Source organism: Cupriavidus pauculus (assembly GCF_003854935.1).
GTDB lineage: Bacteria > Pseudomonadota > Gammaproteobacteria > Burkholderiales > Burkholderiaceae > Cupriavidus > Cupriavidus pauculus_C.
This window is the reverse complement of sequence record NZ_CP033970.1, coordinates 1251895-1308944: the sequence shown is the minus strand read 5'-3', so window position 1 is coordinate 1308944 and position 57050 is coordinate 1251895. Positions and strand designations below refer to the sequence as shown.

Annotated in this window: 51 protein-coding genes (2 of these 51 only partly in view); 23 read left to right on the top strand and 28 right to left on the bottom strand. The window is 67.2% G+C overall.

Translation table 11 applies throughout. The features are described from left to right. The 3 genes from EHF44_RS23970 to EHF44_RS23960 all read right to left on the bottom strand — a co-directional run. A protein-coding gene (locus EHF44_RS23970) for a hypothetical protein (protein WP_124686173.1) crosses the window boundary here: on the bottom strand, window positions 1–90 show its beginning. Its footprint begins 165 nt before the window's first position; only the first 90 of its 255 coding nucleotides appear in the window; it begins with the start codon at window positions 88–90; its stop codon lies off the left edge, out of view. A gap of 451 nt (window positions 91–541) precedes the next feature. After that, complete coding sequence (locus EHF44_RS23965) at window positions 542–1537, bottom strand: tripartite tricarboxylate transporter substrate binding protein (protein ID WP_124686172.1); 996 nt, start codon at window positions 1535–1537, stop codon at window positions 542–544. 45 nt (window positions 1538–1582) lie between these two features. Continuing rightward, the gene (locus EHF44_RS23960; RefSeq protein ID WP_124686171.1) at window positions 1583–2797 is read right to left on the bottom strand and encodes a CaiB/BaiF CoA transferase family protein; all 1215 of its coding nucleotides are present in this window, start codon (window positions 2795–2797) and stop codon (window positions 1583–1585) included. A 96-nt stretch (window positions 2798–2893) separates the two neighbouring features. On the opposite strand from EHF44_RS23960, the gene EHF44_RS23955 reads away from it, so the two are divergent. Both EHF44_RS23955 and EHF44_RS23950 read left to right on the top strand, forming a co-directional pair. Then, a complete protein-coding gene (locus EHF44_RS23955) occupies window positions 2894–3805 on the top strand; it encodes a LysR family transcriptional regulator (RefSeq protein WP_124686170.1) in 912 nt (303 codons plus the stop codon). Between the two features lie 96 nt (window positions 3806–3901). Continuing rightward, complete coding sequence (locus EHF44_RS23950; RefSeq protein WP_253700200.1) at window positions 3902–4534, top strand: MarR family winged helix-turn-helix transcriptional regulator; 633 nt, start codon at window positions 3902–3904, stop codon at window positions 4532–4534. Between the two features lie 17 nt (window positions 4535–4551). On the opposite strand, the gene EHF44_RS23945 is transcribed toward EHF44_RS23950, so the two are convergent. The 7 genes from EHF44_RS23945 to EHF44_RS23915 form a co-directional block, all read right to left on the bottom strand. Beyond that, window positions 4552–5640, bottom strand: coding sequence for a porin (locus EHF44_RS23945; protein ID WP_124686757.1), 1089 nt, complete (start codon window positions 5638–5640; stop codon window positions 4552–4554). Window positions 5641–5686: 46 nt separating this feature from the next. Next, on the bottom strand, window positions 5687–6838 hold the full coding sequence (locus EHF44_RS23940; protein ID WP_172966170.1) for an amidohydrolase family protein: 1152 nt from the start codon (window positions 6836–6838) through the stop codon (window positions 5687–5689). A gap of 151 nt (window positions 6839–6989) precedes the next feature. After that, window positions 6990–7853 carry a fumarylacetoacetate hydrolase family protein gene (locus EHF44_RS23935; protein ID WP_124686168.1) on the bottom strand — a complete coding sequence of 288 codons (864 nt, stop codon included), beginning with the start codon at window positions 7851–7853 and terminating at the stop codon, window positions 6990–6992. Between the two features lie 49 nt (window positions 7854–7902). After that, a complete protein-coding gene (locus tag EHF44_RS23930) occupies window positions 7903–9180 on the bottom strand; it encodes an MFS transporter (protein WP_253700198.1) in 1278 nt (425 codons plus the stop codon). 51 nt (window positions 9181–9231) lie between these two features. Beyond that, on the bottom strand, window positions 9232–9747 hold the full coding sequence (locus EHF44_RS23925; protein ID WP_253700196.1) for a flavin reductase family protein: 516 nt from the start codon (window positions 9745–9747) through the stop codon (window positions 9232–9234). Beyond that, a complete protein-coding gene (locus EHF44_RS23920; RefSeq protein WP_124686167.1) occupies window positions 9744–10658 on the bottom strand; it encodes a VOC family protein in 915 nt (304 codons plus the stop codon). The genes EHF44_RS23925 and EHF44_RS23920 overlap by 4 nt, the downstream gene beginning before the upstream one ends. 11 nt (window positions 10659–10669) lie before the next feature. After that, entirely contained in the window at window positions 10670–11920 is a 1251-nt protein-coding gene (locus tag EHF44_RS23915; protein ID WP_124686166.1) for an acyl-CoA dehydrogenase family protein, read from the bottom strand. Window positions 11921–12033: 113 nt separating this feature from the next. Here EHF44_RS23915 and EHF44_RS23910 point away from each other — a divergent pair, with 113 nt between their 5' ends. Continuing rightward, window positions 12034–13050 (top strand): amidohydrolase family protein, encoded by a 1017-nt coding sequence (locus EHF44_RS23910; RefSeq protein ID WP_124686165.1) that lies wholly within the window; start codon window positions 12034–12036, stop codon window positions 13048–13050. Between the two features lie 30 nt (window positions 13051–13080). Here the strand turns inward: EHF44_RS23910 and EHF44_RS23905 are convergent, their stop codons facing one another. Together EHF44_RS23905 and EHF44_RS23900 are read right to left on the bottom strand one after the other, a co-directional pair. Continuing rightward, the gene (locus EHF44_RS23905; RefSeq protein WP_124686164.1) at window positions 13081–14541 is read right to left on the bottom strand and encodes an aldehyde dehydrogenase family protein; all 1461 of its coding nucleotides are present in this window, start codon (window positions 14539–14541) and stop codon (window positions 13081–13083) included. A 128-nt stretch (window positions 14542–14669) separates the two neighbouring features. Further along, the gene (locus EHF44_RS23900) at window positions 14670–15650 is read right to left on the bottom strand and encodes a LysR family transcriptional regulator (protein ID WP_124686163.1); all 981 of its coding nucleotides are present in this window, start codon (window positions 15648–15650) and stop codon (window positions 14670–14672) included. Between the two features lie 157 nt (window positions 15651–15807). Between EHF44_RS23900 and EHF44_RS23895 the strand changes: the two genes are divergently transcribed. Then, window positions 15808–17133, top strand: a complete 1326-nt coding sequence (locus EHF44_RS23895) for an MFS transporter (RefSeq protein ID WP_124686162.1) — start codon at window positions 15808–15810, stop codon at window positions 17131–17133. 31 nt (window positions 17134–17164) lie between these two features. Further along, the gene (locus EHF44_RS23890) at window positions 17165–18670 is read left to right on the top strand and encodes a M81 family metallopeptidase (protein WP_124686161.1); all 1506 of its coding nucleotides are present in this window, start codon (window positions 17165–17167) and stop codon (window positions 18668–18670) included. Window positions 18671–18679: 9 nt separating this feature from the next. Here the strand turns inward: EHF44_RS23890 and EHF44_RS23885 are convergent, their stop codons facing one another. From EHF44_RS23885 to EHF44_RS23870, 4 genes are all read right to left on the bottom strand, one after another. Next, window positions 18680–18991 carry an oxidoreductase C-terminal domain-containing protein gene (locus EHF44_RS23885; protein WP_124686160.1) on the bottom strand — a complete coding sequence of 104 codons (312 nt, stop codon included), beginning with the start codon at window positions 18989–18991 and terminating at the stop codon, window positions 18680–18682. After that, window positions 18928–19914: an NAD(P)/FAD-dependent oxidoreductase gene (locus EHF44_RS23880; protein ID WP_124686159.1), complete on the bottom strand. Its 987-nt coding sequence runs from the start codon at window positions 19912–19914 to the stop codon at window positions 18928–18930. Before EHF44_RS23880 ends, EHF44_RS23885 begins: the two co-directional genes overlap by 64 nt. 49 nt (window positions 19915–19963) lie before the next feature. Next, window positions 19964–20602: an FMN-binding negative transcriptional regulator gene (locus EHF44_RS23875; protein WP_124686158.1), complete on the bottom strand. Its 639-nt coding sequence runs from the start codon at window positions 20600–20602 to the stop codon at window positions 19964–19966. A 104-nt stretch (window positions 20603–20706) separates the two neighbouring features. Then, window positions 20707–21669, bottom strand: a complete 963-nt coding sequence (locus EHF44_RS23870; RefSeq protein WP_124686157.1) for a LysR family transcriptional regulator — start codon at window positions 21667–21669, stop codon at window positions 20707–20709. A gap of 142 nt (window positions 21670–21811) precedes the next feature. Between EHF44_RS23870 and EHF44_RS23865 the strand changes: the two genes are divergently transcribed. Beyond that, window positions 21812–23326 carry a CoA-acylating methylmalonate-semialdehyde dehydrogenase gene (locus EHF44_RS23865; protein ID WP_301337485.1) on the top strand — a complete coding sequence of 505 codons (1515 nt, stop codon included), beginning with the start codon at window positions 21812–21814 and terminating at the stop codon, window positions 23324–23326. Window positions 23327–23341: 15 nt separating this feature from the next. On the opposite strand, the gene EHF44_RS23860 is transcribed toward EHF44_RS23865, so the two are convergent. Then, window positions 23342–24853: a PLP-dependent aminotransferase family protein gene (locus EHF44_RS23860; RefSeq protein ID WP_124686155.1), complete on the bottom strand. Its 1512-nt coding sequence runs from the start codon at window positions 24851–24853 to the stop codon at window positions 23342–23344. A gap of 63 nt (window positions 24854–24916) precedes the next feature. After that, window positions 24917–27562: a bifunctional diguanylate cyclase/phosphodiesterase gene (locus EHF44_RS23855; protein ID WP_124686154.1), complete on the bottom strand. Its 2646-nt coding sequence runs from the start codon at window positions 27560–27562 to the stop codon at window positions 24917–24919. Window positions 27563–27777: 215 nt separating this feature from the next. Between EHF44_RS23855 and EHF44_RS23850 the strand changes: the two genes are divergently transcribed. Then, a complete protein-coding gene (locus EHF44_RS23850; RefSeq protein ID WP_124686153.1) occupies window positions 27778–28299 on the top strand; it encodes an RrF2 family transcriptional regulator in 522 nt (173 codons plus the stop codon). Window positions 28300–28362: 63 nt separating this feature from the next. On the opposite strand, the gene EHF44_RS23845 is transcribed toward EHF44_RS23850, so the two are convergent. The 6 genes from EHF44_RS23845 to EHF44_RS23820 all read right to left on the bottom strand — a co-directional run bounded on the left by EHF44_RS23845 (window position 28363) and on the right by EHF44_RS23820 (window position 34546). Then, entirely contained in the window at window positions 28363–29574 is a 1212-nt protein-coding gene (locus tag EHF44_RS23845) for an NAD(P)/FAD-dependent oxidoreductase (protein WP_124686152.1), read from the bottom strand. Window positions 29575–29923: 349 nt separating this feature from the next. Continuing rightward, window positions 29924–30250, bottom strand: coding sequence for an alpha/beta hydrolase (locus EHF44_RS23840; protein WP_124686151.1), 327 nt, complete (start codon window positions 30248–30250; stop codon window positions 29924–29926). A gap of 52 nt (window positions 30251–30302) precedes the next feature. Then, the gene (locus EHF44_RS23835) at window positions 30303–31811 is read right to left on the bottom strand and encodes a GMC family oxidoreductase (protein ID WP_124686150.1); all 1509 of its coding nucleotides are present in this window, start codon (window positions 31809–31811) and stop codon (window positions 30303–30305) included. A 26-nt stretch (window positions 31812–31837) separates the two neighbouring features. Further along, the gene (locus EHF44_RS23830) at window positions 31838–32452 is read right to left on the bottom strand and encodes an isochorismatase family protein (protein WP_124686149.1); all 615 of its coding nucleotides are present in this window, start codon (window positions 32450–32452) and stop codon (window positions 31838–31840) included. A gap of 156 nt (window positions 32453–32608) precedes the next feature. Further along, window positions 32609–33517, bottom strand: coding sequence for a LysR substrate-binding domain-containing protein (locus EHF44_RS23825; protein WP_124686148.1), 909 nt, complete (start codon window positions 33515–33517; stop codon window positions 32609–32611). 96 nt (window positions 33518–33613) lie between these two features. Continuing rightward, the gene (locus EHF44_RS23820) at window positions 33614–34546 is read right to left on the bottom strand and encodes a LysR family transcriptional regulator (RefSeq protein WP_124686147.1); all 933 of its coding nucleotides are present in this window, start codon (window positions 34544–34546) and stop codon (window positions 33614–33616) included. A 207-nt stretch (window positions 34547–34753) separates the two neighbouring features. Here EHF44_RS23820 and EHF44_RS23815 point away from each other — a divergent pair, with 207 nt between their 5' ends. Beyond that, on the top strand, window positions 34754–35623 hold the full coding sequence (locus EHF44_RS23815) for an NmrA family NAD(P)-binding protein (protein WP_124686146.1): 870 nt from the start codon (window positions 34754–34756) through the stop codon (window positions 35621–35623). Between the two features lie 13 nt (window positions 35624–35636). Here the strand turns inward: EHF44_RS23815 and EHF44_RS23810 are convergent, their stop codons facing one another. After that, window positions 35637–36509, bottom strand: a complete 873-nt coding sequence (locus tag EHF44_RS23810) for a LysR family transcriptional regulator (protein ID WP_124686145.1) — start codon at window positions 36507–36509, stop codon at window positions 35637–35639. A 126-nt stretch (window positions 36510–36635) separates the two neighbouring features. Here EHF44_RS23810 and EHF44_RS23805 point away from each other — a divergent pair, with 126 nt between their 5' ends. The 7 genes from EHF44_RS23805 (at window position 36636) to EHF44_RS23775 (ending at window position 42997) form a co-directional block, all read left to right on the top strand. Then, window positions 36636–37658 (top strand): tripartite tricarboxylate transporter substrate binding protein, encoded by a 1023-nt coding sequence (locus EHF44_RS23805; protein WP_253700362.1) that lies wholly within the window; start codon window positions 36636–36638, stop codon window positions 37656–37658. A 17-nt stretch (window positions 37659–37675) separates the two neighbouring features. Continuing rightward, window positions 37676–38917: a CaiB/BaiF CoA transferase family protein gene (locus tag EHF44_RS23800; RefSeq protein ID WP_124686143.1), complete on the top strand. Its 1242-nt coding sequence runs from the start codon at window positions 37676–37678 to the stop codon at window positions 38915–38917. Further along, window positions 38917–39933 carry a cyclase family protein gene (locus tag EHF44_RS23795; protein WP_124686754.1) on the top strand — a complete coding sequence of 339 codons (1017 nt, stop codon included), beginning with the start codon at window positions 38917–38919 and terminating at the stop codon, window positions 39931–39933. The genes EHF44_RS23800 and EHF44_RS23795 overlap by 1 nt, the downstream gene beginning before the upstream one ends. Before the next feature lie 37 nt (window positions 39934–39970). Beyond that, complete coding sequence (locus tag EHF44_RS23790; RefSeq protein WP_124686142.1) at window positions 39971–40930, top strand: tripartite tricarboxylate transporter substrate binding protein; 960 nt, start codon at window positions 39971–39973, stop codon at window positions 40928–40930. Between the two features lie 14 nt (window positions 40931–40944). Beyond that, a complete protein-coding gene (locus tag EHF44_RS23785; protein WP_124686141.1) occupies window positions 40945–41805 on the top strand; it encodes an HpcH/HpaI aldolase/citrate lyase family protein in 861 nt (286 codons plus the stop codon). Window positions 41806–42155: 350 nt separating this feature from the next. Further along, complete coding sequence (locus EHF44_RS23780) at window positions 42156–42674, top strand: hypothetical protein (protein WP_124686140.1); 519 nt, start codon at window positions 42156–42158, stop codon at window positions 42672–42674. A 137-nt stretch (window positions 42675–42811) separates the two neighbouring features. After that, entirely contained in the window at window positions 42812–42997 is a 186-nt protein-coding gene (locus EHF44_RS23775) for a hypothetical protein (RefSeq protein ID WP_124686139.1), read from the top strand. Window positions 42998–43449: 452 nt separating this feature from the next. Here EHF44_RS23775 and EHF44_RS23770 read toward each other — a convergent pair whose 3' ends face one another. Then, window positions 43450–44490 (bottom strand): DUF4917 family protein, encoded by a 1041-nt coding sequence (locus EHF44_RS23770; RefSeq protein WP_124686138.1) that lies wholly within the window; start codon window positions 44488–44490, stop codon window positions 43450–43452. A gap of 626 nt (window positions 44491–45116) precedes the next feature. Between EHF44_RS23770 and EHF44_RS23765 the strand changes: the two genes are divergently transcribed. From EHF44_RS23765 to EHF44_RS23750, 4 genes are all read left to right on the top strand, one after another. Further along, window positions 45117–45779 (top strand): GbsR/MarR family transcriptional regulator, encoded by a 663-nt coding sequence (locus EHF44_RS23765; RefSeq protein ID WP_124686137.1) that lies wholly within the window; start codon window positions 45117–45119, stop codon window positions 45777–45779. Window positions 45780–45782: 3 nt separating this feature from the next. Next, a complete protein-coding gene (locus EHF44_RS23760) occupies window positions 45783–47153 on the top strand; it encodes a cytochrome ubiquinol oxidase subunit I (protein ID WP_124686136.1) in 1371 nt (456 codons plus the stop codon). Beyond that, a complete protein-coding gene (locus tag EHF44_RS23755; RefSeq protein WP_124686135.1) occupies window positions 47150–48187 on the top strand; it encodes a cytochrome d ubiquinol oxidase subunit II in 1038 nt (345 codons plus the stop codon). Before EHF44_RS23760 ends, EHF44_RS23755 begins: the two co-directional genes overlap by 4 nt. A 67-nt stretch (window positions 48188–48254) precedes the next feature. Further along, on the top strand, window positions 48255–49193 hold the full coding sequence (locus EHF44_RS23750) for an oxygenase MpaB family protein (protein ID WP_124686134.1): 939 nt from the start codon (window positions 48255–48257) through the stop codon (window positions 49191–49193). Window positions 49194–49197: 4 nt separating this feature from the next. On the opposite strand, the gene EHF44_RS23745 is transcribed toward EHF44_RS23750, so the two are convergent. Both EHF44_RS23745 and EHF44_RS23740 read right to left on the bottom strand, forming a co-directional pair. Next, window positions 49198–50751, bottom strand: coding sequence for an MDR family MFS transporter (locus EHF44_RS23745; RefSeq protein ID WP_124686133.1), 1554 nt, complete (start codon window positions 50749–50751; stop codon window positions 49198–49200). Window positions 50752–50946: 195 nt separating this feature from the next. After that, window positions 50947–52896, bottom strand: a complete 1950-nt coding sequence (locus EHF44_RS23740; RefSeq protein WP_124686132.1) for a methyl-accepting chemotaxis protein — start codon at window positions 52894–52896, stop codon at window positions 50947–50949. A gap of 930 nt (window positions 52897–53826) precedes the next feature. Between EHF44_RS23740 and EHF44_RS23735 the strand changes: the two genes are divergently transcribed. From EHF44_RS23735 to fliD, 4 genes are all read left to right on the top strand, one after another. Then, window positions 53827–54147 carry an RNA chaperone Hfq gene (locus EHF44_RS23735; protein WP_124686131.1) on the top strand — a complete coding sequence of 107 codons (321 nt, stop codon included), beginning with the start codon at window positions 53827–53829 and terminating at the stop codon, window positions 54145–54147. 255 nt (window positions 54148–54402) lie between these two features. Next, window positions 54403–55584: a FliC/FljB family flagellin gene (locus tag EHF44_RS23730; protein WP_124686130.1), complete on the top strand. Its 1182-nt coding sequence runs from the start codon at window positions 54403–54405 to the stop codon at window positions 55582–55584. Window positions 55585–55710: 126 nt separating this feature from the next. Then, a complete protein-coding gene (locus tag EHF44_RS23725; RefSeq protein ID WP_124686129.1) occupies window positions 55711–56082 on the top strand; it encodes a flagellar protein FlaG in 372 nt (123 codons plus the stop codon). Between the two features lie 48 nt (window positions 56083–56130). Next, on the top strand, window positions 56131–57050 hold the 5' portion of the coding sequence (gene fliD / locus EHF44_RS23720; RefSeq protein ID WP_124686128.1) for a flagellar filament capping protein FliD. 502 nt of this gene lie beyond the right edge of the window; the window shows 920 of its 1422 coding nt (coding positions 1–920); it begins with the start codon at window positions 56131–56133; its stop codon lies off the right edge, out of view.

Below are 57050 nucleotides of genomic sequence, written 5' to 3'. Positions count from 1 at the left end.
GATCTGGCGCCGGATCCGCGTGCGGGTCTCGGCGATCTGGATGGCCTGGGGATCGTCAGCCCAGGCCCGGGGTTCTGTGGGGATAGTCAAGTCCTCTCCTGCCGGGCGGACCGCATGACAGGGAGGGCACCAGATGCCTCACGTAGAGGCCATGGAAGAGCGTCTGCCGCAGCGCAATTTCTACCGCCCGAAGCTTCCGCAACGCGTCATGCGTGTCCACGAGGTACCGCAGTACCTCCATCGCCATTTCGGGGCGATGCGTATCGCTGCGCGCGGCTCTGATGAGGCGGATCTGCGCTCTGATCCGGCCCCGAGTCTGGTCAATCGCGCGGTCCAAAGCGGCGATCCGGTCGTCGATGCAGTCAATGACGTAGGAATACATGGCAGGCATCTTTATTCCGCCCCCCATGGACGCAAGCTTCGGGCCACCGGCGCGTGGCGGCGCCGGCGGTCTTGCCAGGGCGGTTGGCCCTGTTGTAGCGGACGCGGCCGGAGATGGCAGGGTGCGAAAGGCTGCCTTATCGGACAGGCACGCCAGCCATCAATTGGCGCTGATGTTCTTTTCCTTGACGATGGCGCTCCAGCGGTCGTAGTCCTTGTTCAGGCGCGCCTGCATCTGCTTGCCGTCCTGGAACGAGGCGATGGCGCCCGCCGTCACCAGCTTCTGCTGCAGCTCCTTGTCGCTGCCGATGATGCTGCGCGTCTCGCTGGCGATGCGGTCCACGATGGCCTGCGGCGTGTCCAGCGGCGCGATCAGGCCGCCCCACGAGTCGAAGTCGAAGCCCGGGAAGCCCTGCTCGGACACCGTCTTCACGTTCGGCAGCAGCACGCGCGCGTTGGGCGAGCTCAGCGCGATGGCCTTGAGCTTGCCGGCGCGGATGTGCGGCAGCGCGGCCACCACGTCGGCGAACATGATGCCCACCTGGCCGCCCAGCAGGTCGGCCACGGCCGGCGCGCTGCCCCGGTACGGCACGTGCAGCATGTCGAAGTGGCCCAGGTCCTTGAGCTGCTCCATCGCCAGGTGGCCAAAGCTGCCCGTGCCCGAGCTGGTGTAGCTCAGCGGCGTCTTGCTGGCCTTGGCAAAGCGGATCAGGTCGGGCAGTGTTTCCACGCCCGGCACCACCTGCGGGTTGATGACGATGGCCATCGGCAGCACGTAGACCGTGGCCACCGACAGGAAATCCTTCTTCACGTCGTAGGCGTTGGTCTTGTACATCAGCGGCGCCAGCAGCGCCGGCATGCCGAACATCGACAGGTTGTAGCCGTCGGGCGGGCTCTTGATGAAGCTGGCCGTGCCGATGGAACCCGACGCGCCCGGCTTGTTCTCGATGATCACCTGCTGGCCCAGGCGCTCGGACAGCTTCTGGGCCACGATGCGCGCGGCCGTATCGGTGGGGCCGCCGGCCGGAAAGGCCACCACCATCTTGATGAACTTGTCGGGCCAGCCAGTCTTGGCCATCGCGGCGGGCAGCAGGGCGGCCAGCGATGCGACGGCGCCCGCCTTGAGCACGCGGCGGCGGTTCAGCAGATGGGTCATGGTTTGTCTCCTCGGGAATGAAATGCAGGTCTTGTCTGGGTGTGGTCAGATCACGCCGCGCGCGCGCAGGCCCGCGATGGCGGCGTCGTCGAGCGCCAGCCGTTCGCGGAACACCTCGTGCGTGTGCTGGCCCATGTGCGGCGGCGGCAGGCGCACGGGCATGCGCTGGCCGTCCATCGCGTACGGCGGCGCCAGCACGGCCTGCGGGCCGGCCTCGCTGTCGTCGAAGCGATGGAGCAGGCCCGCCTGCGCGGTGCGTTCGGACTGCAGCGCGTCGAGCATGCCCAGCACCTCGCCGCACGGAATCTGCGCCGCGGTCAGCCGCTGCAGCAGATCGGCCCGGCTGAACGTGCGCAGCGCGGCGCGAATCTCGGCCAGCAGCGTGTCGCGATGCGCGGAGCGCGCCGTATTGGTGGCAAAGCGTTCGTCCTCGGCCCATTCGGGGCGGCCGATCACGTCGCGGCAGAAGCGCTGGAACTGGCCATTGTTGCCCACGGTGATGACCAGCGGGCCGTCGGCCGCCTCGAACACGCCGTAGGGCACGATCGACGGATGGGCGTTGCCGAACTTGGGCGGGTCGCCCTGCTTGAGCAGCGCTTCCATGCCGTAGTAGGACGTGATCATGAGCCCGCAGTCGTACAGGGCCATCTGCACGTGGCGGCCCCGGCCGGTGGACTGGCGCGCGTACAGCGCGGCCAGGATGGCCTGCGCCGCGTACATGCCCGTGAACATGTCGACGGCGGCCACGCCGAACTTGAGCGGCCCCTGGCCGGCCTCGCCGTTGGTCGCCATCACGCCGGCCTCGCCCTGCACCACGAGGTCGTAGCCGGGGCGCTCCGCCTCGGGCGTGAAGCGGGCGTAGCCGGAGATCGAGCAGTAGACCAGGCGGGGGTTCAGCGCGGCGAGCTGGTCGTAGCCCAGCCCGAGCTTTTCGGCGCCGCCAACCTTGAAGTTCTGGATCACCACGTCGCTCTGGGCCGCCAGTTGGCGGGCCAGCGCCGCGCCCTCCTCGCTTTGCAGGTCCAGCGTGACGGACCGCTTGTTGCGGTTGGCGCTGTTGAAATACGACGTATTGCGCGTGCCGATGCGCACGCCCCAGTCGCGGGTATCGTCGCCGCGCGACGGATGCTCCACCTTGACGACATCGGCGCCCAGGTCGGCCAGCGCCATCGCGCACATCGGGCCGGCCAGCACGCGCGAAAGGTCCAGCACGCGCAAGCCGGCCAGCGGCAGCGGCGCTGCTTTCTGTTCTTGTTGCATGGTTCAACGTCTCCTATGGACGCCGATTGTCCATATGTTCCATATGCTTGACAATTGCAACCGAAACTGACGACATATGAAAACCTGGAGTTGACAATGGACTTGGGCGCGCTGTCGCTGCTGGTGGACATCATCGACGCCGGCAACCTGAGCCGGGCGGCCGTGCAGCTGGGCATGAGCCGGGCCAACGTGAGCAAGCGGCTGAACCAGTTCGAGCGGCAACTGGGCGCCGAACTGCTGCGCCGCAGTACGCGGCAACTGGAGCCGACGGAGCTGGGCTGGCAGCTCTACGAGCATGGCCGGGCAATCCGGCACGAGCTGATGGCGGCCCAGGAATCGGTCCAGAGCCTGGGCAAGCGGCTCAGCGGCACGGTGCGGCTGAGCGTGCCGAGCGGGTTCGGCCAGCACACGATGTCGGCGTGGTTTGTCGAATTCATGCGGCTGTATCCGGCCATCACGCTGAACGTGATTTTCGACAACGACATCGACGACCTGGTCAAGGGTGCCGTCGACTTCGCCGTGCGCGTCATGGGCGAGGCGCCGTCCAACGCGGTCTCGCACAGCCTGGGCGACGTGGAGTACGTGGCCTGCGCCACGCCGCAACTGGTGCGCGAAACCGGCATGCCGCACACGCTCGACCAGTTCAAGGACCTGCCGCTCATCACGTCCGAACTGACCGGCCAGAAGCTGCTGGTGGCCGGGCGCGCCGGCACGGCGGGCGGCCAGGCCCAGATCCGGCCCCGGCTGATGTCGGCCAACTTCTTCTTCCTGCGCGACACAATCCTGCAAGGGCTGGGCGTGGGCCTGGTGCCCCGCTACATGGTCGACCGCGACCTCGCGGCCGGCACGCTGCTGCAACTGCCGCTGCCGCCCCAAGACCTGGCCTTCCTGCGCACGACGATGTACCTGCTCTACATGCCCGCGCGCTACCAGACCCGGGCGGTGACCACGCTGATTGCGTTCGTGCGGGCCTGCGCGGCCCGCTCGCCGAACCTGGGGGCGGGCTGAGGGACGGGCGCCCCGCAGCCTTTCCGCCTGCAAAGCGGTTGTTTAAGCTATCATCTGGCCCACGCGCCCCAAACCTTGCCTGAACCGTTCCCTTCCATGCCGAAGTCCACCTCCACGCCGCGCGCGAACGGGTCCGTCCCCGCCGCGGCGACCAAGTCACCGGTCCGGCCGGGCCGCGCCGGGATGCAGCCGCTGCCGGCCGAACGTCCCGACCACGACCTGGACCACTCCGTCGGCTACCTGCTCAATCGCGCCGCCAGCATCATCGCCGCGCGATTCAGCGACGACCTGAAGCCGCACAACATCAACCTTCAGGCGTGGCGGGTGCTGGCCGCGCTGCGCCACGAGGACCACCAGACGCTGTCCGACCTGGCCAGCCACACCGGCGCGGAAATCTCGTACCTGTCCCGCGCGGTGGCGGCGCTGGAGGAGCGCGGCTTCCTGCGGCGCGACGTGTCGGCGACGGACAAGCGCAACATCCACCTGTCCCTGACGCCCGCCGGCGGCGCCATCGTCGCCGAACTGGCGCCGCGCGCCTGGGACATCGAGCGCGCGTCGATGTCCGGCGTGTCGCCCGAGGAACTGGCCGCCACGCTCAAGACGCTGCGGGCCATCTTCACCAACCTCGTCGACGGCTGCCAGAGCGCCACGGGCGTCAACCGCAAGCTGACCGTGGCGCGCCGGGTGCGGCGCAAGGCGGCGCAGGACGATCCGGACCTGACCGCCTGACCGCCCACCGGCCGCGTTCAGAAGATGTGCTTGACGCCGAGCATCGCCCCGAGCTGCGTGCCGCCGGGCGACGCACTGGCGCCCGGATTGCTGCTCACGGACTGGGCCAGTTGCCCGCCGTTGTCGATGAACCCGGCCGTGGCGTAGATGGCCGTGCGCTTCGAGAAGTTGTACGTGCCGCGCACCGCGTAGAGCCATGCCTTGTTGGCGCTGTTGTGATAGCGCTGGTGATAGACCTGCCCGGCCACCGTGAACGCCGGCGTCAGGTCATACGAGCCCCCGAGCCAGAACAGGTCGCTGCGCGGCGCGGGATTACCATCGTTGTCATGCCGCAGCCAGCCCGCCCCGGCCTTCACGCGATCGAACAGCGTATAGGCGCTGAGCGACAGCCGGTCGTCCTTGCGGCCGCTGCTGGTAAGGCCGCCAAAGGCGCCCGGGCCGCCGCGCCACGAATCGTAGGCCGCCGCCACGCCGAAGTGCGGCGTCTCGTACATCAGCAGCGCCGACCACTCGCGGCAGGCCCGCTTGTCGGCGGGATTCTCGCCCGCGCAGTTGTTGCTCGACGGACTGGGCGCGGCCACCGCCGCGTCGCGGCCAAAGCTGTAGGTGGCGCCCACCGTCAGCCCGCCGAACTTGCCCTTGTACGAGATGGCGTTGTCCGCGCGCGAGTTCGGGATCGTCGGATCGAGCGCGCCGGACCCGAACGTGTTCGGCCCCAGGATGTCCGCGTCGAGCGTGGCCCAGAACATCATCGTGTACTGGCGCCCGAACGCGACCTGGCCCCAGTCTCCCGACAGCCCCACCCACGCTTGCCGGCCGAACAGGCGGTTGCCGAAATTGGCCGCGCCGGTATCAGGCGCGAAGCCCGATTCCAGCACGAACTGCGATTTCAGGCCGCCGCCCAGGTCTTCCACGCCGCGCAGCCCCCAGCGCGACGGCACCGAGGCGGACAGGTTAGGCATGCGCACCACGGTGCCCTGCGTCGGGCCGGCGTGGTTGACCATCTCCACGCCCGTATCGACCACGCCGTACAGCGTCACGGACTGCGCGCCCGCCAGCGCCGGCAGCGCCGCCGCGCAGCCCAGCGCCAGGTGTTTCAGTTTGATTGTCATGGGTCTCCTCCGTCTTTTTTATGAGAATTGGGTGGCCGGGCTAGCTCGCCTGCGCCGTCCCCAGCCGCGCACCCTGGCTGGCCACCCGCGCCAGCAGCCGCGCCGCGTTGCCGCCTTCCACCGCGCGCAGCTCCTCGGCGCTGAAGCCCACATCCCGCAGCCCGGCAAACGTGGCCTGCGTGCCGGTTTCCGGAACAAACGGAAAATCGGTACCCAGGACGATGTTGGCCGGCGTGACCAGCTTGCGCAGCGCCGCCATCGAGATCGGGTTCGCGGCAATCGCGGTGTCGTAGTACAGCCGCTTGAGCAACGGCATCACGCCCTCTGGCACCTGGCGGGCCAGCGTCTTGTCCAGCGAGCCGAGGATAGCCATGCGCGTGGCCAGGTAGGGCACCGTGCCGCCGGCGTGCGAGAAGATGAAGCGGATGTCCGGGCAGCGGCTGAACACGCCCGAGAACATCAGGCTGGACACGGCGCGCGTGGTGTCATGCGGGAACTCGATCAGCGAATCGGGCTGCTCCGGCAGCAGGCCGCGATGGCACTGGCACGACGTGGGATGCACGTAGACCACGGCCTTGCGGCGGTTCAGTTCCGCAAAGACCGGCGCGAAATCGGCGTGCCCCAGGTACTTGTCGCCATAGTTGGTCATCAGGCCGATGCCGTCGGCCTTCAGCACGTCGAACGCATGGGTGATCTCGGCCATGGCCGCGCGCACGTCGGGCAACGGCAGCGCGCTGAACGTGCCGAAGCGCGACGGGTGGTCGCTGACCATCTGCGCGGCGAACTCGTTGCAGGCGCGCGTGAGCTGGCGCGTCCTGGCCATGTCGGGCATCCACAGCGGCGGCGCCGAGACCACGGCGGTGGTGATGCCCTGCCGGTCCATCAGGCCCAGCGAATCGGCCACCTTCCACTGCGGCGCCACGCGGTTCGGCGCCGGCGCGCCGATGGCCTCCTCGCCCATGGCCTGGCGGAAGACCGGCGGCAGGATGTGATGGTGGACGTCGATGCGCTGCACGCCCGCCATGCCGTCCTGCGGCTGCGGCTGCGACTGTGGTTGCGGTTGCGACTGCGCACGCGCGGGTACGGCCTGGCTGGCCAGCAGGCCGCCCAGCATCGCGCCGATCCGGCGGCGCATCGGGCTGGCCGGACGGCCGGCCTGACAGGGGTCCACGACTTCGTTCTTGGTTTGCATAGGCGTCATCAAAGTGAGGTGGGACAGCCGGTGTGCCGTGGCGCCGGGCAACAGGCCGCCCTGCCCGCGCGGCGGCGGACATGGCGGGCCGGCCTGGTGGCGACGGCGCTGGGTACTGGGGTGCTGCGGGGCTACTCCCGCCGGGGGCGGGTCAGGCGGGTTCGGCCACCACGCGGTTCTCGATGTGGCCGATGCCGTCGATCTCGGCGCGCATGACGTCGCCCACCTTCAGGTAGGACGGCGGGTCCATCGCCACGCCCACGCCGGACGGCGTGCCGGTGGCCAGCAGGTCGCCTGGCTCCAGCGTGAATGCCTTCGACAGATGCACCACCTGGTCGTAGATGTCGTGGATCATCGCGCCGGTCACGTCGTCCTGGCGCAGTTCGCCGTTGACCCACATCCGCAGGCGCAGCGCGTGGGGGTCGCCCAGTTCGTCTGGGGTGACGATCCACGGGCCGATCGGGCCGCACGTGTCGAACGACTTGCCGATGGTCATCGTCTGCGACGCCAGCTGCCAGTCGCGCACGGACACGTCGTTGCAGACCATGTAGCCGGCGATGACCGACGGGGCGTCCTCGCGGCTCACATGCCGGCAGCGGGTGCCGATGACCGCGCACAGTTCCACCTCGTAGTCGAGCTGCGCCGAGACCACCGGCATGTGCACGTCGCCGAACGGGTCGTTGATGCACGACACCTGCTTGTTGAACCAGACCTGCACGGGCGGCGTATGGACGCCCACCTTGGCCGCCTCCGCCACGTGCTTGCGGTAGTTCATGCCGATGGCCAGGTATTTCGACGGCTTGGGCACCGGTGCCAGCAGCGTCACCGCCGACAGTGGCGCGGTAAAGCCGCCGCGCACGGCGCGGGCGCGGTCCAGCGCGGCCGGGCCGGCTTCGAGCAGTTCCTGCATGGTGTCGGGCAGGGCCGGATCGTTGCGCGGCAGATCGATCACGAGGTCGCCCTCGACCTTGCCGATGGACGTATTGCCGTTGTGGAGATAGGTAACGAGCTTCATGGTGTGGCGATGCGTTGAGTCAGGGATGGGAAAGCGTGGGAATCGGGCACTAGGCCACCGTCGCGCGCGAGGCGTCGTCCTGGCCGGCCGGGCGCGGCGCGCCCTGCACCGGGAACGGGTACTGGCGTGGCAGGCGCAGCAGCATCAGCGCCGCGCAGGCCAGCACCGCGACAAAGGCGAGCAGCGCCGGGCGGTAGGACCCGGCCAGGTCGTAGGTGGCCCCCATCACGAACGGCCCCAGGCCGGTGCCGACCGTGAAGGCCGCGAACAGGTAGCCGTAGATCTGGCCGAACGCGCGCAGGCCGAAGTAGCGGCTCTGCAGGTAGGCGATCAGGTCCACCTCGGCGCCCATGCCGATGCCCACCAGCACCGCGCCCACCGTGGTCAGCGCCACGTCGCTGCTGCCCAGCAGCGTCAGCACGCCCAGCGCCGGCAGCAGCACGAACGCGATGGCGACATGGGGGCCGAAGAAACGGTCCAGCAGATAGCCGCACAGCAGGCGCCCGACGATCAGCGACGCGCCAATGCCCGAGAACACCGTCACGGCCTGGCTGGACGGGATGCCCCGGTCGGTCAGCAGCGGCACCAGATGGACGATGGTGCCGTTGGCGACGATCGGGATGCACAGGAAGACCACCGCCATGACCCAGAAGTCCTTGTGGCGCAGCGCATCGCGCGCGGCCAGCCCCGGCAGTTGCCGCACCCGCGCCGCCACGTTGCCGGCGTCGACGGACACGTCGCGGACCAGCAGCGCCACGGCGGGAAACGCGATGCAGAACACCGTCACACCCACCGCGACAAAGGCCCCGCGCCAGCCGAAGTGGTCCAGGTAGGACTGCGTCAGGCGCGGCACCAGCGCCGCGCCCAGGCCCACGCCGGTCATGGCGATGCCCATGGCCAGCCCGCGCTGGCGGTCGAAGGCCGCCGCAATCGCCTTGGCGTACGGCAGCGGCGCCTGGCCGGCGCTGAACAAACCCATCAGCGCGAACATCGCCAGGAACGCGGCCGGCACCGGCGGCGCCAGCGACATGGCCGCGATGGCCAGCGAGAACAGCGTAATGGCCGCGAGCGTGACCGGCTTGATGCCGCGGGCGTCGATCAGCTTGCCGGCCACCGGCGTGGCGATGGCCGCGAAGATCGAGCCCAGCATCACGGCGGCGGACAGCACGCTGCGGTTCCAGCCGAACTCGGCCATGATCGGCTTCATCAGCACCGAGGCCGAGAACTGCAGCACGGTGACGTTGCCGACGATCAGCCCGAGGACCGAGCCGATGACGATCCACCAGTGGCCGCGAAACAGTTGCGTGGGACGGTTGGGGGCGTGCACGTTTGTCTCCAGATTGTCTTGTCTTATGGTGTATGGCGGCGCGCGGGGCCGCTAGGTCTGCAGCACGGGCTCGCGCGCCATGAACTTGCCGGCGTGGAACAGCAGCGGCGTCTGCGCGCCGTAGCCGAACCGTTCCACCTGTCCCAGCATCATCACGTGGTCGCCGAACGGCACCACCGTGGTGGTGCGGCATTCGAAGCACGCCAGCGCGCCGTCCAGCAGCGGCACGTCGCCCAGGCCGGGGCGCACCCCATCGCCCAGGATGGCGAACTTGTCAGGCGACGGCCGCGCGAAATGCGACGCCAGGTGCTGCTGCTCGGCCGTCAGCACGTGCACGGCGAAGTACTCGGACTCCGAGAACGCCTGCAGGCTCGGCGCGCGGTCGCTCAGGTACCACGCCACCAGCGGCGGGTCCAGCGACACGGAGCAGAACGAGTTGATCGTCAGCGCCGCGCGCTGGCCGTCGGCGGTACGGGTGGTCACGACGCAGACGCCGGTGGCGAATCGTCCCAGCGCGTTGCGCAGGTCCCGGCTGTCGATGGACGGGGTGATGATGTCGGCGCTCATGGGCGGGCCTCCTCGGTAGCGGGCACGGCATTGGCGCCGGCGCCGGTAAAGCAGCGCGGGTCGCGGGTCGAGCCCCAGTAATCCAGTGACAGCGGCGACGGCTCGATGCGGCGCGGCGCGCGCGGAAAGGTCTCCGGGAACGCTTCCATGCCGAAGCTGTATTCCATCGTCAGGCCGTCCGGGTCCAGGAAGTACAGGAAGACGCTGTCCGACGCCGGATGCCGGCCCGGCCCGAACACCACGTCGGAGCCGGCCGACTTCAGCCGCGTGAGCGCCCGGCCGATGTCGTCGATCTCGGTCACCATGTAGTTGACGTGGTGCAGGCAGCGCCGCTCGAAGCGGGCGATGCCGATGCCATGGTGATACGGGTTGGGCCAGCAGCGCATGAACGTGATGACATCGCCCACCGAATCCGATTCGCGGAAGTTCAGCACGTCGCGCCAGAACGCCACGGCGCGGGCCGCATCGGGCGTGTTGAAGACCACGTGGCCCAGGCGCTGGATGCGCGTCACCGTGGGCGCGAACGGCCGGGCCGAGTCCGGCGCCGGCACGTAGAACTCCAGCATGGCACCCACCAGCGGCTCGAACACGCGGATGGCGCGCGCCTGCGCCCGCGCGGCACAGGTGTCGGCCGGCACGTGCTCCACCGGCAGGCCGGCCGCGTCCAGGCGCTCCAGCAGCGGCGCGAACTGCGCGGCGTCCTGCAGCATGAAGCCCGCGCAGCGCAGCCCGGCCGCCTTGCCGGGATACAGCACGAGGCTGTGGTGATCGTGGTCGCAGCGCAGCCGGATCTCGCCTTCGCTGCCGGTATCCACGTACTGCAGGCCCACCACGTCCTCGTAGAAGCGGCGCGAGCGCTGCGGATCGGTCACGTTGAGCTCGATGCGGCCCAGTTTCTGGTGTCGGATCATGGCGCGCCCCTTCAGTACTGCCCGCGCGGCGGCAGGCCCATCCGCATCTGCCCGTACATGCTCGATACGGCATGCCAGTTGACGCTGATATGGTGCGCCACCGCGTTGATGTCGCGCCATGCGCGCTGCACGGCGTTGTCCAGCTGGATGCCGGTGCCGCCCACCACGTCGTACAGCTCGTTGATCGCTTCCACGCAGAGCTGCACGGCATAGGCGTGGCCGCGCCGCAGCGTGATGCGCTGGGCGGCACTGAGCTTGGTACCGGCGGCAACGAGGTCCGTGGCCAGTTGCAGGTCGCGTTGCAGGATCAGCTGCGCCGCGTCCACGGCCGCTTCGCCGCGCGCCACGGCGGCCTGCACGTGGCCGAACTGGGCGATCGACTGCCCGCCGCCCGCAAACGCCCCGCGCGTGGCCCGCGCGGCGACGCTGTCGACGAATGCATCGAGCGCCCCGCGCAGCGCCGCCACCGCCGGGTTGGCCAGCAGCGGCGGGAAGCCGCTCAGGAACGGCAGCCGGTAGATCGCCGACGCGTGCAGGGCGGCGCCGGGGCCCTCCTGCTCCAGCACGTCGGCAAAGGCCACGGTGCGGTGTTCCGGCACGAAGACCGGTTCTTCGATGGCGATGTCCTTGCTGCCCGTGCCGGCCAGCCCCACCGTATGCCACGTATCGACGATCTGGTACTGGCCCTTGGGCACCAGCAGGAACAGCGGCCGCGGCGGCTGGCCCTCGCCCTGCGCCACCATCGCGCCGAGCGACATCCACTGGGCGTTGTCGCAGTTGCTGCCAAAGCTCCAGCGGCCTTGCAGGCGGAAGCCGCCGGCCACCGCTTCGGCCTTGCCGGTGGGGGCGATGCACGATGCGATCAGCGCGTCGGGCGATGCGCCCCACACGTCCTGCTGCGCTTCGCCCGGGAACATGCCCAGCACCCACGACGCCGCGGCGCTCAGGCCGTAGCACCATCCGGTGGAGGCGCAGCCCTGGCCCAGTTCGAACGCCAGGCGGCGCAGCACGTCGAGCCCGAGTTCGTGGCCGCCGAAGCGCCTGGGCTGCACCACCCGGTACAGGCCCGCGGCAATCAGTTGATCGGTCACCTCGGCCGACACGCGGCGGTCGAGTTCGGTCTGGCGGGCGCGCTCCGCGATGATCGGGCGAAGCCTGGCGACGGCCTCCATCAGCTTGGCCTGCACGGCGGTGTCGGCAATCGCTGCCGGTGCCGGTGCCGATGCCGTGGGGCGATCCAGTACGTCTTGGGGTGTGGCCATCGAACGAGTCTCCTAAATTGTTGCAAAAGCAACCTATCCGTGCTCGAATTAAAGCGCATGACAGTTGCTTTTGCAACCGTTAGAAGCACACTTCCCTATCAGGAGATACCCCAATGAACCCCCTGCCCGCACGCTGCGGATGCATCGACGTCCACACCCACGTCATCCCGGCCGAGTTTCCGCGCTACATCGGCCAGCGCGCCAACGTGCCGTGGCCGTCGATGCGCGACGCGCAGCCTTGCCACCGGCACGTCGTGATTTCCGGCGAGATCTATCGCACGGTGCCGCATCACGCATGGGACACCGCCGCGCGGCTGGCCGACATGGACGCCACCGACGTCGCCCATCAGGTGCTGTCCCCGATGCCGGAACTACTGTCGTACTGGATGGATGGCGAGGATGCAGGCGTGCTGTCGCGCTACCTCAACGAGACGCTGGCCGGCATGGTGGCGCGCGCGCCCGACCGGTTCAGCGCGCTGGGTGCGGCGCCGCTGCAGGACATGGACCGCGCCATCGCGGAGCTCGACCATGCGGTGGGCACGCTGGGACTGGCGGGCATCGAGGTGGGCAGCAACGTGATGGGCGTACCGATTGGCGATCCGCGCTTCTGGCCATTCTTTGAAGCGGCGCAGGCGTGCAACGCGGCGATCTTCGTGCATCCGCTGCGCCCGGCCGGCATGGACCGGCTGGTGGGCCCGCCCGCGCTGGAGCAGATCGTCGCGTTCCCCGGCGAGATCGGGCTGGCGGCGGCGTCGCTGATCACGGGCGGGCTGCTGGCGCGCTTTCCGAAGCTGCGGATCGCGCTGAGCCACGGCGGCGGCTCCATCCAGGCGCTGGTGCCGCGCATGCAGTTCGCGTGGGAAAAACAGCGCGCCTTGCGCGACGCCATGGCCACGGCCCCGGTCGACGCCGCGCGCGCGCTGTACTACGACGATTTGCTCTACAGCCCGCAGGCCATCCGCGCGCTGGTGGAACTGGTGGGCGAGACACGCGTGATGATCGGCACCGACTACCCGTTCGCCATCATGGACGCCGACCCGGCGGCGCGAATCGCGTCGCTGGGCCTGCCGGACTCCGTGGTGCAGCAACTGCGCTGGAAAAACGCGGCGGCGTGGCTGGGGCGCATCTAGCCCGCCGCCCGGAGGCACCGGCACGGTGCCTCAGTGGTGATGCGGGATGAAGTCCTGCGTGATCTGCTTGTACTCCAGGAAGTCCTCCACCGACGCCAGGCCGCCCAGGCGGCCCAGCCCGCTCGACTTGAAACCGCCCTCTTCCATCTCCACGGCCAGATTGGCCCAGCTATTGATCGACACCAGGCCGGCCTGCAGGCGCCGCGCCACACGGATCGGCCGGTCGACGTCGCGGCTCCACACGCATGCGCTGAGCCCGTAGTCGCTGTCGTTGGCCAGCGCGATGGCTTCCGCCTCGGTATCGAATACCTGCAGCGTCTGCACCGGGCCGAACGTTTCCTCGCGGGCGATTGGCAGGCTTTGGTCGGCGATTTCCAGCAGCGTCGGCCGATAGAACGCGCCGCCTGCCAGCGCGGAGTCCTGCGCCGGGCCGCCGCGCACGATGGGCCGGGCGCCGGCCGCGATGGCCGCTTCCACCAAGCCATTCACGCGCGCCACGGCCGCCTTGTCGATCAGCGGCCCCATCTGGCTCGTCGCCTCGCGGGCCGGGCCCACGCGCACTGCCTCCAGCCGCTGCGCCAGGCCGGCGCGCACGGCATCGGCGATGCCCCGCTGCACGAGAATCCGGCTGCCGGTCATGCAGAACTGGCCGGCGAACACCGTGGACGACTTTTCCAGCACCGGCAGCACGGCGGCCAGATCGGCATCGTCGAAGATCAGGTGCGGCGTCTTGCCGCCGAGTTCCAGCCCCACGCGCTTCAGCCGGTCGGCGGCCGCGCGGGCAATGGCGCGGCCGGTGGCGGTGCTGCCGGTAAAGCTGACGACCGGCACCTGCGGCGAATCCACCAGCAGGCGCGCCCCGTCGGCGCCCGACTCGGTCACGATATTGACCACGCCCTTCGGCAGCTCCGGCACGCTGGCGACGATGTTGGCCAGCAGCGCAGCGGTCTGCGCGGCCTGGTGCGGCATCTTGACCACCGCCGTGCAGCCGGCGGCCAGTGCCGGCGCCAGCGCGCGGATGCAGAGATAGGCCGGGGAATTCCACGGAATGATGAGCCCGGCCACGCCCACCGGCTCGCGGATGGACATGCTCTGCTGGCCCGGCCGGCTTTCCACCACGCGCCCAAAGTTGTGCATCGCCAGCCCCGCCACAAAGCGCAGCGCGCGCGGAATCAGCGACGCCTCGAAGGTGGCTTCCGCGCGCAGCTTGCCGTTCTCCGCGCACAGCATGTCCACCACCTCCTGCTGCCGGCGGGCGAACGCATCGGCCAGATGCCCCAGCGCCGTGGCCCGCAGGTAGGCGTCATCGCGCCAGTGGCCCGCCGCAAACGCCTCCGCCGCCGCGTCGATCGCCAACTGCATCGTGGCCGCCGTCGCATCGTGGAAATACCCGATCACCTGCCCGGTGGCCGGGTCGATGCTCTCCTTGCACTGCCCCTCCGCCAGCCATTCGCCACGGATCCAATGCATTGCCTCTGCCTTCGTGCTCATGTCGCCTCCTGTTGTCGGTGAATTCTGGTTGTGGATACAACCAATACAACTGCGGCGCATTGAAGCATATATCGGTTGCTTTTACAACCTAATCGCGGGCGAGGAAGGGGACGGCGGCGGACGGCTCGTCACCGCTTCCGGCGCGCTGGCGCTTTGGCCCCGCCGCCCGTGCTGGCGCCGGGCTCCCGCGTCGCACTGACCTCCGCGAACATCCGCATCTGGCGCAGCAGGGTTTCCAGCAGGGTATCGGCGGCCACGCCGAGCGGGCGGCCCGTGCGCACCAGCACGCGCGCCTTGGCTGCCTCGAACAGCGGATGGGCGATGGGCAGCGTCACCAGCTCGCCCGACTGCAGTTCGCGGTAGGCGGCGAAGGCACCGATCAACGTGATGCCGTCGTGGCGCTTGACGAAATGCCGCAGCACCGACAGCGAGTTGGTGGTCAGCGTCGGGCGGATCTGCACGTTCTCCGTATAAGCCAGCATCTGCACGACCTGGCCGAGTCCGAACGCGGGCGGCATCATCGCCAGCGGGTAATCGGCCAGTTCGCTGATCGCCACCGGGCCGCCGCGCCGCGCCAGCGGATGCCCGGCGCGCACCAGCAGCACCACGGGCTGGGGCGACGTGGCCACCCACGTAATGTCGGCGTGCGACGGCGGGTTGTAGGCCAGGCCGATATGCGCGCGGCTTTCCGCCACCTCCTGCAGCACGTTGTTGACGGGCAGGATGTCGACGGTGATGTCCAGGCGCGGATAGCGCGCGCAGAAGTCGGTCAGCACCTCGTCCATCAGGCCATCGACGTAGCCCTCGCTCGTGGCGATGCGAACCTGCCCGTGCTGCAGACCGCGCAGTGCCTGCATGCGGTCCTCGAACCGTTCCTGCTGGGCGCGGCAGCCGCGCCAGTACTCCAGCAGGTGCAGCGCCGCCTCGGTGGGCTGCACGCCGCGCGCGTGGCGGTCGAACAGCGGCGCACCCACCTCTTCCTCCAGCAGCCGGATCTGGCGCGTGATGACCGACGGCGACGTGTTGATGCTGTCCGCCGCGCCGCGGATCGACCCGTGCGTCAGCACTTCATGGAAATAGCGCAGCCGGCGCTGGTTCAGTTCGCGCATGTTGCTCCCATGTTCGCGTGTTGCCCAATGGGCAACGATAACCGACTTCGGTTGCTCTTGCTCTGTCCCGCCATCTGCCCGACGATTGCCCCACACCAAGAAAAAAAGCACAACGACATTCCATTCCCACCACGGACTGCCAACGGGAGAGAGAGACATGTCCGCACCCCTGCCCCACCGCGCGGCGGCGCCCGCGCCGTTCACCGACGCTGCCCGCCAGGCGCTGTATCGCAAGCTGAACTGGCGCCTGCTGCCCTTCCTGCTGATCTGCTACACCTTCGCCTACCTGGACCGCGTCAACATCGGCTTTGCCAAGCTGCAGATGCAGAGCGACCTGGGCCTGTCCGACGCCGTCTACGGCCTGGGCGCCGGCATTTTCTTCCTGGGCTACGTGCTGTTCGAAATCCCGAGCAACCTGCTGCTGCCGCGCATCGGCGCGCGCAAGACCATCAGCCGCATTCTGGTGCTGTGGGGGCTGACGTCGGCCGGGATGATGTTCGTGCGCGACGAAACCACGTTCTACGTGATGCGGTTCCTGCTGGGTGTGTTCGAAGCGGGCTTTGCGCCGGGCATGATCTTCTACCTGACGTACTGGTACGGGCAGGCGCGCATGGCCCGCGTCATGGCCGTGGTGATGCTGGCCGGCCCCATCGGCGGCATCTTCGGCTCGCCGCTTTCCACCTGGCTGATGACCGGCCTGGCCGGCGCGCACGGGCTGGCCGGCTGGCAGTGGATGTTCCTGGTCGAAGGGCTGCCCTGCGTCGTGCTGGGCGTGCTGGCGCTGCGCATGCTGGCCGACCGCCCCGAGGACGCCCGCTGGCTCAATGACGACGAGAAGCGGCTGCTGGCAGCGGAGCTGCGCACCACGGGCACCGCCCACCACTCGTTCGCGGAGGTGGCGCGCGACCGGCGCGTCTATGGCCTGGCGTTCGCGTACTTCACGATGATCTGCGGCATCTACGCGGTGAGCTTCTGGCTGCCGTCGATCCTCAAGGCCGATGGCGTGACCGACACGATGCAGATCGGCCTCTACTCGATGATCCCGTACATCGCCGCCGCCATCGCCATGGTGGTGATCGGCCGGCGCTCGGACCGGCGCGGCGAGCGGCGCCTGCACAGCGCGGTGCCCGCCCTCATCGGCGCCGCCGCACTGGCGCTGGCCACGATGTCGAGCGGCAACCTGGCGCTGTCGCTGCTGTGCATGACGGTGGCCACGGCGATGATGTGGACGGCCTACACGGTGTTCTGGGCCATCCCGTCGCAATACCTCAAGGGCGAGGCCGCGGCCGGCGGCATCGCGCTGATCAACACCATCGGGCTGATCGGCGGCTTTCTTAGCCCGACGATCATCGGCGCGGTGCGCACCGCAACGGGCAGCATGCAGGCCGGCCTGCTCGTGATGGTGGCGCTGCTGGTGGCCGGGGCGATCCTGCTGCTGGCCAACCGCATGCCCGCGCCCGAAGGCAGCGTTGCTGCCGCCTGACCTTTTCTACCGACACCCCATGGAGCAAGACTTGGCAACACGGATCCTGATCGCCGGGTTTCAGCACGAGACCAACACGTTCGCGCCGTCCAAGGCCGGCTATGCGAACTTCGAGCGCGGCGAGGGCTTCCCGGCGATGGCGCGCGGCGAAGACGTACTGAAGCTGGCCGACGTCAACATCCCGGCCGGCGGGTTCATCCAGGCGGCGCGCCGCCATGACTGGACGCTGCTGCCGGTGATCTGGGCCGGTGCCAGTCCGTCTGCGCACGTCACCGAGGACGCCTACGAGCGCATTGCCGGCGAGATCGTCGCGGCCGCGCGCGCGGGCGGCTTCGATGCCATCTACCTGGACCTGCACGGCGCCATGGTCACCGAGCACACCGACGATGGCGAGGGCACGCTGCTGGCGCGCCTGCGCGACGTCGTGGGCCCGGCGGTGCCGATCGTGGCGTCGCTGGACCTGCACGCCAACGTCACGCGCGCCATGCTGGACGCGGCGGACGCGCTGGTCGCGTATCGCACCTACCCCCACGTGGACATGGACCAGACCGGCGCGCGCGCAGCGGAACTGCTGCATCGGCTGCTGGACGGCCAGACGCGCTGGCACCGCGCTGCGCGCCGCCTGCCCTTCCTGATTCCGATCAACGGCATGTGCACGATGCTGGAGCCCGCGTGCGGCATGTACGCCGAGATCGACGCGCGCGAGCGCGATGGCGTGGTGTCGCTATCGTTCGCGCCGGGCTTTCCGGCGGCCGATTTTCCCGAATGCGGGCCGGTGATCTGGGGCTATGGCGAAACCGCCGAGGCGGCCGAGGCCGCCGTACAGGCGCTGCATGACCGGATGCTGGCCGAGGAAGCCGCTTGGCAGGTGCCGTTCCTCTCGCCCGACGAGGCCGTGCAGCAGGCCATGGCGCTGGCCGAGGGCGCGACAAAGCCGGTGGTCATCGCCGACACGCAGGACAACCCGGGCGCCGGCGGCGATTCGAACACCACGGGCATGCTGCGCGCGCTGCTGCGCCACGGCGCGCAGGGCGCGGCCATCGGCCTGATCTGGGACCCGGCCGTGGCCGCCACCGCGCATGCGGCGGGCGTGGGCGCGGTCATCGACGTTGCACTGGGCGGGGTCTCGGGCGTGCCGGGCGACGCGCCGCTGCAGGCCAGCTTCGAGGTGCTCGGCCTGTCCGACGGTGTCTGCCGCTTTGGCGGGCCGATGATGCACGGCATGCTGGCCGACGTCGGCCCGGTGGCGCTGCTGGGCATCGGCGGCGTCAAGGTCGTGGTCAGCGGAGGCAAGGCGCAGATGCTGGATCGCAACCTGTATCGCGTTGCCGGCGTGGAGCCCGAGGCGATGAAGATCCTCGTCAACAAGAGTTCGGTGCATTTCCGCGCGGATTTCCAGGGCATCGCGCAGGCGGTGCTGGTGGCCAAGGCGCCCGGCCCGATGACGGCCGACCCGGCGGACCTGCCGTGGACGCGGCTGGCGCCGGGCATCCGCCTGAAGCCGATGGGCCAGCCGTTCGTGCCACAGCAGGCGTAACCCGGGCAGTCAGGGCTCTCCGGCCAGCGCCTGCAGCGGCACCGACGCATCGGCGAAGCGCGCCGGATCAATCTGCTGGCGCCCTTCGACGAACGCCTTGGCCACCCGCATCGGCATGGCGATCTCCCTGACCGCCCCGAGCGCGCTGACGCCGACCGTCGTGCCGCCATCGTCGGTGGACAGGTAGAGCCTGCTGTCGCCGATGGCCCGTTCGACGTGGCGCGTGCCCAGGGCCGGCAGCCCCGACACCTGCAGCGTCAGGTCGAACTGGTTCGACCAGAACCATGGCACGTGGCCATAGCGCACCGGCTGCCCGACCATGCTGCGCGCCACGGCATCGGCCTGCTCTTCCGCGCTCTTCCAGCTTTCCAGGCGCAGCGGCTGGTGGAACAGGTCGCAGAAATAGCGCGTGACGTCGCCGCAGGCGTAGATGTCGGGGCCGAAGTCTGCAGCTGCGCATCCACCACGATGCCGTTGTCGACCGTCAGGGCCGCCGCCTCGGCGACGGCCGTGTTGGGCCGCACGCCGATGCCGTAGACGATGACGTCGCACGCAATGCGGGTGCCGTCGGCCAGCACCACCGTTTCGGCGCGCGCCTGGCCCTCGATTGCGGCCACGCGCGCGCCGAAGCGAATCTGGACACCCTTCTGGCGGTGAAACGCGATCAGCGCGTCAGACACCGGCGCCGGCAGGCTGCGTCCCAACGCGTGCGGCGCCGCTTCCAGCAGTTCGACCTGGCAGCCTTTCTCTACCGCCGCAGCGGCTACCTCCAGCCCGATGAAACCCGCACCGATCACGACCACCCGGTTGCCGGCCTGCAGCGACGCCGCGATGCGTGCGGCCTGCTCCGGCGTGCGCAGTCCTTCCACGCCGGGCAGATCGGCGCCCGGTATCGGCAGCGCGATCAGGTCGGCACCCGTCGCAATCAGCAGCTTCTGGTAGCCCAGGGTCTCGCCACCATCGAGCGTGACCGTCCGGGCGGACGGGTCGATGCGCTGCACCGTCCGCCCCAGCTGCAGGTCGATACCGTTCTGCTCGTACCAGTCCATCGGAAAGAACGCGCAGGCGTCGTGAGACTTCTTGCCCAGCAGCACGGCCTTCGATAGCGGCGGCCGGTCGTAGGGCACGCGGCCCTCCTTGCCGACCATGGTGATGCCGCCGGTCCAGCCGTGCTTGCGCAGCGCCTGCACCGCCTTGCATCCGCTGTGGCCCGCGCCCATGACAATGATGCGATCAGAACTCATGCTTCCCCTGGAGTTGGCTTGCCATACACGGCCCCTGGCGCGCAATGGCCTACCGGGGGTCCTCGGTGATCGCGTCGAGCATCGCCTGGCCCATTGCAACGTCGCCCTGGGCTTTCAGCGCCTCGCCGGCACTGCGCTTGTCGCGCAGCTCGCGGTTCTGGCTCAGCTTGAACTTGCCAACGATTTTCTCGATTTCGATCTCGATACCGACGATCGCCTTGAGCATCGTCTCGATATAGTCTACCGGGGAGTCGCCCATCTTCCACGGCTTTGGCTGGGCCGACTCGTGCGTGCGCGTCAGCCTGGCCACCACGCCGCGGACGTAGCGCTCGTCGTCGCGGATCGTGATCTTGCCGTGCGCGTGGACCACGCGGTAGTTCCAGGTGGGCACCTGCTTCTTGAACTCGTGCTTGCTCGGGTACCAGTTCGGCGTGATGTAGGCGTCCTCGGCGCGGAACACGACCAGCACGTCGTCGCCATTGCGGACGTCGGTCCACACCGGGTTGTTGCGCGCCACATGCCCGTGCAACACGCCCTGCTTGCCGGGCGGCAGTTCGAGTTCGAAGGGAATATGGTTGGCGTCGAGTCCGCTGGCGCCGTTCGTCACCAGGGCGGCAAACGGGTGTTCGCGCATCAGGCGATGCAGGGCGTCGATGTCGGGGACTGCGAAATGGGCCGGTACGTACATGGTGGGTTCTGGCTGGGGGGGTCGATGTGGGCGAATATTGCTGGCGCAATGGGCCAGCTTGAAGAGCCATTTTCGAACGACTTCACTAGACCAGTATTCGGCCGTCAGCGGCCATGTGACGAAAACCCCGCCTTGAACGCGGCGCGCAGGTAGTCGACAAACACCTGGCTCACCCGGGACGCATGGGCGCTGTAGGGCCGGATCGCGTACAGCCATTCGCCGAACGCGCCGGTCGACTGCCAGTCGGGCAGCACCTCGACGAGCTGGCGCTTTTCCACCGCGCTTTGCGCACTGAAGTCCGGCAGCAGGGCGATGCCCAGGCCGGCGATGGCCGCGTCGCGCAGCGCCTCGCTGTTGTTGACGCCCAGCGGCCCGCTGACCGCCACCGTGATCGGATCCACGCGGCGCTGATGTCCGCCCTTCGCCGGGACAAAGGTCCACGTCACCGCCCCGTGCGCGCGCGGGTAGTGCAGACACTGGTGGTCAGCCAGCGCGGCCGGCGAGGCCGGCGTGCCGTGGGTCTTCAGGTACTTGCCGCTGGCCACCAGCACCGTGCGGGTCTGCGACAGCATCCACGCCACATGGGTCTCCGGCGGCGCGGCCGTGTGGCGGATGGCCATGTCGAACCCTTCCTGCGCTAGCGCGCGCAGCCGGTCCGACATGTCGAGTTCCAGCCGGATGTCGGGGTACGTGGCCAGGAAGCCGGGCAACAGCGGCACCAGTTGCTGGCGCGCAAAGGCCACCGGCGCCGTGACCCGCAGGATGCCCCGGGGCGTCTCGGCCAGCTCGCGCACGTTGGCAAACCCGTTGGCGATCTGTTCGAACGCCCCGCGCGTCGATTCGACAAGCTGGCGCCCGGCGTCCGTGAGCGCCGCGCTGCGCGTGGTGCGCTGCACCAGCATGATGCGGGCCGAGCGTTCCAGTTCGGCGATGCGCTGGCTCATCGACGCCTTGCTGACGCCCAGCCGGTCCGCGGCCTTGCTGAAGCTCCCCTGCTGGTCCAGCACCGCCAGCCAGTGCAAGTGCTCCCACAAGCGCTCCACGCTGTCCTTGCCCGCCTTCGCCATGGCCACTCCCATTATTTTGCAAACCTGCATCTCACTGGAACAAAATCCTAAACAATAAGTTTGCGTTTGGCCATCTACCGCGCCCGGCCGCCGGTTCCTACACTGCAGCCGTTGACTCGCACCACTATCGAAGGAGATGCCCGTGACCGCCCCATTCACCAGTTCCGCCGAAGTCGTCCACTACGTTGCCGGCAAGCCCTACGTGGGCCACGGCGCGCAGACGCAGGCCGTGTACAACCCGGCAACCGGTGCGGTGGCGCGGCAGGTCCGGCTTGGCGACAGCAAGGACGTGGACGCAGCCGTGGCCAGCGCCAGGGCCGCGTTTCCGGCGTGGGCCGATACGCCGCCGATCCGCCGCGCCCGCATCATGCTGAAGTTCCTGGAACTGATGAACCGCGACAAGGACACGCTGGCGGCCATCATCACGGCCGAGCACGGCAAGGTGCTCAGCGACGCCGCGGGCGAGGTGAGCCGCGGCATCGACATCATCGAGTTCGCCTGCGGCATCCCGCAGTTGCTCAAGGGCGACTTCACCGATCAGGTCTCCACGGGCATGGACAACTGGACGCTGCGGCAGCCGCTGGGCGTGGTGGCCGGCATCACCCCGTTCAACTTCCCGTGCATGGTGCCCTGCTGGATGTTCCCGGTGGCTATCGCGGCCGGCAACTGCTTCATCCTCAAGCCCAGCGAGCGCGATCCGTCGGCATCGCTGTTCATGGCCAACCTGCTCAAGGAAGCCGGCCTGCCCGATGGCGTGTTCAACGTGGTGCAGGGCGGCAAGCCGGTGGTGGACGCGCTGCTCCATCATGACGACGTGCGCGCGGTGAGCTTTGTCGGTTCCACGCCGATCGCGAACTACATCTACGAGACCGGCGCCCGGCTGGGCAAGCGCGTGCAGGCGCTGGGCGGCGCCAAGAACCACATGGTCGTGATGCCCGACGCCGATATCGACCAGGCGGTGGACGGCCTGATCGGCGCCGCCTACGGGTCGGCTGGCGAGCGCTGCATGGCGATTTCCGTCGCCGTGCTGGTGGGTGACGTGGCGGACAAGATCATCCCCAGGCTCAAGGCGCGGGCGCTGGAACTGGTCATCAAGAACGGCATGGAGGCCGACGCCGAGATGGGGCCGGTGGTGACGCGCGAAGCGCTGGAGCGGATCGAGAACTACATCGGCATCGGCGTGCAGGAAGGCGCCGAGCTGCTGGTGGACGGGCGCAACTACCGCGTCCCCGGCCATGAGAACGGCTTCTTTACGGGCGGCACACTGTTCGACCACGTGACGCCCGACATGCGCATCTACCGCGAGGAAATCTTCGGACCGGTGCTGGGGTGCGTGCGCGTCAAGGACTTTGCCGAAGCGGTCAAGCTGGTCAACAGCCACGAGTTTGCGAACGGCGTGGCCTGCTACACGCGCGACGGCCAGATCGCGCGCGAGTTCAGCCGCCGCATCGAAGTGGGCATGGTGGGCATCAACGTGCCCATCCCGGTGCCGATGGCATGGCACGGCTTTGGCGGCTGGAAGCGCTCGCTGTTCGGTGACATGCACGCCTATGGCGAGGAAGGCGTGCGCTTCTATACCCGCCAGAAGAGCGTCATGCAGCGTTGGCCCAACGACACGGCGCGTGGCGCGGAATTCGCCATGCCCACGGCGAAGTAAGTCCGGCCCGCCGGCCTAATGCGCGCGCCGCCGGGCAGCCTTGCCGCCGGCCTGCTCAGCGACGATGGCCGCCAGCGTCTTGACGGCCCGCTCCATCTGCTCGTTCGAGTAGCCGCCCAGGCCCAGGATCAGCCCCGGGCGCCCGTGGTCGGCATACATCGGCGACACGGCCCGCACCGAGACGCCTTGCTCCAGCGCCCGCGCAGCCACGGTCTCGTCACGGACCGTATCGGCCAGCCACAGGACAAGGTGCATGCCCTGGTCGCCGGGCTGGACCCACGCGTGCTCCGGCGGGATCAGCCGCGCGATGATGTCGATCAGGTACGCGCGCCGGTCGGCATACACCAGCCGCACGCGCCGGATGTGCCGGTCAAGGTGGCCCTCGGCGATGAACGCGGCCAGCGCGTGCTGGTCCGCGCTGGGCGGATGCCGGTCCATCAGGCTGCGCGCGCCGCAGAACGACGCCACCAGGTGCTCCGGCACGATCACGTAGCCCAGCCGCAATGACGGAAACAGGATCTTGCTGAAGGTGCCCAGGTAGATGACCCGGTCGGGCGCCAGCCCCTGCAGCGACGGAAACGGGTGCCCCACGTAGCGCAGTTCGCTGTCGTAGTCATCCTCGACGATCCACGCGTCATGGCGCCGCGCCCACGCAACGAGCGCGGTGCGGCGGGCCATGCTTAACGGCATGCCCAGCGGATACTGGTGCGAAGGCGTGACAAACGCGGCGCGCGCGTCGTCGGCCATGCGCACGCCGGCGTCCACGTCCATGCCGGCCTCGTCCACGGGCACCCGCACCATCCGCTCCCGCGCGCCCATCGCTTCCAGGATGCCGGTGATGCCGCGATACGCGGGCTCTTCCACCCAAACCCGGTCGGTCGGCTCCAGCAACACCTGGCAGGCCAGATAGAGCCCCTGCTGCGTGCCGGCCGTGATGATGACCTGCGCCGGCGAGCAATGCACCGAGCGCGACTTGCGCACGTAGTCCGCAATGGCGGCACGCAGCACGGCAACGCCCTGCGGATCGTCGTAACCCGATGGCGCCGCCGCGCGCAGCCCGCGCGTCCGGTTGCCCACGCGCCGCCAGGTATCGTCGGGCGCGGTCGGCCCGACCGGCACCGACACCGCGAACGGAACCGACGGCAGCGGCGAGAACTGGCGGGCAACTTCGGCAAATGCGGCGGCCCGGGGCGGCAACGTCGGCTTGCCTTTCACACGCCGTGGCGCGGTCTCGCCAGCCGTCGGCGCCACCGAGGAGAGCGTCGTCGACACCCGGGTCCCGGACCCGGCCTGCGCCTCCAGAAAGCCTTCGGCAATGAGCTGCTCAAAGGCATCGGTGACCAGCCCGCGCGAAATCCCGAGCGAACTGGCCAGATGCCGGGTCGATGGCAACGCATCGCCGGGCTTCAACTCGCCCGCGCGGATCGCCGCCCGCAGCACCACGGTCAACTGCCGACCAAGCTGCCCCTGGGCCCGATCCAGGGTGCCGACGAACGGCAGTTCCACGGCCTGTCTGCGTCTGGGCATAAATACTGGCTCACCAATTTGGGTCGATAGTGGGCCTACACCATAAACCAGTGGCGCCACGCGTCAAGTCACCGCGCTTGCAAATGCCTCGAACGCCCGGGCGTCTACGGGCGGGCAGAACAGGAAGCCTTGGCCGTAGTCGCAGCCAGCCTCCAGCAGGATCCTGCGTTGCGACTCGGTCTCGATGCCCTCGGCGATCACGCGGATGCGCAGCGCGTGGGCCATGCTGATGATGGCGCGGCACAGGGCCACGTCGTCCGGGCCTCGCGTCAGCGACCGGATGAAGGAGCGGTCGATCTTGATGTAGTCGATATCGAGACGCCGCAGGTACGACAGCGACGAATAGCCCGTGCCGAAATCGTCGAGCGCGATCTCGATGCCGGCGGCCTGGAAGCGGGACAGTTGATTGATGACGTCGGCGCCCTGCTCCATCACCGAGCTTTCGGTTATCTCGATGACAAGGCTGCCGACCGGCACGTTTCGACGCTCGATCAGCCCGGACCAGGATTCCGGCCCGCTGGCGGGCGCGCAGAACTCCATCGGCGACTTGTTGACGGACATCTGGAAGCCATTGCCCAGCACGGTCTGCCAGCGCGCCAGTTGGTCCAGCGCTTCCGCCAGCACCCAGCGGCCGATGTCGATGATTAGGCCGGACTCTTCCGCAACGGGGATGAAATCGTCGGGCGGGATGGACCCGCGTACCGGATGATCCCAGCGGATCAGCGCCTCGGCCTTGCAGACCTTTCCGGTCCGGAGGTCGACAATGGGTTGGTAATGGAGGGCGAACTGCCCCGCGGTCAGCGCCGCACGCAGGTCCTGCGTAATGCGCAGGCGCTCTTTCTCGGCGTGCAGCAGCGCCTTGCTGAAAACCTTCGCGCGATTGCGGCCCTCCTTCTTGGCCGCGAACATCGCCTGGTCGGCGCACACCAGCAGCGCCTCGGCGTTATCGGCGTCTTTGGGATACAGGGCCACGCCGATGCTGGCCGACACGACCACCAGTTCGCCGGCCAGCCGGTAAGGTGCCGCGATGCGTTCCAGGATCGCCTGGGCAATGCCCTGCGCCACGCCGACATCGTTGACCGTCGGCAGGATCACGGTGAACTCGTCGCCGGCCAGCCGCGCCACGGTGTCCGATGCGCGCACCGATGCGGCGATACGACGTACGGCCTCCAGCAGCAACTGGTCGCCCTGGTCGTGGCCCAGCGTATCGTTGACCTCCTTGAAGCGGTCGAGGTCGATGAACAGCAGCGCCAGCGAATCCTGGGCGCCACGCGGGCGTTCTATCTCCTGCCTGAGCCGGTCGAAGAACAGCCGGCGGTTGGGCAGATCGGTCAGCGCGTCGAAGTTAGCCTGGTGCCGGATGACTTCCTCCGCCTGACGCTTCTCGGTCATGTCATGGATCAGCGCCACGCGGCGGCGCTCCCCGTAGGCGTGGGCCAGGTAGGTATCCACCGTCAGGTAGGCCGGAAACTCGCTACCGTCCTTGCGCCGCACCGCGATCTCGCCGCTCCATTTTCCCGTGGCCTCCACGGCGGCCCGCAGCCGTTCGATCAGCCCGGGCGTCGTTTCCGTGCCGCCGAGGCTGTAGCCGGAGCGCCCCCTGACCTCGTCCGCTGCATAGCCCGTGGCCGCCGAGAATGCCGGGTTCGCGTCGATGATGGTGCCGTCCAGCGATGTGACGACCATCGCCTCGCTGCTGGACGAGTAGACCAGCGACGCCAGCCGCATCTCTTCCATATGGCGCTGCCGCTCGGCCATGGAACGGCGCAGGCTGTAGTACAGCAGCCCCAGCAACAATGTGGATGCAATGGCGCTGGCGAAGGCAATGCGTCGGTACGACTCGTACGGCGCCAGCACAAGATCGATCGACTCGCCGACGACGAAGTTCAGCCCGAACTCCGGCATGCGGTAGTAACCGAAGAGACGCTCCACGCCTTCGGAGCCGGACACTCCGCGGAAACTGCCGGCGACGGGGGCGTCGGTGGCCAGGTAAGGCCGGTTGTTGGTGACTGCCCTGCCCAGCGCGCCTTCCAGTGCCGGGACCCTGGCCATGACCTGGCCGGACGTCTTGATGACCGACGCGACTTCGCCGTCGAGCGAGGTAAAGGTCTGCGCAAAGCTGGCGAACTGTTCGGGACTGACCGACACCACGATGACGCCGTCGAAAACGCCACCGCGCAGGATGGGACGGGTGAACTGGATCGACCATTTGCCGGAGACCTTGCCCTTCACCGGGTCACTGATAAACAGTACGTCCCGACCCCCGGCGTTCTGATGGACGCGAAAATGCTCGCGCTTGCTCAGATCGACCTTCTCTCCGCGCGCCGGGGAACCGATGGACGAGTAGACGAGCATGCCGTGCTTGTCGATCACCGCCACCTGGAACGACAGGTCCACCACCAGGTTTTCCCGTTCCCGCACCAGCTCGACAAAGCCGTCCTGGCCCACCAGCCAACTAGCCCGCAGGTCGAGCAGGAACTCGGACAGCCGCAGGATGCTGGATTTGGAATAGGCGCCAAACGCGCGGGCTTCCGCCTGGGTGCGCTCGGCGGCGACATGCAGCAGGCGGTCGCGCTCGCTCACAAGCTGATAGGCCGCGAACGACCATGTTGCGATCAGCCATGCCGCCGCAGCCACGTTCAATGGGGAGAAAACCCCGCGCAGGCGCTGCAGCGCCCAGCCATATCGGGTGGCGAACGGTTCTGGCATCAAGGTGGGTCGCGGGGCGGCGAGTAATTTGAACCGATTATCAGGCTAGTCGAGGCCGGCTTACGCGACAAGCTGTGCCCATTTCGCGCGTGTCCTCGCTGGCGAGTGGCCGTCGGGCGCAGATTAATTCACATTCTTGGCATATAACCCGCGGTTGCTGCCGCTTGCCTGCTGGTGTAGGCTTCCAACTACGATTTAGCCTGTCCGAGTTAGATATGTCCCACATCAGCACGGGCGTGGAGTACGGCCTGCACTGCCTGCTCCACCTGTCCCGCTCCAGCATCGCGGTGGAAGAAGCAAGCGTACGAGACCTCGCCGACTTGCAAGGCATCCCCCACGACTTCCTCGCCAAGCTGTTCACCAAGCTCGCGAAGGCCGGGCTCGTGGTGGCCACCGAAGGCATCAAGGGCGGTTTCCGGCTGGCGCGGCCGCCGTCGCGCATCACGGTCCATGACGTCGTCGTCGCCATCGACGGGGACAAAGCGCTGTTCGAGTGCCGGGAGATTCGCGAGCGCAACGCTGTGTTCGAAGGCTGCGCACCCGCGTGGGCCACGCGCGGGGTCTGCTCGATCCATGCGGTCATGCAGTCGGCCGAAAAGGCGATGCGCGCGGAGTTGAAGAACCATACGCTGGCCGACATTGCCGAGCGTACCGTGGAGAAGGCGCCCGCTGCCTACGGCGGTCAGGTCGTACAGTGGCTGACCGATCGCGCGGAGAATCGGCGCGGTAGCCGGTAAGGTCCAGCAGCCGATAAAAAAGGGCGATCCCGATGGATCGCCCTTCTTCTTGCTGGCGGCCGGTCAGGCCACCACGATACGGCGCGGATCGGCGGATGCCAGCGCCTCGGCCCGGTTGGCGCTCGGCGGATAGATCCACTCCGTGTTGATCCGGGTCTTCAACGCCTTGGCTTCGGCGCCGGACAGCTTGACCTGGCGGTCCCACCCTTCCGTGTACACCGCGCCCCACGGGCCCAGGTCCAGGCACGTGACGTACTTTGGCTGGCTGTACGGGATCGGCGGCTGGCCCAGCAGGTCAGCGGCCACGTTGTGTCCCGCCGAGCGACCGAGGTTCATCGCGTGCTGGCAAGACATCATGGTCACGTTGCCGTCGTCGTCGGTGGCGGCACGGGCCACGTCACCCGTGGCGTAGACGTGGTCCACGCCCTCCACCTGCAGGTTGCGATCGACATACAGGCGGCCGAAGTTGTCGCGCTGCGCGGGAATCTGGTCGGTCAACGCGCTGGCCCGTGCGCCGGCAGTCCAGATCACGGTCTGGGCCTGGATGCGCTCGCCGCTCTGCAGCGTGACGCCTTGCGCGTCCACCGATGCCACACCGGAGCCCAGCTTCCACGTCACGCCCAGTTCGGTTAGCGCCTGTGTGATGACGGGGCGCGGCCCTTGCCCCAGGTCCGGGCCGATCTCGTTATTGCGCTCCACCATGATGACGCGCACGGCGGCATCGGCACCAAGCACCTCACGCAGTCGCGCGGGCATCTCGGCCGCCGTTTCGATACCGGTGAAGCCGGCGCCGGCAATCACGACGGTGTTCCGGGCCTTGCTATCGGGCCGGCTCGCCAGGCCATGCAGATGCGCTTCCAGCCGGGAAGCATCGGCCACCTGATCGACGTTGAAAGCATGCGCGTCAAGGCCGTCGATCGCCGGCCGGAACAGCCGGCTGCCCGCCGCCAGCACAAGGCGGTCGTAGCCCAGCGTCTGGTGCGATGTATCGGCGCCCGCGCACTTGACCGTCACCTGGCGCGCCGCCACGTCGATCTGCTCGACGATGCCCTGCACAAACCGCACACCAGTGGCTGCAAATATCTCCAGCAGCGGCGCCTTCATCTTGAGCGGATGTTGTTCGTAAAGGCGGGGCCGCACGTGCAGCGCGGGCTCGGGCGCCACCAGCACGATCTCCACATCGGTGCGCGCGGCCTCGTCGAGCAGACGGGCCGCAGCCAGGGCGCTCCACATGCCGGCAAAGCCGGCGCCAATAACAAGAATGCGTTGTGACATCACTACTGCTCCTGATCGATTCTTTACTGCACTGACCAGCGGCGGCGCCGCCTGGGTATCCGCGCCGCGTCAATCGCCACGCCTTAACTCCGATTCTAGTAGTCGTAGTTAAGGCGTGCAAGAAGTTTTCTTGCAGGGGTCTTGCGATCCCCTTTTGCGATCACAGCATGCGGGTAACCGCTATCAAATCTAGGACTGCGATAGTCGTAGTAAGGCGGCGCGCGATCTTCTGAGCCTGCGCCGCCTGTGCCGACGTGGCGTTGGCGGAACGGAGAGGAACTGCGACTGGGACTACCGAATGCACGCCGGCGCGCTTTCGCCCATCCCTGCCAATCTTGCTGGCGGCAACCTACAGATGTTCGACCACAAACGCCGCCACCCGATCCAGTGCGATGCGTGCGCTCTCCAGTTCGGCCACGTTGAAGTGGAACACGTGATGCAGCCCCTGCCAGATCTCCAGCGTCACGGTATTGCCCTGCGCGCGCGCCTGCCCGGCGTAACGCAGCGCATCGTCGCGCAGCAGTTCCTCGCTGCCCAACCCGCCGCCCGCCGAATCGCCGACGATTGCCAGCCGCCGCACGTCCTGCCTGACGAGCCATTTCACCGCGGTCAGTGCGATGTCATGCGCCACCGGCAGTGCTTGCTCGGGCGCCAGCGGATAGTCGAGCACCAGCATTGATCGGCCTCACGCAGCGGTATGAGTTGGGTGGTACCCCAAGCTGTCGTCATCATCGGCTCCAGTCCGTTACGCGTGCGGCGATATGCTCCGCCGCCATGATGGTCGTGAGGTTGGTTGCCACGGACGGAATCTCGGGCAGGATCGACGCGTCGACGACATGCAGCCTGCCAATGCCATGCACTGCGCCCAGCGTATCGACGACGGCGTGGGGGTCCCCCGCCGCCCCCATTGGGGCCGTCGACGTGGCGTGCTGATAGGTATCCAGCCCGGCAACGATGGCGGCTTCGAGTTCGGCATCGGTCTGCACGCTGCGCCCCGGCTCCATTTCGTGCGCGACGAGGTTCGCAAACGGCGCCGTGGACCCGATGCGCCGCGACAGGCGCACGCCCTCCAGCAGCCGACGCCGGTCGCACGCAGTGGAGAGGAAATTGAAATCGATACGCGGCGCGACACGCGGATCGGGGCTCGCCAGCCGTACCGTGCCCGTCGATTCCGGCAGGGTCAGCGCGGTGGCCAGCACGATGGCGCCGCCCGTGGGGCTCGCGGCGGGATCCCAGATATGCGTTGCGGAGACGTGCAGGTCCAGTTCGTCCGGCGCGGCGGACTGCGAGCGTGTCCACAGGATCGCGCCAGCCGCCGGTGTCATCGCACTGAACTCGCGCCGCAACGCGTAGACGTTGTAGTAGAACGGATGGTCCATCAGCCGTCGTCCCACCGGCAGATCAGCAACCGGTGCGATGCCGAGCGCGCGCAGGTCGTTGGCGGGGCCGATGCCCGAGCGCATCAGGATCGCGGGACTGCCGTAGGCGCCGGCCGACAGCACGACCGCACCGGCCGCGATAAGCGTGCCGTCGACAAGCCGCACGCCGCACGCACGGCCGCCTTCCAGCAGCACGCGATCGACTTCCGCCTCGGCACGGATTTCCAGGTTCGCGCGGCGGCGCACATCGGCCGTCAGATAGGCGATGCCGGTGTTCTGCCGCACGCCATCGACCACGTTGAGCGGATAAGGGCCCACACCGTGCTGGACGTCCGCATTGAAATCGGCGATACGCTCGAAACCCAGCGCGGCGGTGGCGTCGACGAAACCGCGCAGCGACGGCGTCAGGGCTTCGGCCGTCATCTGCCGGACCGGCAACGGACCGTCCCGGCCATGCCAGGCATCGTCACCATACGGTGCCGATTCGAGCTTGCGAAAGCTTTGCAGGACTTCCGCCGCAGACCAGCCCGTCATGCCGCGCCGCGCCCAGCGGTCGAAATCCGCGGCCCGGGCCCGCATCGCCACGGCAGCGTTGATGGCGGAACTGCCGCCAAGCACGCGGCCCCGGCGCGCGTGAATCGCGTGGCCGATGGCGCCCGACTCCGACTTGTAGCCCCAGTCATGCGCGGCGTCGCCGCCGACGTTGTCGGCCAGGGCCAGCGCATCGGGATAGCCAGACGGGCGGTAGGCCAGGCCCGCTTCCAGCAACAGCACGCGTCGATGCGGCACGTCGCTGAGCCGGCGCGCCAGCACGGCCCCCGCGCTGCCGCCGCCGACGATGACGATGTCGTGTTCCATGGTCGCTCTCCGGATCGACACCACGCTCAGACGCGCGAGAAGTACTGCTTCAGGCCGGACACCAGCCCGCCGAACGGCATGCCAAGCGCGGCGTAGACGGCCTGGGCCTCCGGAGCAGCGTTGTCGGCCAGGATCTCGACCGCCACGTTCGAATAGCAGACCGGCACCACGCCGGCCTGCAGCATGCGCGCCACGCCCATCCGCACCTGGGTCTTCGAGAAGCCGCCAGAGGCATCGATCACGGCGAAGCTGTCGTATCCGGCGTCGAGCGCGGACATGGCGGGGAACGCCAGGCACACGTCGGTAGAGATGCCCGTGACGACCAGCTTCTTGCGGCCCGTGGCCTCCACCGCGGCCACCACGCGCGGCTCGTCCCATGCGTTCACGGTCGTGCGTTCGATGACGGGCACGCCCGGCAGCGCTTCGCGCAGCGCCGGGATCATCGGACCCCAGACGTTCTCGGTCGTCGTGGTAAGGATCACGGGCACGCCAAGCGCCACGGCGGCCTTGGCCAGGCCAACTACGTTATGCGTCAGCTCCAGCGTGTCGATATCGCGCACGCCGGTGTAAAGGCCGATCTGGTGGTCCACCAGCAGCAGCACGGCGTTGTCACGGGTCAGGCGGTTGTTGCGAGGGGGCATGGTTCTCTCCGTTCGGTTGGTACCGCTCCGGCATCGGTCGCGGCGTGAGAACCACTTTACAAATGGGACGATGGAAAAACAGCGAGGCAAAACAGGAACCATCGTCCCATTTTTGGGATGATGGCAACGCTGAACACAGGAAACGCGCCGCCAGTACTACTGGACCAGCAGCGGCACCTCTTCGGCCAGGAACTCGCTGAACGCCCGCACGGACGGCAGCAGCCCGCGCCGCGACGGCATCAGCAGCGTCAGCGTGGCCACGCCCGCGATCCACTGCGGCAACACCCGCACAAGCTTGCCGGCCGCCATCTCGGCCTTGCCGACATAGCCGGGCAGCGCGACGATGCCCACCCCTTCGCACGCGGCTGCCTTCAGCGTGGCCATGTCGTCGCTGACCAGCGACGGGTCGTATGTCACCGCATGGATCTGTCCCGCATGCCGGACGTCGCGCAGGTTCCATACATAGGCGTCCTGCGGCGCGCCCAGCGCGATGGCATCGTGCCCGGCCAGCGCCTCGGGCGAATCCGGCGTCCCCCTGCGCTTGAGATAGCCGGGGCTGGCGAACAGCGTCCAGGGAATCTGCGCCAGCGGGCGCTGCACCAGTGACGAATCTGGCAGCGGCGCAATATGCGCGCGCAGCCCCATGTCAAAGCCCTCGTGCACCAGATCCACATGCCGGTTCGTCGCGTGCTCGACGATGCGCACACGCGGATGCCGGGCCATGAAACGCGGAATCAGCGTCGCCAGCACCAGCTGCGCCACTGCCACCGAACACGTGAACCGGATCGTGCCGCTCGGCTCGGCCGTGCGCGTGCGCACGACGTTCTCCGCGGCCTCCGCCTCCACCAGCATCGCCAGCGCGTGGCGATGGAACTCGATGCCAAGCTCGGTAATCACGAACCGGCGTGACGTGCGCTGGATCAGACGCGCACCCAGCGCCGCCTCCAGCGCGAGAATGCGGCGGCTGATGCTGGACTTCGGCACATCGAGCACGCGGGCGGCGGCGGTGATGCCCTGGTGTTCGACGACCTTCGCAAAGTAGTAGACGTCGTTGAGATCGATCATGGGAGTTGATGCGGTCGAATGGGGGACGGGACATCCGGGTCGGCAACGCCGGAGATGATACGCGCGGGCTGATGAGCGCCGCGATCTCGAACAGCGCTAGCCCTTTCCAAAGCGGCCATTGGCCCCCGTCAATCCGACCATGAAATCCAGGAACGCCCGGGTCTTTGCCGGCACGTGATGTCGGGACGGGTAGTACGCGTACAACGGAAAACGCTCGTCGGCCCACTCGGGAAAGAGATTGATCAACTGGCCGGCTGCGATCAGCGGCTCGGCACCCAGCAGCAGCATCTGCGCGATGCCGGAGCCGGCGAGGCACGCATTGAGCAGCGCGCCCGGATCGTTGACCGTGAGGCGCCCCCGCGTGTCCACCACAAGGCGTTTGCGCCCGCGATGGAACTCCCAGGCGAATGGCTTGCCGGTCTCCGGATTGCGGAACTCAAGGCACCGGTGGTCTCGGCTTTCCAGGTCCTGCGGTTTTGCCGGCCGTCCCCGGCGAGCAATATACGCGGGCGCCGCGACCGTCACGATGCCGGTATCCAGCAGCTTTCGCGCGACCAGGCTGGACGCCCGCGGTTCGCCGAATCGCACGGCAAGGTCGAAGCCGTCCATGACGAGGTCGCCCAGGCTGTCGCGCGCGATGAGCTCGATTTCGAGTTCCGGATGCGCGTCCATGAATGCATCGAATTGCTGCCCGAGCACGGCCCGGTAGACAACAGGATCCAGATTGATTCGCAGCTTTCCGCGCACGGCCGAGGCACTGCCCGCAGCCGCTGCGGCCGCCTCCTCCAGGCCGGCCAGATGGGGCATGACCTGTTCGTAGAAGCGCCGGCCCTCTTCCGTCAGCGAGACGGAGCGCGTGGTTCGGTTGAAGAGCCGGATGTTCAGCCGCTTCTCCAGTCGCGCAATCGCCCGACTCACGCCCGGCGGCGTCATGCCGATGACTTCTGACGCAGCCGCGAATGTCCCGGCATCCACCACGGCGGCGAACACGCTGATGCTGCCGGACAGTTTCTCGCTACGCGATCTCATTGTGGTTCAAGTGAACAGGCGTGGAAGAGCGCGGGCGACCCACCCGCGGCTGACGCGCCATCGCCACGGTGCGGCATGCCGAGCGTCTGCGGCGATCATGCCAAATTGATGACGTGTTGTCACTTATCTGATGCCGTCCCTGTCATTTTGTTTGGCTCGGTGAGTAGCCAGAATGCGTCCGGCGTATTCACACAAGGAGAACGAGGAATGTATGCAATCACTGGAATCACCGGAAAGGTCGGCGGCGCATTGGCCCGCGAGTTGCTGGCGTCGGGCGGGTCAGTACGCGCCGTCGTGCGCGACGCGACACGGGCCGGCTCATGGGCGAAGCGCGGTTGCGAGATCGCGACGGCCGTGATGGAAGATGGCTCGTCGCTCGCCGCCGCGTTCGAAGGCGCGACGGGCGTCTTCATCCTGCCGCCTTCGGAGTTCGATCCGGCGCCCGGCTTTCCCGAGGCGCGCAAGGTCATTGAAGCCGTGTGCACGGCGCTGCGGAAGGCACGGCCCGAAAAGGTCGTTTGCCTGTCGACGATTGGCGCTCAGGCCGACGAGTTCAACCTGCTGACCCAGCGTACGCTGATGGAGCAGGCGCTGCGCGAGATGCCGATGCCGGTCACGTTCCTGCGGCCCGGCTGGTTCATGGAGAACGCCGCGTGGGATGTCGCGTCCGCGCGCGACGATGGCGTCATCGCCAGCTACCTGCAGCCGCTCGACAAGCCGGTGCCAATGGTTGCCACCGCAGACGTAGGCCGCGTTGCGGCCCAGCTGTTGCAGCAGACATGGCACGGTGTGCGCGTCGTGGAGCTTGAGGGCCCCCGGCGGGTCAGTCCCAACGACCTCGCGTCGGCCTTTGCCCTAGTGCTGTCCCGCCCGGTACGCGCGGAAGTGGTCGACCGGCCGATGTGGGAAGCACTGTTCCGCGCGCAGGGCATGAAGCATCCGCTGGCCCGCATGCGCATGCTGGATGGCTTCAACGAAGGCTGGATCGATTTCGAAAGCAGTCCTGACCAGATCCTGCGCGGCCACGTTGCACTGGACACGGTTCTGGGCGAGCTTGTATCGCTTCGTCCCGCTTGAAGCGCCCCACCGATCACGGACGTTGAATCGCGCTACGGAGCGTTTCCAGCAGCGCTGCGATGACGCGATCTTCTGCCGGCGCGATCCGCGAGACGAACGATATCTGGCGAGACGGTGGCGCGTCGCCCAGCGCTACCACGCGCACGGGGAATGCCTCAAGCAGATAGGGGTCGGGCTGCGGCAGCACAGACACGCCCAGCCCGCGCGACGCCATCGCAACGATGGCCGGAATGGACAGCAGCTCGATACGCGAGCGCGTATCGGGCGCCGTGCGGCGCACGAACTCCGCCGCCGCCGAGCCGGCGATGGTCGAGGTATCGAAGCGAATCCATTCATACGCCTTGAGCAGCGCCTTGACGGTGCGGGCCGTTGAATCGAGCGGCGCTACCAGCACGCACGGCTCGCGGAACAGCGGCGCCCAACGCACGCGCGCGGAAGCGCCGGATTCCGGCTGGGCCACCACGGCGGCGTCGATGGTGCCGGAGCGCAGCGCTTCCACCAGTGCGGTCGAACGGCCGCGTTCCAGCCGCACGTCCAGATTGGGATAGCGCTCGCGGACCAGCGTGGTGAATGGCGGCAACAGCTTCACCTGCATCGGCTCGATGATGCCCAGCGTCACCTTGCCCTCTACCACGGGCGCGGAACGGCGCCGCAGCGACTCCATCGCATGGATCGCACCGTCCAGCGTGGCGCTCACCTCCAGCGCGAACGGCGTGGGCCGCACCTGGAGCGCCGAGCGGTCGAACAGCGGCTGCCCGAAATACGACTCCAGCTGCTTCATCTGCAGGCTGACGGCGCTTGGCGACAGGTTCATCTCGGCCGCCGCCCCGGCAAAGCTGCCGCAGCGCAGCACCGCGGCCAGCGTCTGGAAGCACTCCACCTTCATGAGTTTTTCTCACCGATAGGTTTAAAAACGTCACTTTAGCTCAATCTCTGGCATGGCTAAGATGCTTGCCAGACGGTGTCGATCCAACAGGCGCCGCACCGCACAATATCTGGAGACAACTTCGTGATGCCGCATCGCCCGCGTCTGCGCACCCGCGCCACCGCCTTTCTGGCCCTTCCCGGAATCCCGTCCCTTGCCGCCCTTGCCGCCGTTGGCCTGACTTTCGGCGTCACGCCAATCGCGCATGCGGCGGACGCGGCGATTCCGAAGTCCATCCGCATGGTGGTGCCCTTCCCGCCCAGTGGCAGCAACGACGTGTTCGCGCGACTGGTGAGCGACAAGTTGTCGAAGAAGCTTGGCGTCACGGCCATCGTCGACAACAAGCCCGGTGCCGGCGGCGCCATCGGTGCCGAGTTCGTGGCCCGTTCCGCGCCCGACGGCGCGACGCTGCTGGTGACGTCTTCCACGCTGACCGCCAATGCCGCCGTCCAGCCGAAGACCAGCTACGACGTGAACAGGAGCTTCGCGCCCGTGGCGATGCTGGCCAGCGGCCCGATGGTGCTGGCCGTGTCCGACAAGTCGCCATACAAGACCGTGGGCGACCTGATTGCCGCCGCCAGGAAGGACAAGGGCGCGATCAACTACGGATCGGCCGGCGTCGGATCGATCAACCAGATGTCCAGCGAACTGCTGGCCGGCGACGCCGGCATCGAGTTCACGCATGTGCCCTACAAGGGTATTTCCAACGCGCTGACGGACCTGATCGCCGGGCAGGTGCAGTTCGTGATTGCCAGCTTCCCGTCGGTGGCCACGCAGGTGAAGAGCGGCAAGGTGCGCGCGCTGGGCGTGACGTCGCCGTCGCGCTCGCGGTTTGCGCCGCAGTGGCCATCGGTGGCCGAGACCGTACCGAACTATTCCGCCGAACTCTGGTGGGGCGTGTTCGCGCCGGCCGGCACCCCGCAGGCGCTGGTGGACAAGCTCAACGCCGAGATCCGCGACATCATCGCCACGCCCGAAATGCGCGAGATCTTCTCGCGCGAGGGCGCCGAGCCGTCCGCGATGACCGCGGCCCAGTTCGCCGAGCATATCCGCCGCGACAGCGCGCGCTGGAAGCAGGTGGCCAAGGCCCGCAACATCACCGCCGAATAATCCACCGAGTCTTTCCCATGTTCAGGCAGCAACCCCTGGCGCCCGACGCCACCGGACCGCTCGACGGCATCCGCATCCTCGATCTTTCCCGGCTGGTGGCGGGCAACACGCTGACGATGGCGCTGGCCGACCTGGGCGCCGACGTGCTCAAGGTAGAGCCGGCCAGCGGCGACACGCTGCGCGACTGGAAGGTCAAGGACGTGCCCACGGCGTGGAAGGCGTACTGCCGCAACAAGCGCAGCCTGTGCCTGAACTTCCGGGCCGAAGGCGCCATCGACGTGATTCTGGACCTCGTGGCGCACGCCGATGTGTTCGTGGAAAGCTTCAAGCCAGGCACGCTCGAATCCATGGGCCTGGGGCCCGACGTGCTGATGGCGCGCAACCCGAGGCTGGTCATCGTGCGCGTTTCGGGCTGGGGCCAGGACGGCCCGTATTCGCATCGCCCCGGCTTTGGCACGCTGGTGGAAGGCATGTCGGGCTTTGCGTCGATGAACGGCTTTGCCGACCGCGAGCCGGTGCTGCCGCCGATCTACCTGGGCGACATGACCGCCGGCCTGTATGGCGCGATTGGCGTGCTAAGCGCCGTGCGCAACGTGGAAGTGCGCGGCGGCGTGGGCCAGGTCATCGACCTGCCGCTGCTGGACCCGATCTTCGCCATCCTGGGCGCGCAGGCCGCCAACTATCGACTGACCGGCAAGGTCAAGCCGCGTACGGGCAGCCGATCCACCAACAGCGCGCCGCGCAATGCCTACCAGACGGCGGATGGCAAATGGGTGTGCCTGTCGGCATCGACGCAGGCCATGACCGAACGGCTGTTCCGCGCCATCGGCCGGCCCGAACTGATTGCCGATCCACGCTTCGCCACCAATGGCGAGCGCGTGAAGCATGCCGCGCTGCTGGACGGCATCATCGGCGAATTCCTGGGCACGATGACCCAGCCCGACTGCGTGGCGTTCTTCGACAAGGCCGGCGTGACGATTGGCCCGATCTACGACATCGCCGATATCGAGCAGGACCCCCACTTCCAGGCGCGCGATATCGTGGTGGAGATTCCCGATGCCGAGATGGGCCAGATTCCCGTGCATAACATCTCTCCCCGGCTGGGCGGCACCCCGGGCGCCTTCCGGCGCGCGGCGCCTGCGCTGGGCGAGCATTCGGTGGAAGCGCTGCGCGCCGCCGGCCTGGACGATGCACGCATCGCCGCGCTGCGCGCCGCCGGGGTGGTGATTGACGCCAGCGACGCCGGCAAGGATCGATGATGGCCACGAACCCACGCTGGACGCATCGTCCGGAAGGATCCAACTGGGGCGACTTTGGCCCCGACGACCAGCTTGGCCGGCTCAACCTGATCGGCCCCGCGCAGGTGCTGGCCGCCGTACGCGAGGTACGCGAAGGGCTGACGTTCTCGCTCAGCCTGCCGCTCGACGTGCCGCGTGCCGGCGTGCTGAACCCGCGCCGCCGTCCACCGGTGTTGCATCCATCAGAGAAAGACGGCCAGCGCGTGTTCAACCGGCCAATGGCTGGCGATACTCCGGGCGCCACCGATGTGATCAGCGACGACCACGTCACGCTGTCACCGCAGTACTCGACGCAGTGGGACGCCCTGGGGCACGTGAACTGCCTGTTCGATGCCGATGGCGACGGCCACGCCGAAACGGTGGGCTACAACGGCTTCTCGGTGGGCACCGGCAGCGCGGCCGATGGCACGTTCATCGGGGCACAGGCGTTGTCGGTTGCGCCGATGGCGGCGCGCGGCATCCAGGGGCGCGGCACGCTCGTGGACCTGCACCGGCATTTCGGGCCGGCCCGTCGCGCCGTGGGCTACGACGACCTGATGCGCGTGATCGAGGCCGATGGCGCCGATGTGCGGCGCGGCGACATCCTCTGCGTGCATACCGGGCTGGCCGACATGGCGCTGCAACTGTCCGCCGCTGACGACCACGCCGGGCTGCGCAACGCTTGCGCCGTGCTGGATGGCACCGACGCGCGGCTGCTGCGCTGGATCGACGACGCCGGGATTGCCGCCATCGCCGCCGACAACCATGCGGTGGAAGAACGCCGCCACGCCCTGCCGCCGGGCACGACCGGACCGTTGCTGCCGCTGCATGAGCTTTGCCTGGTCAAGCTTGGCATGCCGCTGGGCGAGATGTGGCACCTGACGCCGCTGGCGGCGTGGCTGCACCAGGCCGGGCGCGCATCGTTCCTGCTGACCGCGCCGCCGATGCATCTGCCGCGCGCCGTGGGATCGCCGGCCAATCCGATCGCCACTGTCTGACGATCCCCACAATTCCAAGAAACCTGGAGACCTGTTCATGCATCCGACCTGCCGCAAACTGCTGGTCGCAGTGGCCGCGTGCGCGCCGCTGCTGGCCGCCGCTGCCTATCCCGACCGCCCTATCCGCATGATCGTGCCCTATTCCGCCTGCGGTGGCGCCGACAACACGGCGCGCGTGATCGCGCAGCGCATGAGCGCGTCGATGGGCCAGCAGGTGGTCATCGACAACCGTCCCGGCGCAGCCGGCGTGATTGGCGAGGAAGCTGTGGCCAAGGCCACGCCCGATGGCTACACGGTGCTCTACGACGCCTCGGCGTTCGCGGTCAATCCGAGCCTGCGCAAGATGTCGTTCGACCCGCTCAAGGATCTGGTGCCGATTTCGCTGGTGGCCACCGCGGCCAACATCCTGGTCGTGCCGCCCAATGCGCCATACAAGACGGTCAAGGACTTCATCGCCTATGCCAAGGCCAATCCCGGCAAGCTGACGTTTGCGTCGGCAGGCTCGGGCAGCGGGTCGCACCTGGCGGGCGAGCTGCTGAACGCCAAGGCCGGCATCGACCTGCTGCACGTGCCGTACAAGGGCGGTGCGCCGGCGCTGACCGACGTGATGGGCAACCAGGTGTCGGCCTATTTCGGCAACGTGGCATCCACGCTCAACTATGCGAAGAGCGGCAAGCTCAAGGCGCTGGCGGTAACGTCGCTCAAGCGCAACCCCGGCCTGCCCGATACGCCGACGCTGGCCGAAAGCGGCCTGCCGGAGTTCCAGGTGCTGGAATGGAACGGCGTGTGGGTGCCCAAGGGTACGCCGCCCGACGTGGTGGCGCGACTGGCGAAGGAAGTGCAGGACGCCGTGGCCGACCCGCAGGTGCAGGACAAGCTGCGCCAGATGGGGCTGGAGCCCGTCGGCAACACGCCGCAGCAGTTCGGCAAGTTCGTGCAGGGCGAGGCGGCACGCTGGGGGGCGCTCGTCAAGCAGCGCAACATCCGGGCCGAATGACGGTGAGGACGATCATGCGCAGCAAACTGTTTGTACCGGGATCGCGCCCGGAGCTGTTCGACAAGGCACTGGCCAGCGCCGCCGATGCCCTGTCGTTCGACCTGGAAGACGCCGTGGCCGAGCCGCGCAAGGCCGAAGCCCGCGCCGCGCTGCAGGACCTGCTGGCCTCGGGCCGCACGGCAGCATCGTGCAAGACCCTGATCGTGCGCGTGAACGCGCCGGACACCGCGCACTTCGCGCCCGACATCGTCGCCGTGGTGCGCTCCGGGCTGCATCTGGTGAACGTGCCGAAGGTGGAGGAAGTCGAGCAGGTGCACCTGGCCGCCCACGCCGTGGCACAGGCCGAGGCCGCCAACGGCGTGACCACGCCGGTGAAGCTGCTGCTCAATATCGAGTCGCCGCGCGGGCTGCGCAAGGCGCATGAACTGGCAGCCGCCGATCCGCGCGTGGCGGGGCTGCAGCTCGGCTATGCCGACCTGTTCGAGCCGGCCGGCATCCACCGGCGCGAGACGCTGGCCGTGGCGCAGACGATGTACCAGATGCGCATGGCCGCCGCCGAAGCTGGCGTATTCGCCTATGACGCCGCGTTCGCGGATGTAAAGGACGCGGACGGCTATCGCGCCGAAGCCGAACTGGCACGCCGGTTGGGCTATCTGGGCAAGAGCTGCATCCATCCAAGCCAGATTGCAATGGCTAACGCCGTGTTCCAGCCAACCGAGGCAGAGATCGCCGCGGCACAGCGCATTGTGGCGGCCGCCGACGAGGCCGACGCCAAGGGCGTGGGCGCCTATCTGGTCGACGGCAAGATGGTGGATCGCCCCTTCGTGGAGCGCGCCCGCACTATCCTGGCAGCGTTTCAGGCGATGAGGGGGTAGCAGACCAGGGCCATCGCCGTACGCCTCGCCCCCCTGCGGGCACGAATACCCCCTGATGGATGGGTGTTTAGTTGGCGCAACACCATAGACCGCTTCGGTTCTGAAGTCGTCTATGGCGCCGACAAGCCCTGCGGGGGGAAGCCGAGGGCGGGGACCGGCCAGTAGCAGCTGGTCAGACGGATGATCCCCCATGACCGTTGGGTTTATATTCTCACGACCTATTGTTGTGATTCTCGAAACACATTTTTTCGTTTCTGCGGTTAAACGTTAGCCGAGGTTATCCGTTAGTGAATCGCGTCATACGTTGTGGCCCTTGGGCCAGATCACGCGAAATTTAAAGGATAACCATAATGTATTTTGATGTTGTTACAACGGTCTCGCCCCTGGCGACTACAGAGCTTCCGTCGAACGCAGCTTCCTCTTCACCAGTTGCGCAGGACAGGCCCGAGGCGACGCGTCCTGCCGAAAATAGCTTCGCCACAAAAGCCGATGGTACGCCGAAGTCCGCATCCGACCGGATTACGATGTCCCATGGCGGCCGTGTCTTGTCGAAAACGGAAGACAAGGATGCGACGACTCGGGCGATCGAGGACAGCAAGTACCCTGACGCGATCAAGAAGCTGATGATCAAGATACGAGACCTTCAACAACAGTTGCGCGACAAGGCAGCCGAGCTACAAGAGGCGGCATCCGACCAAAAACTGCCAGCCCGTCAGCGCGAAATGAAGGTTGATGCCATCCGGAGCGCCGTTGGAACGCTGTCTTCGGCCATCCAAGCTGCCACGGCTACGCTCAACGACACCATGACGGCAATGCGACTCTCAAGCGACGACCGTAAGCAGATTGCTACCATGATCTCGGCGATCTAAAGACCATTTCCGGCGTTCGCAGTTGACTACGGTTGGCCGGCAGGTGGTTGCTTTTCGGCCAGAAGCGGCCGGTCGACCTCTGGAGCCAAATCATCGACAATCGACCTACCAGTATGAATAAATCGGGATCAGGCCACATGGGTACAACAACACTCGAATCGCTCTACCAAGATATCGGCAGAATGGCATTCGAAGCCGCCGAAGGACCGGTAGATCAATTGCTGCTGTATGCGGAGGTTGAAGACGGGATCGTCTCTGCCACCTTTTTTATCGAATTTCCGATCACTCAGTTCGATTTCGCTACTGCCCAGCGCAGATGGTAGAAGCGGTCTACGCGCTCTGGCAAACGTGGAAGATTAGTCCAGGGAACCGCGAGTGGCGGGCGATGAGCTATGCGATTAACAATGGCAAGTTCAGCATGGACCTGATCTATCCGGACCAAATGATTCCAAGCGAGGACGTTTCTGAGAGGCGTCCTCTAGCGGTAAAGCGTCATTTCGGTGAAGCGAACGTAGATTATTCGCGGCCGTAGTACAGGGCGGCGCTCCGAGACACCGACCGCAGTCACTCGATTGTCGCCCGCCTCAACTTCCGAAAGCTCGGGTGCGGACGGACTGAAGGCGGCGTCCGGCCACAATGAGACGTTCGACAGTGCGCCGTAGATCGTCGACAATCACCTTTTCGAGGAGCGTGGGTGACACTGCTGTCGAGTAGTATTACCGCGGCGTTCGATTCCGTAAAGAAAATGGCGCAGTGGACAGCCGGGGCCACCAAGTTAGCCCCAGATAACCGCCGTTTGCGCTGCGAAGGTATGAACCTTAGCATGCAATTGCTTTTCGAGTTCAGCCGCGCGTTGTTTGTCAGCATCCGAGAATACACCTATATAAACGCTTCGTAGTTTTGGCGGTGCGTTACCCGGCAAATGGGTGGCTCGATTCAAAGCGTCTATGATATGCGAATCGTACTCTCCGAAGCCGAATCCAAAACTAACGACTGAACCATCGATGCCACAGAGATTCTCATAACAATTTGATAAATATGGATTTGAGCGTATCTGTGCAAGTTTTTCTTGCCCGTTCCCAGCCGTAACGAAAACTGGATAGTCGTCCCGCTCGATACGTCCCTTGATCTTCTCCAGAAGATAGCCTGCTTGATCGTACTGCTCCTTCTCTACGTCGAGGCCAGTATCGAAAAGAGGAAGTGCGCCGTGCACATAGAATATGTTCTGGCCCGATCGATTCGGCCCCCAGCGAAGGTCAGACCAGCTTGGCTCCTCGGTCTTTGCCTCAACCTCGATTGGATTGAGAAGTTCACGCCCAAAGCCATCGACTGCGTTGGGGATCCCCTGTCGCATGAGCACCCAATAAAGAAGCAGGTCGTAATTTGAAGTAAATATCGAGCCCCCCGATTTTAGAAATCGGCTCACGAAGCTTGCGCAGCATTGGCTGCGCTCTTGAGGAATCTTAAATACATGTTCCGGATGCATTGACTTGATAGCCTCAATCAGGCTTCTGCGCAGCCCCAGATGTGCGGACTGGATCTTCGCTTTCAGCTCGCCGTTAGCACCAAAAACATCTAGTAGTTCACTAAACGTATCGAGCTGCTCCATCATTAGCTCGAAATTTTTCGTCTTCATTGCCTTCAAGACACCCGCCAACATAGGGTCATTTAGACTTGAAATGAAATCGTAGAGTGCGTTGTACGAGAATATATCTCGGTCATATGCCATGGAGAAACCATTCCCGAGCAGCAAATGAACAGTTCGCCTTTTCTTGGTTAATTCTGCCATAACCACTTCGAATTTCTCGTAATGCATCTGCCGATCTCCAGGACGTGCTTGTTCTTGACTAAGCCGCGACATCTAGCTCGCAAGAGAATACTCGATGGCAGCCTCATGAAGCGCCAGAGTTTCCCCTACAAAGGGGGGGCGCAGGATCTGACGGATCCCGCGCCGGGAGAATGCTGGGCTCTTGCACCCAGCAACCTCGTCGCGCCACTGTCAGGAATGTTCGCCGACTAGGAAGTCGCCGAGCGGCCGTTTTGAGGAATAGGAAACTTCCGCTTTGGGTCGTTCAGAGACAATCTTTCTGTATACCTAGCGACCCCAACACAACAGGAAGCGGCCGACGAACTCCTGCTCCATTAAATCTTCGCTCTAACGCATACACCGGCTGCCGACGCCCTGCCGCAACTCGGCCCTTTGCCGACGCAATTCCATCCCAGCACGTCCCGTCGGCGTCCCGTCATCTGGGCAACCCCTGGGCGTCGTCCGCTATCTCGCCTCGCCACAGCGCGATCGCACTAGCTTTGGGACGTGACACCCGCCCCAGCCCACCCTGCCCCCCGTAACCCACCCCATCTGCGACACCCCGTCACACCTGCACACGTCCTGCAACGTTTTGTTCTAAACTTTCACAACTTTCTGAAAATTCAAAACAGACAATGCAGCTCTCGCCCCTGGTCCAGCGGTTTGTCCTCCACTTCGGTGAGATGGGTAGCCGGTGGGGAATCAACCGAACGGTCGGTCAGATCTACGCCCTGCTTTTCACGGCGGCGCGTCCGCTCAATGCCGACGAAATTGCCGAATCGTTGGGCTTTTCTCGCTCCAATGTCAGCATCGGGCTCAAGGAACTGGAGTCCTGGAACCTCGTGCGGCTGTCTCACCAGCCGGGGGACCGGCGTGAGTACTTCTCCGCGCCCGATGATGTCTGGGCCATCTTTCGCACGCTGGCCGAGGAGCGGCGCCGGCGCGAGATTGATCCGACGCTGTCGATGCTGCGTGAAGTGCAGCTTGAGACACCTCTGTCCGACGAAGACCGCCACGCGCAGGCCCGCATGAAAGAGATGTACGGGCTGATCCTGCTGGTCACCACGTGGTTTGGCGACATGCAGAAGCTCGACGTCGCCACGCTGGAAAAACTGATGCGCCTGGGCTCGCGCGTCACCAAGTTGCTGGACGTCAAGGACCGGCTGACCACCGCCATCGGCATGGGCGGCGGCGCCCGGCAGAAAGGCGCCGACAAGGCCACCAAGGCCGCCAAGTCGACCGTCACGCCGGCCAGCAGCAAATCCCCCGCCAAGCCTGCCCGCCCCCGCAAGGAGTAACCCGTGTTTGCAAGTGTCGATCCGGTGATACTGGCCCGCATCCAGTTCGCCGCGAATATCACGTTCCACATTCTGTTTCCGACCATCAGCATCTCGCTGGCCTGGGTGCTGCTGTTCTTCAAGCTGCGCTACGGCAAGACCGGCGACGAAAGCTGGATGGACGCCTACCGCGTCTGGGTCAAGATTTTCGCGCTGACGTTCGCGCTGGGCGTGGTCAGCGGCATCACCATGAGCTTCCAGTTCGGCACCAACTGGCCGGGCTACATGGAGACCGTCGGCAATATCGCCGGCCCGCTGCTGGCGTACGAGGTGCTGACCGCCTTCTTCCTGGAAGCCACCTTCCTCGGCATCATGCTGTTCGGCATGCGCCGCGTCAGCAACCGCATGCACACCATCGCCACGCTGCTGGTGGCCGGCGGCACGACGCTGTCGGCGTTCTGGATCCTGGCGCTGAACTCGTGGATGCAGACGCCCGCCGGTTTCGAGATGATCGACGGCCGCGCCCACGTGGTGAGCTGGCTGGCCGTCATCTTCAACCCGTCGTTCCCTTACCGGCTGGTCCACATGCTGCTGGCCTCTGGCCTGACCGTCGCCTTTCTGCTGGCGGGCATCTCGGCCTACCGCTGGCTGCGCCATGATCGCAGCCGCGAGGTCATGCATTCGCTGCGCACCGGCGTGATGCTGGCCGCGATGCTGATTCCGCTGCAGATCGTCGCCGGCGACCTGCACGGCCTGAACACGCTGCACCATCAGCCCGCCAAGATCGCCGCCATGGAAGGCATCTGGAAGACGGAGAAAGGCGCGCCGGCCGTGCTGTTCGGGCTGCCCAACGCCACCACGCGGCAGAACGACTTCGAGATCGCCATTCCCAAGCTCGCGTCGATCTACCTGACGCACAAGGCCGATGGCGAGATCCTGGGCATCGATGCCTTTGCCGACCGCCACCCGCCCGTGGCCCCGCTCTTCTTTGCGTTCCGGATCATGGTGGGCGTGGGCCTGCTGATGCTGGTCGTGTCGTGGCTGGGCGCCTGGCAGATCCGCCGGCGCGTCGCCCCGGCCCCTTGGCTGGCGCGCGTGCTGGTGGCGATGACGTTCTCTGGCTGGATCGCCCTGGTGGCCGGCTGGTACGTCACCGAGATCGGCCGTCAGCCCTATCTGGTCTACGGCGTGCTGACCACGGCGCAGGCGGCGTCCAAGGTGCCCGCCACGATGATCGGCAGCACGCTGGCCATGTACCTGTCGCTCTACCTCGTGCTGATCGTCGCCTACATCTCGGTGGTGTTCCACCTGGCCCGCAAGGCCGGCCAGCCCGGCGCCGGGCCGGCCATCGCCACCCCGCAACCCGTCCTCGCCCACCCCAGGAGCCAGCAATGAACCCGGCCACGATGCACGACCTGAGCCAGCCGGCCGGCTGGATGCCGCTGGTGTTTCTGGCGCTGATGGGGCTGTCGATGCTGATCTACGTGATCCTGGACGGCTACGACCTGGGCGTCGGCGTGCTGCTGCGCCGCGCCGACGATGCCGACAAGGACACCATGATCGCGTCGATCGGCCCGTTCTGGGATGCCAACGAGACGTGGCTGGTGCTGGGCGTCGGCCTGCTGCTGACGGCCTTTCCGCTGGCCCACGGCGTGATCCTGACCAACCTGTACCTGCCCGTGGCGCTGATGCTGGCCGGGCTGATCATCCGCGGCGTGGCGTTCGACTTCCGCGTCAAGGCACGCGATCCGCACAAGCCGTGGTGGAACTTCGCGTTCTACGCCGGCTCGCTGCTGGCCAGCTTCTCGCAGGGGCTGATGCTCGGGCTCTACATCACCGGCTTCCGCTACGACCTGCCCAACCTGCTGTTCGCCGTGGCCGTCGGCCTGTGCCTGGTGGCCGGCTACTGCCTGCTGGGCGCCACGTGGCTGATCATGAAAACCACGGGCAACCTGCAGCTGCGCGCCATCTACTGGGCGCGGCGCAGCCTGTGGCTCACGGCGGCCGGCGTGGCGGCCATCTCGGTGGTCACGCCGATGGTCAGCGCGCGCATCTTCGACAAATGGTTCGCGCTGCCCAACATCATCATGCTGGCGCCGATCCCGCTGCTGACGATGGGCCTGTTCGTGGCGATCGAGCGGTTCCTGCGGCGCATGCGCAACCTCCACGCGGGCGGCAACGACCGCTGGTGCTGGGTGCCGTTCGCGGGCACGGCCGTGATCTTCCTGCTGGCGTTCAACGGGCTGGCCTACAGCCTGTTCCCGTACCTCGTGGTGGACCGCATCGACATCTGGCAGGCGGCCAGCGCGCCGGAATCGCTGATGGCGATCCTGGTCGGCGCGGTGATCGTGCTGCCGACGATCCTCGGCTACACCGCCTACGCCTACCGCGTGTTCTGGGGCAAGGCCACGGACCTGCGCTACGACTGACCCGCCGACCGCGCGCGCCGGGGGTGTATGCTGGCGTACATCGCGCCATCGCCCCCGACTCGTCACCTTGGCCGCTACACCCGACCCATCGAACCGCCCGCCCGCCGGCGCCGCCAGCGGGCTGCTGCTGCAGCGGCTGCGCAGCCATGCCGGCGCGCAGGTCCGCGCGCTCACCCGCAGCAATTCCGGTCTCACGCTCGACTACGACAACCCGCCCGGCGACCCCGGCCTGTTCGGCCCGGACGCCGTCTGCTGGCGCGTCCACGCCGATTTCCCGGCGATGCTGGCGGGCGGCGTCAGCGCCCTGCTGTTGCAGGCGCTGCACCCGCGCGCGTTGGCCGGCGTGTGGGACCACTCCTCGTTCCGCACCGACATGCAGGGCCGGCTGGGCCGCACCGCGCAGTTCATCGCCGGCACCACCTACGGCAGCCGTGCCGATGCGATGCAGTTGATCGAGCGCGTGCGCCGCATCCACGCCTCGATCCGCGGCACCGCGCCGGACGGCCAGCCCTATGCCGCCGACGATCCCGAGTTGCTGACCTGGGTGCACGTGGCCGAGGTATCGAGCTTCCTGGCCGGCTACCTGCGCTACGTGAAGCCGCTGTCACTGGCCGAGCAGGACCGGTATTTCCAGGAAGAAGCGACAGTGGCGGCCCTGCTGGGCGCGCCCGACGTGCCGCGCACGCGTGCGCAGATCGACGCCTACCTGGAAGCCCAGCGCGCCGGGCTGGCCAGTACCGACCGTACGCGCGAAGTGGTGCGGCTGATCATGGCCATGCCGGTGGCCAACCCGCTGCTGATACCGGCCGTGCGGACGATGGCCGACGCCGGCGTGGCGCTGCTGCCGCCGTGGGCGCGCCAGATGCTGGGGCTGCACCGGCCGTCGCTGCGCCGCTCGCTGGCGCTGGCCGGCATGCGCGGGCTGGCGCCGACGCTGCGCTGGGCGCTGGGCCCGGGGCTGGCGGCCAGGGCCCGGCGGCGCGCGCTGGCGCCGCCGCAGGATTAGCCGTTCAATCCGCCGTCGCGGCAGCCGCCTTGGCCGCCGCGGCAGGGCTGCCGCGCAGCGTCGTCTCCTTGAGCCGCGCCACAAAGAACGGCGCGATCAGCGACACCCCCGCGCTCAGCAGGAACAGCACGCGGAACGCGCGCTCGGCGGCCACGCGCACGGCGGCGGCATCGCCCTGATCCGTTGCGGCGATGGCGCGGCGGAACATGCTCATCAGCACGTCCTCGCCACCGCTCAGGTCCGATACGGCCACGCCGCTATGGCGCAGCAGCGCGATCAGCACCGTCGTCAGCACCGCCACGCCCACCGCGCCACCCAGCAGCCGCGAGAACGCGGTCAGCGCCGTGGCGATGCCCACCTGCTGCGGCGGCACCGAGTTCTGCGTGGCCACCAGCCCGCTCGGCAGTTGCAATCCGATCGACAGGCCCAGCACGATCATGACCAGCGCCGCCGGCAGCACCGCGTGCGGCGGCGTGAACGCCAGCGCCACGATGGCCACCGGCGCCACCAGGCAGCCCGTCATCTGCAGCGGCTTGTAGCGGCCGCTCCACGACATCAGCCGGCCCGAGATATAGGCGCCGAACGGAATCGCCAGCGTCAGCGGCACCAGCCGCAGCGCTGCCGTGTCCGCGTGCGCGCCGCCCACCACCTGAAAGCGCAGCGGCAGCAGCACCGACATCGCGATCAACTGGAAGAAGCACAGGAACAGCGTCAGGCAGCAGATGGCCACGGTCGGCACGCCCAGCATCGCCAGCGGAATCACGGGATCGGTCGCGCGGCGCTCCTGCCAGACGAACAGCGCCAGGCCGACCAGTCCGGCCGCCAGCAGGCCAATCGTCTGCGGCTCCAGCGGCGAATGACCTTGCCCCAGGCGCGTCAGGAACACCAGCACGCCAGACAGGCCGCCGCCAAACAGCAGCGCGCCCAGATAGTCGATACGATGGCGGCGGCCGCTCACCGGCAGATGGCGCAGCGCGCGCCGCACCACGACCAGCGCCAGCAGCGACAGCGGAATGTTGATCCAGAAAATCCAGCGCCAGGACAGGAAGTGCGCCAGGTAGCCGCCGATCACCGGGCCGGCCATGCTCGCCACGGCCCACACGCCGCTCACGTAGCCCTGGTACTTGCCGCGCTCGCGCAGCGGCACCACGTCGGCAATGGTCGCCTGCGACACCGAGATCAGCCCGCCGCCGCCCAGCCCCTGCAGAATGCGGGCGCCAATCAGCATCGGCATGGTCGTGGCCATCGCGCACGCCACCGACGCCAGCAGGAACAGCACGATCGAGAACGTCAGCACCGAGCGCCGCCCGAGCACGTCGGACAGCTTGCCGTAGATCGGCGTGACCACGGTCGACGCCACCAGGTAGGCGGAAATCACCCACGCCATGTCCTCGAAGCCGTTCAGCTGCAGCGCGATGTCGGGCAGCACCACGGCCACGATCGACTGTTCCAGCGCGCCGAGCAGGATGGCCAGCATCAGGCCGAAGATCACCTGCATGACAGGGACATCGGGCGGCGGTGCGTCGGGAGTAAGGCTGGAGGCGGGCGCTGCGGACATGGAATGGCTCGGCTGGCAGATGAAGCCCGGCCGGGCTCCGCTGCTCTTCTGTCGGTGAAGGAGAGCCGGTATTTTATGCGACTGCTGAAAACCGTGCTTGTCCGGTCCCTTTCAGCAGTGCGCCGCCCGCCGGGGCGACAGCGGGATCACGGCCCGGCGGCTGCGCCGCCGCCGGGTAGCCCGGCGCGGACAAGGTCAGAACGTTTCCCAGTTGCCGGCATCGGCGGTGGCGGGCACCGGCGCGGCAGCCGGGCGGCGGCGCGCCGTGGCGCCCAGCACCGGTTCCTTGCGCTGGTGCGACACCGGCGCGCGCGGCGTGGCCGGCTTGGCCGGCTGACGCGACAGCACCGAATCGGCCTGCGGCTTGCGCTGCACCGGCGGACGCGCCGCGGCCGGCACGGCGGCCACGCGGGCTGCCGGCTGCGGCCGGGCGGCCGGCGCCAGACGGGCCGGCGCCGGTTGCGGCCGGGCGGCCGGGCGCGGCAGCGCGGGCGCGGGCTTGGCGGCGATCTGCCGCACCGCGCGCGGCGCAATCGTTTCCACCTCGGCCACGGCCCGGCCCACCACGCCACGGCCCGACGGGCCGCCGTGCTGGCCCAGGTCGAAGCGCGCCACCTCGGTCACCAGGCTGCCGGCCTGCTGCATCAGGCTTTCGGCGGCGGCGCTGGCCTGCTCCACCAGCGCGGCGTTCTGCTGCGTCACGCTTTCCATCTGGGTAATCGCCAGGCTCACCTGCTCGATGCCGGCCGTCTGCTCCTGGCTGGCCGCCGTGATCTCGCCCATGATGTCGGTCACGCGGCGCACGGCGCTGACGATGTCGTCCATCGTCTTGCCGGCCACTTCCACCTGCCTGGCGCCGTCCTGCACCTGACGCACCGAACCGTTGATCAGTTCGCCGATTTCCTTCGCCGCCGACGACGACCGCTGCGCCAGCGTGCGCACTTCCGCCGCCACTACGCTGAAGCCGCGGCCATGCTCGCCGGCGCGGGCCGCTTCCACCGCCGCGTTCAGCGCCAGGATATTGGTCTGGAACGCGATGCCTTCGATCACGCCGATGATTTCCGACACACGGGCCGACGACTTGGAAATACCGTCCATCGTGTCGACGACGCTACGCACCGCGCGGCCGCCCTCGGTGGCCACGTCCGACGCGTTGACCGCCAGCTGGTTGGCCTGGCGGGCATTCTCGGCGTTCTGGCGCACGGTCGACGTCAGTTGCTCCATCGACGCGGCGGTCTGTTCCAGCGACGCCGCCTGCTCCTCGGTGCGCTGCGACAGGTCCGTATTGCCGCTGGCAATCTCGCGCGCGGCCGTGTCGATCGACCCGGCCGCCTGCTGGATGCCACGCACCAGCACGCCGAGCTGGCCAAACGCCCGCTCCAGCGCGCCCAGCATGCGGCCCATCTCGTCCTGGCTACGCACGACGATGGCGTGGCCAAGCTGGCCCTGCGCCAGCGCCTCGGCGGCATCCAGCGCCTGATGCGCCGGCCGCGTGACCGACCGCGTCAGCGCCACACCCAGCAGCGCGGCGATGATGGCCGCCGCCACCGACATGCCGATCAGCACGTTGCGCGTGAACTGGTACTGGCGCGTGGCATCGGCCACCGCGGCCATCGCCAACTGGCGGCCCATCTCGGCCACGCCGTCGAGCTGTTCGAAATAGGCCGCCTGCGCGGCAGGCAGCGTCACCACCAGCCCGGCGCGCGCGCCATCGAAGGCGCCGCTGCGCAGTTGCTGCAGCACGAGGTCGAGCTGGCCGTTGTAGTCGGCGCGCGCCTTGGTCAGCGCGTCCAGCTTGCCGGCGGACTCCGGATTGGCCGATGCCCGCATCACCTTGCCCAGGTCTTCCAGCGTGGCGCTGACCTGGCCGCGCAGCTTGTTCACCTTCTCGGCGTTCTGCTCGGCCAGCGCGGGGTCTTCGGTCAATGCCGCGTCGCGCACCAGGATGCCGATCGTCAGCACCCGCTCCTTGGCCACCTTCAGTTCCATCACGCGCATCAGCCGCTGCTCCACGGCCAGATGCATCGCGTCGTTCATGCTGCCCAGCGCCCTGACCCCCACCGTGGCCACCACGGCCAGCAGCACCACCACGGCCAGGAACGCCAGCGACATCCGCGCGCCGATCCCCATTTTCCGCAAGCCCATCACTTCGTACCTTTCACGTTGTTCGCCTTGTTCGGTTTTGTGCGTGTACGCGCTGCATAAGCCCGCCAAGGGGCATCGCACCGCCCGGTATCGGCGCGGCAGGCTGGGCACTTGAGCGAAAAAATGAAATGGGGGGGAAAGTCGCTGCTCTTCCACAAATTGGTGGGGCAGCGCATGGCGTCTAATCTGCCTCGTGCACTCCGAGTGCCGCCGCAAACGGCGGACGCGGCAGGTACCGCGATCAGACGGATCGCCGCGCAGGACGCGGGCTCAAAAAAAAGAAGCCCACGCGCGGGGTGCTCGTAGGCTTTCAGGACTGCTGTGAAGGGACCGGCTGTACCCGGACCCGAACCGGGAATATAAACCCGCTTACATGAGGTGTAAATCGCGTTTCTATCAGGGATTCCCCTGATGGCGGGTGTAACGTATGGCGCACATGACTGCCAAAAGTGATGGTCCGACTCACTTTTGTACTTGTCGATGATTTACGGACGATACCCGCAAACCTTTAGCTGGCGCGGGCTGCGGGACGCGCCTCCGGCTACCGCCTGCAAGCTCGCGAGCAAAAGTGCTACCCGAATCAGAAGCATCACGCAATCGGTGAAATAGAGCAAATCCTCTAGGCCCAGCATCACCGGGGCTTCGTCAACGCTTGTAAAACTTTGTTACTCTCCCACCTGAAGTATTCCCCTTCTCTCCTGGCAGTGCCGCCACGCCGGCGCAGTTGGGCAGCGTTCGCCACTTTCGTGAAACGCTTGTCTGCTGCAATGATGGTGGCACGTCCCAGCGCCGGTTCCGAGAGCGAATGTTTCAATTCTCGCCGCCGTCGGCCTGGCCGGAACGTCACTTTTAGAGCGACGCCGCCCACAGGCCCCGACCATCGGACCGTTGTCAGCCGCCAGAACCCTCGCGGGCTCTTCCGGAGAAGTTGTGAAGAAGGAAATCAAGGCTCCCAGACCCAGCAGAAAGCTGCAGCAGTTGCAGTTCGCCGCGCACAGCGCCAGCCGCGCCGCGGTGGTTGTCCACCTGTCGAACGGCACGCGTCTCAACGGCGTGGTGCTGGCGTCGGACAACTACATGATCCTGCTGGGGCGTTCCGCGGAAGATGCCACCCCCACGCTGATCTACAAGCGCGCCATCACGGTGGTGACGCCCGCCCATGGCGCGGGCGAGGCCACGGCCATGCTGGACGCCGAGGCGTCGCCGGACTTCGTGCGCCTGTTCATCCCGCGCACCCGCAAGCGCCGCTGAGCGGCCCGGCCGGCGGCCGCCCCCAAGTGCGCGCCCCTATATATATAGCGCCGCGCGGGTGGCGCGCCGATGGCCCGGCCAAGCTGCCTGCACACGTTTTGCCTGCGCCCGCAACGCGCGCAAAAGTCACTCTAAAGTCTTCTCACCCACGGTCGATAACCTTTGCAACGGAGGCACTCTACGCCCTGCAACGCAGGCAGCCAACGTTACGGCAACTGCCGGAATGCCTAAAACATTGCAAATAGGAGTCGTACCATGGCGCAAGTCATCAACACCAACATTCTGTCGCTGCAAACGCAGAGCAACCTGAACACGTCGCAATCGTCGCTGAACACCGCAATCCAACGCCTGTCGTCGGGTCTGCGCATCAACAGCGCCAAGGACGACGCAGCTGGCCAAGCCATTGCCAACCGCTTCACCGCCAACATCAAGGGCCTGACGCAAGCTTCGCGCAACGCCAACGACGGTATCTCGATCTCGCAGACGACCGAAGGCGCGCTGACCGAAGTCAACAACAACCTGCAACGTATCCGTGAACTGTCGGTGCAAGCCGCCAACGGCACGAACTCGCAGTCGGACCTGAAGTCGGTCCAGGACGAAATCGCACAACGTCTGGCTGAAATCGACCGCGTGTCGGCCCAAACGCAATTCAACGGCGTGAAGGTTCTGGCCAAGGATCAGAAGATGACGATCCAGGTTGGCGCCAACGACAGCGAAACGATCTCGATCGACCTGAAGGAAATCACCTCGAAGACCCTGGGCGCCATGGGCTTCAACGTGAACGGCCCGCAAGGCGGCGTGACCGCTGTGACCGCTGGCGACAAGGCCGTGACCGACGTGTTCGGCGCTGGCGCAACCGCCGCTGCCGACGCTACCACCGCCAACACGACGGCTGCCCTGCGCACCGCCCTGGGCGTGTCGACCAACACGGGCGCTACCGCCTCGCTGGTCAAGGACAGCAACGGCAAGCTGTTCATGCAAGTGGCCCTGACCACGGCAACGAACGCTGCCGACGTCAAGGCACTGAACGCCAAGAACCTGGACGACACGCAAGCCAACGTGTACATCGCCATCGACTCGTCGATGGGCACGCTGAACACGACGACCGGTGTGGTTGCCATCAAGGCCGCCACGACGACGTCGGCTGTCACCAACGCTGCCACGGCCAACCCGCTGGCAACGCTGGACAAGGCCCTGGCTTCGGTCGACGCCCTGCGCTCCTCGCTGGGTGCCGTGCAGAACCGCTTCGAATCCGCGATCAACAACCTGAGCACGACGATCAACAACCTGTCGGCCTCGCGTTCGCGCATCGAAGACGCAGACTACGCAACGGAAGTGTCGAACATGACCCGCGCGAACATCCTGCAACAAGCTGGTACGTCGGTGCTGTCGCAAGCCAACCAGACCACGCAAAACGTGCTCTCGCTGCTGCGTTAATCGCCGCGCCGCAGAAAACCGGGCCGCAAGGCCCGGTTTTTTTGCCGGAGTGTTTTGCAGGCAGACCACTGCCTGCAAAACATTTCAACCGTAGTGTTATCCCTGCCCTACCGGACGGAGCTGACCATGGCATCCACCCAACCCGTTTCCATCCCGGCGGCACGCATTCCCGCCGAACCCGCCGTCACCCACGCCCCCGCGCCCGCCGCGGCGGCCGTGACCGCCGGTGCCGTCCGGCCGGCCGCCGCCGCCCAGGACATGGGTGGCCGCACCGGCCCGGGCGACATGACGGCCGCCGTCGACGAACTGGTCGACGTGCTCAAGACCACCTCCATCGGCCTGCGGTTCGAAATCGACGACACCACGCACCGCGTGATCACCAAGGTCGTGGACAAGGAAACCGGCGAACTGATCCGCCAGTTGCCCAGTGAAGAGGTGCTGCGCTTCGCGCGCGCCATCGACAAGCTCCAGGGGCTGTTCGTCAGCCAGGCAGTCTGATTCCTCGCAACCCGTCAGTTGAAGCACAACAAAAACAGGTAAAAGAACATGGCAGCGATCTCGAACATCGGCGTAGGCTCCAATCTCCAGCTTGGCGATCTGCTCGACAAGCTGGAAGCGAGCGAGAACACCCGGCTGGACGCCATCAACACCCAGGCCAAGAGCTACCAGGCCAAGCTGAGCGGCTACGGCACCGTCAAGAGCGTGCTGGACGCCTACGCGGCCGCCGCCAAGACGCTGGCCAACGCCCAGACCTACAGCGCCGTGACCGCCAAGGTGGGCAGCGACAGCGTGCTGACGGCCACCAACGACGCCACGGCCGTGTCCGGCAAGTACACGGTCAACGTCACCTCGCTGGCCGCCGCGCAGAGCGTGGTCTCCAAGCAGGTGGCCGACCAGAAGGCCGCCATCGGCGGCGGCACCATCACGTTCGACTTTGGCGAGAACCTGGGCTCGGGCGGCACGCCCACCAGCACCAAGACCGTGACGATCGGCTCGGACACGTCGCTGCAAGGCATCCGCGACTCGATCAACAAGGCCGGCATCGGCGTGACGGCCAGCATCATCAACGACGGCAGCGGCACGCCCTACCGCCTGGTGCTGACGTCGGACCAGACCGGCACGAAGTCGGGCTTCAAGGTTTCCGCCAGCGACAGCGCCGTGGGTGACGTGGTCGCCTTCGACCCCACCCTGGCCACGCAGCCCAACGGCATGTCCGAGAAGGTCAAGGCCGCCAACGCCGCGCTGACGATCAACAACATCGCCGTCACGAGCCAGAGCAACACGATCTCCGAGGCCGCGCAGGGCGTCACGCTGAACCTGAAGAGCCTGGGCACCACCAGCCTCGACATGACGGTGGACACAGCGTCGATCAAGACCGCCGTGGCCGGCTTCGTGGCCGCGTACAACAACGTGCTGACCGCCGCCAAGACGCTGACCGCCTTCGACACCGACGCCGGCACCAAGGG

Coding starts and splice junctions, on each gene's coding strand:
- EHF44_RS23755 (WP_124686135.1), top strand. CDS start 47,150: ATGAACCCGGCCACGATGCACGACCTGAGCCAGCCGGCCGGCTGGATG.
- EHF44_RS23770 (WP_124686138.1), bottom strand. CDS start 44,490: ATGCATTACGAGAAATTCGAAGTGGTTATGGCAGAATTAACCAAGAAA.
- EHF44_RS23805 (WP_253700362.1), top strand. CDS start 36,636: ATGCCGCATCGCCCGCGTCTGCGCACCCGCGCCACCGCCTTTCTGGCC.
- EHF44_RS23910 (WP_124686165.1), top strand. CDS start 12,034: ATGAACCCCCTGCCCGCACGCTGCGGATGCATCGACGTCCACACCCAC.
- EHF44_RS23920 (WP_124686167.1), bottom strand. CDS start 10,658: ATGATCCGACACCAGAAACTGGGCCGCATCGAGCTCAACGTGACCGAT.
- EHF44_RS23875 (WP_124686158.1), bottom strand. CDS start 20,602: ATGTACGTACCGGCCCATTTCGCAGTCCCCGACATCGACGCCCTGCAT.
- EHF44_RS23795 (WP_124686754.1), top strand. CDS start 38,917: ATGGCCACGAACCCACGCTGGACGCATCGTCCGGAAGGATCCAACTGG.
- EHF44_RS23810 (WP_124686145.1), bottom strand. CDS start 36,509: ATGAAGGTGGAGTGCTTCCAGACGCTGGCCGCGGTGCTGCGCTGCGGC.
- EHF44_RS23785 (WP_124686141.1), top strand. CDS start 40,945: ATGCGCAGCAAACTGTTTGTACCGGGATCGCGCCCGGAGCTGTTCGAC.
- EHF44_RS23900 (WP_124686163.1), bottom strand. CDS start 15,650: ATGCGCGAACTGAACCAGCGCCGGCTGCGCTATTTCCATGAAGTGCTG.
- EHF44_RS23850 (WP_124686153.1), top strand. CDS start 27,778: ATGTCCCACATCAGCACGGGCGTGGAGTACGGCCTGCACTGCCTGCTC.
- EHF44_RS23895 (WP_124686162.1), top strand. CDS start 15,808: ATGTCCGCACCCCTGCCCCACCGCGCGGCGGCGCCCGCGCCGTTCACC.
- EHF44_RS23775 (WP_124686139.1), top strand. CDS start 42,812: ATGGGTACAACAACACTCGAATCGCTCTACCAAGATATCGGCAGAATG.
- EHF44_RS23745 (WP_124686133.1), bottom strand. CDS start 50,751: ATGTCCGCAGCGCCCGCCTCCAGCCTTACTCCCGACGCACCGCCGCCC.
- EHF44_RS23925 (WP_253700196.1), bottom strand. CDS start 9,747: ATGAGCGCCGACATCATCACCCCGTCCATCGACAGCCGGGACCTGCGC.
- EHF44_RS23880 (WP_124686159.1), bottom strand. CDS start 19,914: ATGAGTTCTGATCGCATCATTGTCATGGGCGCGGGCCACAGCGGATGC.
- EHF44_RS23830 (WP_124686149.1), bottom strand. CDS start 32,452: ATGCCCCCTCGCAACAACCGCCTGACCCGTGACAACGCCGTGCTGCTG.
- EHF44_RS23950 (WP_253700200.1), top strand. CDS start 3,902: ATGCCGAAGTCCACCTCCACGCCGCGCGCGAACGGGTCCGTCCCCGCC.
- EHF44_RS23960 (WP_124686171.1), bottom strand. CDS start 2,797: ATGCAACAAGAACAGAAAGCAGCGCCGCTGCCGCTGGCCGGCTTGCGC.
- EHF44_RS23935 (WP_124686168.1), bottom strand. CDS start 7,853: ATGAAGCTCGTTACCTATCTCCACAACGGCAATACGTCCATCGGCAAG.
- EHF44_RS23765 (WP_124686137.1), top strand. CDS start 45,117: ATGCAGCTCTCGCCCCTGGTCCAGCGGTTTGTCCTCCACTTCGGTGAG.
- EHF44_RS23955 (WP_124686170.1), top strand. CDS start 2,894: ATGGACTTGGGCGCGCTGTCGCTGCTGGTGGACATCATCGACGCCGGC.
- EHF44_RS23965 (WP_124686172.1), bottom strand. CDS start 1,537: ATGACCCATCTGCTGAACCGCCGCCGCGTGCTCAAGGCGGGCGCCGTC.
- EHF44_RS23790 (WP_124686142.1), top strand. CDS start 39,971: ATGCATCCGACCTGCCGCAAACTGCTGGTCGCAGTGGCCGCGTGCGCG.
- EHF44_RS23825 (WP_124686148.1), bottom strand. CDS start 33,517: ATGATCGATCTCAACGACGTCTACTACTTTGCGAAGGTCGTCGAACAC.
- EHF44_RS23730 (WP_124686130.1), top strand. CDS start 54,403: ATGGCGCAAGTCATCAACACCAACATTCTGTCGCTGCAAACGCAGAGC.
- EHF44_RS23915 (WP_124686166.1), bottom strand. CDS start 11,920: ATGGCCACACCCCAAGACGTACTGGATCGCCCCACGGCATCGGCACCG.
- EHF44_RS23780 (WP_124686140.1), top strand. CDS start 42,156: ATGTATTTTGATGTTGTTACAACGGTCTCGCCCCTGGCGACTACAGAG.
- EHF44_RS23815 (WP_124686146.1), top strand. CDS start 34,754: ATGTATGCAATCACTGGAATCACCGGAAAGGTCGGCGGCGCATTGGCC.
- EHF44_RS23725 (WP_124686129.1), top strand. CDS start 55,711: ATGGCATCCACCCAACCCGTTTCCATCCCGGCGGCACGCATTCCCGCC.
- EHF44_RS23885 (WP_124686160.1), bottom strand. CDS start 18,991: ATGGTCGGGCAGCCGGTGCGCTATGGCCACGTGCCATGGTTCTGGTCG.
- EHF44_RS23870 (WP_124686157.1), bottom strand. CDS start 21,669: ATGGCGAAGGCGGGCAAGGACAGCGTGGAGCGCTTGTGGGAGCACTTG.
- EHF44_RS23840 (WP_124686151.1), bottom strand. CDS start 30,250: ATGCTGGTGCTCGACTATCCGCTGGCGCCCGAGCAAGCACTGCCGGTG.
- EHF44_RS23845 (WP_124686152.1), bottom strand. CDS start 29,574: ATGTCACAACGCATTCTTGTTATTGGCGCCGGCTTTGCCGGCATGTGG.
- EHF44_RS23740 (WP_124686132.1), bottom strand. CDS start 52,896: ATGGGCTTGCGGAAAATGGGGATCGGCGCGCGGATGTCGCTGGCGTTC.
- EHF44_RS23905 (WP_124686164.1), bottom strand. CDS start 14,541: ATGAGCACGAAGGCAGAGGCAATGCATTGGATCCGTGGCGAATGGCTG.
- EHF44_RS23860 (WP_124686155.1), bottom strand. CDS start 24,853: ATGCCCAGACGCAGACAGGCCGTGGAACTGCCGTTCGTCGGCACCCTG.
- EHF44_RS23800 (WP_124686143.1), top strand. CDS start 37,676: ATGTTCAGGCAGCAACCCCTGGCGCCCGACGCCACCGGACCGCTCGAC.
- EHF44_RS23940 (WP_172966170.1), bottom strand. CDS start 6,838: ATGCAAACCAAGAACGAAGTCGTGGACCCCTGTCAGGCCGGCCGTCCG.
- EHF44_RS23835 (WP_124686150.1), bottom strand. CDS start 31,811: ATGGAACACGACATCGTCATCGTCGGCGGCGGCAGCGCGGGGGCCGTG.
- EHF44_RS23855 (WP_124686154.1), bottom strand. CDS start 27,562: ATGCCAGAACCGTTCGCCACCCGATATGGCTGGGCGCTGCAGCGCCTG.
- EHF44_RS23820 (WP_124686147.1), bottom strand. CDS start 34,546: ATGAGATCGCGTAGCGAGAAACTGTCCGGCAGCATCAGCGTGTTCGCC.